Below are 55,767 nucleotides of genomic sequence, written 5' to 3' on the forward strand. Positions count from 1 at the left end.
TCGCGCTCACGCACGCCGGCTACGACGACGTGCGCGTCGAGCTCGTGCTCGCCCCCGCCTGGACCACCGACTGGATGAGCGAAGCCGGCAAGCAGAAGCTCCGCCGATACGGCATCCAGGCGCCGACCGGCCGCGCAGCGGCCCGCGATGCGGGGCCCGTGCGCGTGCAGCTCGGCGTGAAGTGCCCCCGCTGCGACTCGCTCAACACCCGCGAGCTCGCCCGCTTCGGCTCGACGTCGTGCAAGGCGCTCTACGAGTGCCGGGACTGCCTCGAGCCCTTCGACTACTTCAAGGTGCTCTGATGGCGGCGAAGAACCTCGGCTCCACCCGCCCCGAGCAGGTCGCCGAGGCGTTCCTCGCGTCGACGGTGGGCGGCGAGCACGTGCCCAAGCGGCGCCGCGCTCGCTTCCACTCGCTCGAGGTGGCCGAGGTGCGTCCGCTCACGAGCGACTCGGTCGAGGTCACCTTCGCCGTGCCCGACGAGCTCGCCGACGAGTACTCGTACCTGCCGGGCCAGTACGTCGCGCTGCGCAAGGAGCTCGACGGCTACGAGCGCCGCCGCAGCTATTCGATCTGCCGTCCCCCCGAGCGGGGCAGCCTGTCGGTCGCGATCAAGCGCGACCTCGGCGGGGTCTTCTCGACGTGGGCGAACTCCGAGCTCCGGGCCGGCGACACGCTCGACGTGATGAGCCCGCAGGGCACCTTCACCTCGACCCTCGACGCGCTCGACGGCAAGCACGTCGTCGGCATCGCGGCCGGCTCCGGCATCACCCCGCTGATGGCACTCGCGCAGGCCGTGCTCGCCCGCTCCGAGACATCCGAGTTCGAGCTCGTCTACACGAACCGGTCGACGCTCGACGTGATGTTCCTCGAAGAGCTGGCCGAACTCAAGGACCGCTACCCGTCGAGGCTCGCCCTGCACCACGTGCTCTCGCGAGAGCAGCGCACCGCGCCGCTGCTCTCGGGCCGCATCGACGCCGAGAAGCTCGGCACGATGCTCGACGTGCTGATCCGCCCCGAGACCGTCGACGAGTGGTTCCTGTGCGGGCCGTTCGAGCTCGTGCAGCTCGCTCGCGACACCCTCGCCGAGCGCGGGGTGCCGGTCGGCCACGTCCGCTACGAGCTCTTCACGACCGACGCCGACCAGGTCGAGCCGCGGCACGGTCGCCCCGTCGTCGTGCAGCAGGGCGAGCAGACGGTGTCGATCGAGTTCACCCTCGACGGGCAGTCGTCGACGGTCGAGAGCCCCGTGTCGGCGAACGAGTCGATCCTCAACGCGGCGCTGCGCGTGCGCCCCGACGTGCCGTTCGCGTGCGCGGGCGGCGTCTGCGGCACGTGCCGCGCACGGGTCGTCGAGGGCAGCGTGAACATGACCGAGAACTACGCGCTCGAGCCCGACGAGCTCGAGCGCGGATACGTGCTCACCTGCCAGTCGCACCCGAAGTCCGAGCGCGTCGTGGTCGACTATGACGTGTAGCGGTGCGGTCGGGCTCGCCCGCACCGACGTCGACGCCCGCCGAGTGTTGCCGTTCGCGCCGAATGTGGCCGAGCGAACAGCCCGGTTCGGCGCAAACGGCAACGCTCGGCGACAGCAGCACGAAGGAGTGGAGCAGCGATGATCGAGTTCACGGTCGACGGGACGACCCGGGTCGGCGAGGTCGTGCTGAACGCGCCCGACAAGCTCAACGCGCTCGACGAGCACGCGCTCGGCGAGCTCGCGGCGGCGTACGCCGAGGCGGGCCGGCTCGCGCAGTCCGGCGACCTGCGCGCCCTCGTGCTGCGCGGCGAGGGGCGTGCGTTCTGCGCCGGCCGCGACATCTCGGGCGTCGACCCGCGTGAGGACGACGTGCTCGGCTACCTCGGCGGCCGGGTCGAGCCGCTGCTGCACACGATGGCCGGCCTGCCGTTGCCGACCTTCGCCGTCGCTCACGGTGCGTGCCTCGGCGTCGGGCTGGGCCTGCTCATCGCGAGCGACATCGTGTACGTCGCCGACACCGCGAAGATCGGCTCGCCGTTCGCGAACCTCGGCGCCACGCTCGACTCGGGCGGTCACGCGCTCTTCGTCGAGCGGCTCGGAGCCCACAAGACGATGGACCTCATCGTCACGGGCCGGCTCATGACGGGCGACGAGGCGGTCGCCTCGGGCCTGTTCAGCCGCGTCTTCGAAGCCACCGAGGTGCTGGATGCCACCCGCGCGGCGGCCCGGGCGGCCGCGACGGGAGCGACCCAGGCGTTCGTCGCCTCGAAGATGCTCGTGGCGTCGCTGCGCGACGACCGGCTGGGGCTCTGGGCCTCGATGTCCGAGGAGAACCGCGCGCAGGCCGCCCTCTGCGACACGGCCGACTACCGCGAGGGCTTCGCCGCCTTCCAGGAGAAGCGCAAGCCGCAGTTCACCGGTCGCGGCTGAGTCGCTCGTCGACGGTTTCCGTTTGCACCGAACGTTGCCCGGAGAACCGGCACGCTCAGTGCGAACGGCAACACTCGGCGGAGGTCGGGCGCGCCGCGGCGCGGCTCGTCAGCTCAGTCGCCGCCCGTGAGCGATTCGAGCAGCGGGATGACGAACCAGATGCCGACCATGACGACGAGCGGCAGCACGGCGAGCACGGGGATGCGGTGCTTCAGCCGTCGACCCTGCGGCGCCACGCCCCTGGGGATGCCGGGCGTCGGGTTCGCCGTCGAGGCAGACACGCCGTCGTCCGGCTCGGCGAGCCGGTCGTCGCGCCAGCGCTCCCAGCGCTCGAGCTTCGCGTCGAGCACGTCGATCGTCGCGAAGACCCACTCCCACGTCGCGGGGTCGGTGCCGGAGAGCGGGCGCGAGCCGTGCGAGTAGAGGTAGAGCCGGTCGTCGACGATCTCGATGTCGAACTCCGCGACGGTGTCGACGAACCGCGCCATGACGTCGGGAGTGAACAGGTACAGGGCGTCGGCCTCGTAGCCCTCGGGACAGTACAGGTCGAAGTACCGATCGAAGTCGCCCTCGAGCGACAGCCGCTGAGCGGTCGCGAGCGGTACCGGCAGGTTCGAGCCGAGTGCCGGCGAGTTGTTGCGCCTCGAGTCGAGCACGATGTGCGGCAGCCGGCGTTCGAGCGTGATCTCGACGTACGACCACGAGAACGTCTCGTGCGTCTTCGCGGTCTTCTGCACGTAGCGGTAGTTCGCGATCTCGACGGGGCGGGGGCGAGCGAGGCGAACGACCTCGCTCGCGACGCGGTCGCCGCCGATGCCGAAGATCATGCCGGGGGACTCGGGGTCGGCGATGCGCGGCACGAACTCGAGCCCGTTGGCGGCGGCGAATCGGCTCACCCGGTAGCGTTCCTCGCCGGCGCGGCGGCGGTCCTTCACGATGAACCAGGCGAGGCACGCGATGAGGGTCGCGGCCCCGAGGAACGCGATCTGGAACACGCGGTCGGACGACATGTCGACGCCGAGCTGCTCGAGCACGGGGGAGGCGAGCATCACCACGAGCGCGAGCGGCAGGGCGATGACGAAGGCCGCGACCCCGCCGAGCACGACGCCGACGACGACGCCGAAGCCCCCCGAGCGGCCGTCGGTCGGCGCGAAGCCGTTGTCGGACTCGTATGCGCGCACCGCCCCGCGGTCGACCGGGCCCGACAGCGGGGCGAAGTCTGACGGGGCGCGGTCGGCGGCCTTCTCGCTCATCCGCCGATCGTATCGGCGGATCTCGAGACGGGCGCTCGACCGCTCATCGACCTGCGCCCGAGCTCAGCGACCCGCCGGGTGCTCGTCGTGCTCGGCGATGTCGCGGCCGAGGTCGTCCTCGATGAGCAGGTCGCGGCGCACGTGGTCGGTGCGGTAGGCCGAGCGACCGAGCATGTGCGCGGTCATCGGCTGGGTCAGCAGCTGGAACGTCATGATCACGATGACCGTCGAGATCACGCCCCACGTCGGCGCGCGCAGCGCGATCGCGAGCAGCACGGCGGCGAGCCCGAGCACCTGCGGCTTCGTCGCGGCGTGCAGCCGGGTGAGCACGTCGGGGAACCGCAGGATGCCGAGCCCGGCCGCCATCGAGAGGAAGGCGCTCACCAGGATGAGCAGCCCGACCGCGACGTCCGCGCCGGTCATCGCCCACCTCCCGGCTCAGCGCGCAGCGCGTCTCGCGCGACGTCGACGCCGCTCACGAGGCATCCTGCTTCGCCATGAACCGGGCGATCGAGATCGACCCGACGACCGCGAACATCGCGAGGATGAGCAGCACCACGAGCGTGTCGGTGTGCCGGTTGATCGCCATCTCGGCGCCGAGCGCGCACATCGCGATCGCGAGCAGCACGTCGGTCGCGAGCGCCCGGTCGAGGATCGACGGCCCCTTGATGATGCGCACCACGGCGGCGATCGCGCCGATGCCGAACATCACGCCGGCGGCGATCGAGACGACGGTGAGGAAGGTCATGCAGTGCCTCCGTTCGATCCACGCGTGCCGGATGCCTCGTGGCCGGCGCCCGCCTGGCGGGCCCGCCGCTCGGCGCGCACGACCTCGGCCTGCTCCCGGGTGCCGATCGCGAGCACGATGCGCTCCTCGGTGCCGAGCACCTGTCGCCGGGTGCGGTCGATGTCGGCCTGCGTGCGGGTGCCGAGCGCGTGCAGGTAGAGCAGCCCGCGCTCGCGGTCGATGTCGACGACGACCGTGCCGGGAACGACCGAGATCGCTTCGGCGGTGAGGGTCGTCACGAGGTCGGAGCGGGTGTGCAGCTGCACGACGATGATCGAGTTCATCGGCTTCCACCACGGCCAGATCGCGAGCACGGCGACCTGCAGCGACGCGTGCACGACGTCGAACATCATGCGGAGGCCGAGCAGCAGCCCCCGCCACGGGTTGAACCGGCCGCTCAGCAGCACGGGGGGCAGGTAGAGCAGGCGGGTCACGGCGATCGCGAGCACCACGCCCGTGACGATGCTCAGCACGTCGATGTGGTCCCACAGCAGCAGCCACAGCACGAGCAGCCCGACGAGCAGCGGCAGCTGCCGCCACACCGACCGCCAGCGCGACACGGGTTCGTTCGTGTGCGTCATCGGGTGCCTCCGGGGAACACGATCGAGACGTACACCGACGGGTCGCTGAGCCCTTCGGCCGCGCGCCCCGCGAACTCGAACAGCGGGCCCGCGAACACCGTGAGGCAGACGGTGACCGCGACGAGCGCCGCCGTCGCGACGACCATGAGCACCGGCGTCGTCCGGGTGGCGGTGACCGTCGCGCCCTCGGGGGCCTCGAGCACCGAGCCGAGCAGCACCGACTCGTAGCCCTCGAGCTCGTCGCGCCGGCGCCAGAACGCCATGTTCCAGAACCGGGTCAGCGCGTAGAGCGTGATGAGCGAGGTCGCCGCGCCGGCCGCGATCACGACCCAGATGAGCCAGTCGGGCGCGGTCGAGGCGTCGGGTGCTGCGCCCTGCGCGCCCGCGACGAACAGGCCGACCTTGCCGAGGAACCCCGAGAACGGCGGGATGCCGCCGAGGTTCAGCGCCGGGATGAAGAACAGGATCGCGAGCAGCGGCGAGGCCTTGAGCAGCCCCGCGAGCCGGTTGATGGAGGTCGCACCGCCGAATCGCTCGATGAGCCCCGTCGTGAGGAACAGCGCCGTCTGCACCGTGATGTGGTGCACGACGTAGTAGATCGTCGCGGTCAGGCCGAGCACGCTCGACAGCCCGATGCCGAAGATCATGTAGCCGATGTGGCTCACGAGGGTGAACGAGAGCAGTCGCTTGATGTCGGCCTGCGTGAGCGCGCCGAGGATGCCGATGAGCATGGTCAGCCCGCCGATCACGATGAGCAGCGTCGACAGGTCGTTCTCGGTGAACAGCACGGTCTCGGTGCGGATGATCGCGTACACGCCGACCTTGGTCAGCAAGCCGGCGAAGACCGCCGTCACGGGTGCGGGCGCCGTCGGGTACGAGTCGGGCAGCCAGAACGACAGCGGGAACACGGCCGCCTTGATGCCGAACGCGACGAGCAGCAGCAGGTGCAGGATGAGCTGCACGTCCTGCGGCAGCTCGGCGATGCGCACCGAGAGCTGGGCGATGTTCGCCGTGCCCGTCGCCCCGTAGATGAGCGCGATCGCGCTGAGGAAGAAGAGCGAGGACACGAGGCTCGTGATGATGTACGTGACGCCCGAGCGGATGCGCTCGCCCGTGCCGCCGAGGGTCAGCAGCACGTAGCTCGCGGCGAGCAGGATCTCGAACCCGACGTAGAGGTTGAACAGGTCGCCCGCGATGAACGCGTTGAACACGCCCGCCGCGAGGATCAGGTACGTCGGGTGGAAGATCGACACCGGCGTCTCCCGGTGCTGGTCGGCGATGCCCTGCCCGACCGAGTAGACGAGCACGACGAGCAGCATGATCGCCGAGATCACGAGCATGATGGCCGACAGCCGGTCGACGACGAGGGTGATGCCCCACGGGGCGTCCCACGCGCCGATGTAGACGACGGCCGGGCCGGTCGTGTCGACCGCGACGAGCAGCACCGCGGCGATCACCGTGACCGCGGCGAGCACGGCGACGCCGACGGCCATCTGCGCGCGGCGCCGACGGCCGAGCATGAGCGTGACCGCAGCGCCGAGCATCGGCAGCAGGACGACGAGGGGAACGAGGGTCGCGGTCACGGGCGGCCCCGTTCGTCGTCTCGGTCGCGGGCGGATGCCTCGCGCTCGAGCTCTTCGTCGTCGATGGCGGCGACGAGCTCGTCGAACTCCTCGTCGCTCGCGTCGATGAGCGACTGGATCGCCTCGTCGTCGGCCGCGGAGGAGCGGATGAGGTCGGCCGCCTCCTCGGCGTCTTCGGCCAGCTCGGCCTCGTCGTCGACGAGGTCGCCCTTCGCGCCGAGCTGCGCCAGCCACCACGAGCGGTAGATGAGGGCGAGCATGAAGGCGGTGATGCCGAGGTTGATCACGATCGCGGTGAGCACGAACGCCTGCGGCAGCGGGTCGGAGATCTCGCCCTCGTCGACGCCCTCGCCGAGGATCGGCGCGAGGCCGGGGGCGCCGCTCATGAGGTACATGAGGATGTTCACGGCGTTGCCGACGAGCAGGAACCCGATGAGCACGCGCGTCAGGCTGCGCTCGAGCATGACGGCGATGCCGGCGCCGAAGAGCACCGCCATGAGGAGGACGAGGGTCAGGGAGGCGGTCACGCGGGGGCCCCCTCTCGGTCGGCGGCGGTCGGGTCGGATGCCTCGGGGTCGGCCTCCGACTCCTCCTGGTGCCGGTCGACCTCGGCCCCGAGCGAACGCAGGATGTCGAGCACGAGCCCGACCACCACGAGGTACACGCCGATGTCGAAGAGCGTCGACGTGCCGATCGAGAGGTGGCCGAGCAGGGGCACGTCGGCCTCGAACCACGTCGACTCGAACACGGTGAGCCCGAACAGCAACGAGGACGTCGCGGTGCCGGCCGCGAGCAGCAGGCCGGTGCCGAGCAGCCGCCCGGCGTCGACGGGCGCCGCCTCGCCGAGTTCGTAGCGGCCGCCCGCGAGGTAGCGGGCGACGAGCGCGAGCCCCGCGAGCAGGCCGCCGGCGAACCCGCCGCCGGGCGCGTTGTGCCCGACGAAGAGCAGGTACACCGACACGATGATCGCGGGGTGGAACAGCAGCCGCACGAGCACCTCGATGAGGATCGATCGGTTGCGCGGCGACAGCGTGCGGCCGGCGAGCAGCCACGTCTGCCGGTTCTCGTGGGCCTCGGCTCGCGCGTCGGTCTCGTCGTCGACGTCGGCGAGCCGCGGCTTCGCCGCGCGGATGCTCGACGCCGGCTCGAGCACCGGCTGCAGGCGGTTGCGGCGATCGGGCTCGTCGAGCCGGGGTGCGCCGCCCGTGCGGCCCGAGACGAAGATGAGGCTCGCGACGCCCGTCGCGACGGCGACGAGCACGGAGATCTCGCCGAGGGTGTCCCACGCGCGGATGTCGACGAGCATGACGTTGACGATGTTCTTGCCGTGCGCCTCGAGGCTGAGCGCGGGCAGCCCGCCGGCGATCGTCGGCTCGATGCGGGCGCCGAGGGCGACGAGGCCGATCACGGCCATGACGAGACCGGCGAGCACGCCGATGACGGTGCGCGTGACGCGACCGAGCGCCGTCGGGTGCACGGCGCTCTGCTTCGGCAGCCGGCGCAGCACGAGCACGAACACGACGATCGTGATGGTCTCGACGAGCGCCTGCGTGAGCGCGAGGTCGGGCGCGCCCGACATGCCGAACAGCAGCACGAGTCCGTACCCGGTCACGCTCACGAGCAGTACCGACGTCACGCGCTGGCGGATGATCGCGGCGGCGATCGCGGCGAAGGCCATGATGAGCGCGATGAACGGTTGCGCCGGGTAGTCCCAGAGCCGAACGCCGTCGGGCCAGGTGCTGTTGAGCATGGCGGCGGTGCCGAGGCCCGCGATGAACACGACCATGATGATCGCGAGGTATCCCGCGAGGCCGCGCACCTGGAACGCGGTCGTCACCCACGCGGCCGTGCGATCGACGGCCGAGACGATGCGGAGGTAGCCGCGGGCCGAGTCGATCGCCGGCGGCAGCGACGCCTGCATGCGCGCGACCCGTCGGCGGCCCCACACGAGCAGCGCGGCGATCGCGAAGACGGCCGCCGACAGCCAGAGGGCCGGCTCGAGCCCGTGCCACAGTGCGAGGTGGTAGTCGTGGGCGCCCGGCAGGGTGTCGGCGTAGGCCGCGAACAGCGGCTCGATGGCCGCCACCGTGAACGCCGAGACGAACGATGCCGCGGCGAGCAGCGCCGGGGCGATGCCGATGGCCGGGCTCTCATGGTGCAGGGGTGTGGGCGCGACATCCGCCTTCGTGAAGAACGCGCCCCAGACGAACCGCACGGTGTAGGCGACGGTGAGCACCGAGCCGGCGAAGGCGGCGGTGAGTGCGATCCAGCCCCACGTGTCGCCCGCGAGCGCCGAGTCGAGCTCGGCGGTGAAGACCGCCTCCTTCGCGACGAAGCCGAGCAGCGGCGGCAGGCCCGCCATCGAGCCGGCGGCGACGAACGCGATCGTCGCGATCACGGGCATGCGCCGGCCGAGGCCCGAGAGCTTCCGCCAGTCGCGGGTGCCGGCGGCGTGGTCGACGATGCCGACCACGAGGAAGAGCGTCGCCTTGAACAGGGCGTGCGCGAGCAGCAGGGCCATGCCGGCCAGCGCCGCGTCGCGGGTGCCGAACCCCGTGACCATCACGAGGAATCCGAGCTGGCTGACCGTGCCGTACGCGAGCAGCAGCTTGAGGTCGTACTGCCGCAGGGCGCGCCAGCCGCCCACGAGCATGGTGAGCGCGCCGAGCCCGATGACGATGGGATGCCACACCTCGAGGTCCGCGTAGCCGGGGGCGAGCCGGGCGACGAGGTAGACGCCGGCCTTCACCATGGCGGCGGCGTGCAGGTAGGCGCTCACCGGGGTGGGTGCGGCCATCGCGGCGGGCAGCCAGAAGTGGAACGGCACGAGCGCGCTCTTCGAGATCGCGCCCACGAGCACGAGTGCGACGGCCCACTCGCCGGCCGCGCCGGTGACGGGGTGCGCGACGAGCTCGGCGAGGCTCGTCGTGCCGCCCGCGACCGAGAGGATCACGAGGCCGACGAGCATCGCGAGGCCGCCGAAGGTCGTCACGGTGAGCGCCTGCAGCGCGGCACCGCGGCTCTCCTTCCGCCCCGTGTAGTGGCCGATGAGGAGGTACGAGAGCACGCTCGTCGCCTCCCAGAACGTGAACAGGATGAACACGTCGTCGGCGGTGACGAGGCCGAACATCACCCCGGCGAAGGCGAGCAGCAGTGCGGCGAAGCGGCCGAGGGCGGGTTCGTCGTCGCTGAAGTACCAGGTGCAGTAGACGAGCACGAGGGCGCCGATGCCCGTCACGATGAGCGCGAGCAGCAGTGCGAGGGCGTCGAGCCGGAAGCTGAGCGCGATGTCGAGCGTGGGGATCCACTCGACCGACTCGACGAGGACGTCGCCGGCGACCACCGCGGGGACGAGGGTGAGCAGCCAGCCGAAGACGGCGGCGGGCAGCACGGCCAGCAGGAGGAAGACCCGGCGCCCGAGCAGCCTCGTCAGGGTCGGGGCGAGCAGCGAGAGCACGCCGAAGGCGACGAGGCTGAAGATCATCCACCCTCCTCACGCCGCGCAATCGTCCGGCCACCAGCCTACCGGGGCACGACGCGGGTGCCCCGGCGCTGCGCATTCGACGGCGCAGACCCGCGGATCGTCAGCCCGCGGGAGTGCCGTTCTCCGACGGCAGGCTGTGCCAGATCTCGAAGGTGAGCTCCGCTGCCCCCTCGGCGTCGCCGTCGGTCAGGAGCTGGATGAGTCGTTCATGCCGTTCGATCGACGCCGGTCCGTCCGCTGCGAAGCGGTCGCGTTCCGATCGCCGCACTACAGGGCCGAACTGGTCGAGTACCGACTCGATGGCGTGGTTCCCGAGGCTGGACACCGGTACCGAGTGCAGCTCATCATCGGCGTCGAGCGCTGCGGCGGTGTCGCCGGCGCCCACGGCCCGGGCGAACCGGCCGTTCGCTTCGCGCATCCGCGCCACCTCGGCATCGGACAGGTTGCCCGCCGTCTCCCGTGCGACGAGGACATGCATCGCGGCGACCACGTCGCGTGCGTCCCTCACGGCCTTCGGGTCGATGGCGCTCACCGTCGTCGATCGTCCGGGCACCGCGACCACGAGTCCGCTCGCACCGAGACGGAGGAGCGCTTCGCGAACCGGGGTCCGGCTGACGCCGAGCCACTCCGCGAGGTCCACGTCTTTCAGCTGCTCCCCGGGCAGGAACGTGCCGTCGACGATCGCGTCCCGGAGCCGGCGGAACACGTCGTCGCGCAACAATGACCGGTCGACACCGGGGGCGCTGCGGGGAATCGGCATGCAATATATTGCCCATACTCCAGCCCTGGGAGGCAAGTAGATGCTCGGCCCGGGTGCGGATCTTGCAACATGCAATATATTGCGTATCGCCGTTGTTGCATCACATGACCGCAACCCACCGGCCGAACGGCCACTCCGGAAGGAAGAGACATGAACATCGAAAACGGCATCACCAACGTCGTCCTCGTGCACGGGGCGTTCGCCGACGGATCAGGATGGCGCCGCGTGTACGACCTGCTGACCGCACGCGGCTACCGGGTCTCGATCGTGCAGAACCCGCTCACGTCGCTCGAGGCCGACGTGGCGGCCACGAAGCGGGTGCTCGACCTCCAGGACGGGCCGACGATCCTCGTCGGCCACTCGTGGGGCGGCACCGTCATCACCGAGGCGGGCGCCCACCCCAAGGTCGCCGGACTCGTGTACGTGTCGGCGCTGGCGCCCGACGCGGGGGAGAGCACCGCTCAGCAGTACGAGGGGTTCGCGCCGACGCCCGAGTTCGTCATCGACGTCGGCGACGACGGTTACGGATACCTCAACCGCGACGCCTTCCACGCCGGATTCGCCGCCGACGTCAGCGACGCCGACGCCGCCTTCCTCGCCGACAGCCAGGTGCCCATCGACATGGCCGTGTTCGCAACCCCGGTGACTGTGGCCGCCTGGCGTGACAAGCCGAGCTGGGCCGTCATCGCGACCGAGGACAAGGCGTTCGACCAGGCCATGCTGCAGCACATGGCCACGCGCATCGGCGCGGACATCACCAACGTGCCGGGCAGCCACGCGCTGTTCATCACCCAGGCCGAGACGGTCGCCGACGTCATCGTCACCGCAGCCGAGCGCAGCGCGACGCGCTGACGTCGTCGCCGAGCTCCGGGGTCGGTTCGCTCACCTGCAGCGTGCCGACCCCGAGCGCCTGCGGCCACCGCGGTTCGCGGGAGCGGATCCGAAGAATTCCACGTGGTCCGAGGTCGAGCGGCGATGATCGTTGACGGCGGGAGCCCTACCGGCGGATGATGCGGCGCTCGATCGCCGCCGCGACCGCCCCTGCCCGCGTGTCGACGCCGAGCTTCGCGTAGATGTGGGAGAGGTGCGACTTCACGGTCGCCTCGGAGACCAGCAACTCGCGGGCGAGCTCCTTGTTGCCGAGACCGTCGGCGAGGAGTTCGAGCACCTCGACCTCGCGCTCGGTGACCACCGGGCCCGGCGCGGCGGCGCGGCGCACGAGGGTCGCGGCCACCGACGGCGCGAGCACGGTCTCGCCGCGGGCGACCGCGCGGATGCCGGCGAACAGCTCGTCGGGCGGGGCGTCCTTCAACAGGTAGCCGCCTGCACCGGCCTCGAGCGCGCGGATGATGTCGGCCTCGGTGTCGTACGTCGTCAGCACGAGCACGGCGGGCGGTTCGTCGAGCGCGCGCAGCCGGGCGGTCGTCGCGACTCCTCCGGGGCCCTCGCCGAGGTTGAGGTCCATGAGCACGACGTCGGGGCGGTAGGCGCGCGTCTTCGCGACGGCCTCGTCGGCATCGCCGGCCTCCGCGACGACCTCGAGCCCGTCCTTTCCGCCGAGGAGGGCGGCGAGCCCCGCGCGCACCACCGGGTGGTCGTCGACGAGGATGACGCGCACCGGTGCGGCGCCGGCCTGCGACACGCGGGATGCCTCGCTCACGACGTCACCTGCTCTTCCGTGCTGCTCGACAGGGGGAACGATACCGACACCGTGGTGCCCTCGCCCGGCGCGCTCTCGATCTCGGCGCGTCCGCCGAGCTCCTCGGCCCGCTCGCGGAGCCCGCGCAGGCCGTGCCCCCGGTCGGCGGCCCCGCGACGGTTCGAGGCGACGTCGAACCCGACGCCGTCGTCGCGCACGTCGAGGCGGATCTCGTCGGGCTGGTAGGTGAGGCTCACGACGACGCGTCTCGCGTGCGCGTGCTCGACGGCGTTCGCGACGGCGCCCCTGGCACTGCGCAGGAGTGCGCCGGCGATCGGGGCGGGCACGGCGCGGGCGGCGCCGTGCCGGTGGAACGCGAGCACGGGCCCGGCGCCCGTGGCGGAGGCATCCGTCACCAGGCGATCGATGGCGTCGGGCAGCGCGTCGGCGCTTCCGTCCTCGAGCGCGGCCGGTGCGAGGTCGCGCACGACCCGGCGCACCTCGTCGAGACCCTCGCGCGCGGTCGCGGCCGCCGTGCGCACGTGCTCGCGAGCCGAGTCGGGGCGGGCCCGCCAGTCCTGCTCGGCCGCCTGCAGCAGCAGGTTGATGCTCGAGAGCTGCTGGCCGACCGAGTCGTGGATCTCGCGCGAGAGCCGGGTGCGTTCGGCGAGCGCGCCCGCGCGGTGCTGCGCCTCGGCCAGCTCGTCCTGCGCGTCGGTCAGCTCGTCGAGCAGGCGCTGGCGTTCGGCCGACTCCCGTTCGAGGGCGCGGTAGGCGATGACCGTCGCGATCGCGATGCCCGCGGGGCCGACGATGACGGTCGGGTCGATGCCGTCGTCGATGCGCGACCACGCGACGCTCACGACGACCGTCATGACGACGACGACCGCGACCGCGGGCCCGAACGGGATCACTCGCAGCACCGCGAACGCGAGCGGCACCGCGCACCACGCGAACGACGGGGCGGCGAGGGTCAGCGCCATCCACAGCACGACCACGCCGACCACCCAGATCGTCGGCCAGGCGCCGCGCCGGGGGAGCACGGGGCGCAGCGAGGCGACCACGGCGAGCGCCGCCGCACCCGCGAGCACCGCCGCCGTCTCGGGTGCGAGACCGTGCCGCTCGACATAGCGGGCCGCGCACACGACGAGGAGCACGAGGAGCACCGCGTGCAGCCAGCGGTCGAAGCGGGCGACGGGCGCGAGGATGCCGCGCATGCCGTTGATCTCCTGCTCCATGACCGCACAGCCTACGGACCGTCGGTCCATGCGGGCGTCATCCGATCGGCTATTCGATTCGAGCCGGATGCCCGACGCCTCGCGGCGGAACGTGCGGTGGAGTGGAATCACCCGGTTCGCACCGGACCCGGACCGGACCGGACCGGACGTCCCCAGGAGGAGATTCCATGAAGCACCAGACCACCATCGCCGGCCTGCTCGCCGCGGCGACCCTGACCACGATCGTCACGACCGGGGCCGCGCCGGCCCTCGCCCAGGAGGCCGACCACGGCCGCCCGGGCACGTACACCCTGAACGGCGACGCCGAGGGCAGCCGCTTCGAGGGCATCGGGGCCGACCGGCGCAGCGGCGCCTTCTACGTCAGCGAGGTCACCGGCGGCGAGATCCACCGCGGCGACGTGCGCTCGTCGACCACCGAGCAGTGGATCACGGGCGACGGCACCGACGGCCGCTACACGGCCCGCGGCATCACGGTCGACGGCGACGGCAACGTCTTCGTCGCCGGCGGCCCCAACGGCATCGGCACCGGCCGCCCCGACCTGTGGGTGTACTCGCCCGAGGGCGACCTGCTCGCCTCGCTGCGTGTGCCGGGCACTGCCGACGCGTTCCTCAACGACGTCGCGATCGGCGCCGACGGTGCCGCGTACTTCACGAACTCGAACGACCCGCAGGTCTTCCGGGTGGCGCAGGACGCCGACGGCGAGTGGGCCGCCGAACTGTGGGCCGACGCGACCGGCACGGTCTCGCGGTCGGCCGGCTTCAACCTCGGCGGCATCGTGCTGACCGCTGACGAGAGCGCGTTCGTCGTCGCCCAGGGCAATGTCGGCAAGCTGTTCCGCTTCGGCTTCGACGGCACCGTCACCGAGATCGCGACCCCCGGTGCCGACCTCGTGAACGCCGACGGCCTGGTGCGCGAGGGCAACCGGCTCACCGTCGTCCGCAACTTCTCGAAGGCGATCACGACCCTGCGCATCTCGGCCGACGGCTCGACCGCGGGCTTCGTGAGCGACGTGGCGACCGACCCGAGCCGCGTCCTCACGACCGCCGAGTCACTGCACGGCCGCACCCTCTACGTCGACAGCGAGTTCGGCGACGGCCAGGTCGAGACCCCCTACGAGGTCGTCACGAACCCGTTCGCGGGCTGACCCGACTCACGATCGGCATGACGGATGCCTCGGGCGCGAGCCCGAGGCATCCGTCGTCGTCGTTCGCCGAGTCTTGGGAGGATGGACGCATGCCGATCCTCATCACCGCCGACGAGCTCGCCGCCCGCCTCGACGCCGAACGCACGGGCCGCGCCGACACCCGCACGGTCGTGCTCGACGTGCGCTGGTCGCTCGCCCAGCCCGACGGCACCGACGCGTACCGCGCCGGGCACATCCCCGGCGCCGTCTACGTCGACCTCGACGGCGAGCTCGCCGACCACGACGCGGTCGGCGAGGGGCGGCATCCGCTGCCGACCGAGGCGGCGTTCGCCCGGGCGATGCGGCGCTGGGGCGTACGCGACGGCGACACCGTCGTGGTGACCGACGACCTCGGCAACCAGTCGGCCGCCCGGGCGTGGTGGCTGCTGCGGCACGCCGGCGTCGCCGACGTGCGCATGCTCGACGGCGCGCTCGCCGCCTGGCGGGCGGCCGGCCTGCCGCTCGAGACGGGGGATGCCTCGCCCGAGCCCGGCGACGCGACCGCGCACTTCGGCGGCATGCCCGTGATCGGCATCGACGAGGCCGCCGCCCTGCCGGGGCGTGGCGTGCTGCTCGACGCGCGCGCCGTCGAGCGGTATCGCGGCGAGGTCGAGCCGATCGACCCGCGGGCCGGTCACATCCCGGGTGCGAGGTCGGCGCCGAGCGGCGGCAGCCTCGACGCGTCGGGCCGGTTCCTCCCGGCCGAGGCACTGCGCGAGCGGTTCGCCGCCGTCGGCGTCGTGCCGGAGTCCGGCGCGCCCGTCGCGGCCTACTGCGGTTCGGGCGTCACGGCCGCCCACGCCGTCGCCGCGCTCGCGATCGCCGGTGTCGACGCGGCGCTCTACCCGGGCTCGTGGAGCCAGTGGTCGAACGACGAGACGCGCCCCGCGGCGACGGGCGACGAGCCTTCCGCTGATTGAGGTGCGGCGGGGCCGGTGAACCGCACCCGTCCCCTCAACCGGCGTCGGGACGGTACCCGACCGCGATGAGGGTCGTGAGGTCGAGCGTGCGCGCCTCGGGCGACTCCTCGAGCCGGGCGGTGAAGCGTTCGCGCACCCCGGCGACCTCCTCGTCGTCGAGTCCCGCGATCGCGTTGCGGATCGCCGTGCCCTCCACGAGCGACCAGGCGAGGTCGGGGGAGACCTCGACGTGCCTGCGAGCCTCGTCGGCGCGCACGCGCTGGAGCCCGAGCCCCGTGAGCCAACGCGCGAGGCCGCCGGGAGTGTCGATGCCCTCGAATGCGGGCGAGTGGTGTTCGTCGTCGTGCTCGCCCGGCAGTGCCGACGTGAGCGCCTCGAGGAACGATCCGAGTGCGCCGCGCGCCCACACCGTCACGCCGACGCGGCCACCCGGCTTCGCGCGCTCGATGAGGTGCCGGGTGCCGGCGTCCATGTCGGCGAAGAAGAACACGCCGAGTACGCACTGCACGAGGTCGTAGCCGGTCGGCTCCCACGAGGTTACGTCGGCGACATGCAGGCGCAGCTGCGGCAGGCGATCGCCCGCACGGGCGCGCGCGAGCCCGATGAGCTCCTCCGCGAGATCGACGGCGTCGACGAGCCCGCCAGGGCCGACGAGCTCGGCCGCGGGCAGCGCCGACGCACCGTCGCCCGAGCACGCGTCGAGCACGAGCTCGTCGAACTTCGGCCGGGTGCGCACCAGTGTCGCGGTCGAGATCGGGTCCCACACCGCCTCGTCCAGTTCGGCGAACTTCGCGGCCCCCGCCGCGAACGCACCGACATGGTCAGGCTCGTCCGTCAACTCCCCCATGCGCCCATTCTGGCCTTGATCGGGCAGATCTCCGGGAATTCAGGAAAGAGAAAGCCGAACAGGGCAGACTGGGATGCCACAGCACCACGTTCTCCGACCGAAACGAGTCCTCTCCCATGAATCGTGCCCTGCGCCGCGGCGCGCCCATCGCGCTCGCCACCTCGGCCGCCCTGCTGCTCGCCGGTTGCGCGGGCAGCGCCGGCCCCGAGGCATCCGAAACCCCCACCGCCGACGCCGCCGCCTGCATGGACGTGCCCTCGGGCGACCTCAGCGACGGCGTGAAGGTCGATGGCGAGTTCTCCGAGAAGCCGACCGCCACCTTCACGACGCCGCTCGAGGCCGACGAGCTGCAGCGCACCGTCGCCATCGAGGGCGACGGCGACGTCACCGAGTCGGGCCAGAAGATCAACGCGGTGGTCACGACCTTCTCGGGCACGTCGGGCGACGAGCTCTTCTCGCAGCCCGCGACCATCGTCGCCGGTGACGACACGCTCTACGAGGCGTTCCTCGCCGGCATCGACTGCGTGCCGATCGGCTCGCGCACCGTGACCGTCGCGCCCGCATCGTCGCTGTACGGCGACACCGGAAACGAGTCGATCGGCATCGAGCCGGGCGAGACCATCGTGATCGTCGTCGACGTCGTCGAGGTGCAGCAGCCGCTCAAGCCCGCCGAGTGGACCGAGAACGTGCCCGAGGTGAAGTGGGGCGCCGAGGGCGAGGCGCCCACGGTGACCCTGCCGAAGACCGACCCGCCGGCCGACCTCCAGCTCAAGGTGCTCGAGGAGGGCGACGGCGCCACCGTGGGCGACGGCGACAGCGTCACGGTGCACTACCAGGGCATCAGCTGGGACACCGGCGAGATCTTCGACCAGAGCTACACCCGCGGCGAGCCGGCGACGTTCACGACCGACGGCGTGATCCAGGGCTTCAGCGCGGCGCTCGTCGGCCAGAAGGTCGGCACGAAGCTCATCGTCACGATCCCGCCGGAGTACGCCTACGGTGCCGAGGAGAGCGACCAGAACCCGCTCGGCGGGCAGACGCTCGTGTTCCTCATCGAGATCCAGGACACCGCGCCCGCCGGCCAGTAGCCGGTCGACGCGAGCGGAGGGGTCGGGCGGCATCGCCCGGCCCCTCCGTCGTCCCGGCGCCGACGGCGCGCAGAAACGACGTTCGGGCGCTGGAACCATGTTCGCCCGCTGGAACCGCGTTCGAACCTGCTTCCAGCGGGCGAACCTGCTTCGAGCCGCGCGGGGAGCAGAAGGATCGACGCTAGAACGCCCTCGTCGCCCAGACGATGAGCGCGCTCGCCGCGACGAACGCCGCCACGAAGACCGTGTCGTGCGCCCGCCACGGCATCAGGTGTCGTTCGGTGCGGGTGCGATGGGCGCCGAACGCGCGGGCATCCATCGCGAGCGCGACCCGCTCGGCGTGCCGGATCGCCGACGCCAGCAGCGGCACCGCCGTGCCGAACGCCCGGCGCACCGCCGCGATCGGCCCGCGACCGGCGACGGTGCCGCGCACCCGATGCGCCGCCCGGATGATCTCGAGCTCGTGCCGGAACCGCGGCACGAACCGCAGTGCGGCGAGCGCCGTGTAGCCGACGCGGTACGGCACCCGCAGGTTCTGCACCGCCGCCCGCACGAACTCGGTGCCGGTCGACGTGAGCCCCGCGATGAGCGAGAGCATCAGCACCGCGAGCACGCGCAGCGCGGTCGCGAGGCCGACGAGATAGGCGGCGAGCGTGAAGCTCCAGTCGCCGACCCCGAAGAGCACGACGGATGCCTCGGGGCCGGCCACGCTCGACGGGTCGACCCATATGCCGAAGCTCACGCCGAGCACGAGCGCGGCGACCGGCGTGCCGACGACGAGCGCGGTGACGAGGCCGGCCGAGAGACGTGCGCCGGCCAGCAGCACGACGAGTGCGAACGCGATGAACGCGAGCGGCAGCACGAGGTCGCGGCTGAACACGACGACGATCATCGCGGGCAGCGGCGCCGCGAGCTTGGCGAGCGGGTTGAGGGCGGCGAGCGGGCCCGGGCGGGTGGGCCTGCTCGCCGCGGGGCCGGTGATGGCGGGGTCGGTCGCGGACTCGTCGTCGACGGACGCCCGCGCGGGCCGACTCACGAGGCGCCCGCCGCGATCGGCAGCTGCGACATGCGGGTCACGCCGTGCCACCCGGGGTGCCGCTCGAGGCCGCGGGTCGCGCGGGCGAGCGGCGGGTGCCGGAGCCCCGACTGCTCGATGAGCGGCCCCGCGAGCACCTCGGCGGTGGGGCCGACGCCGATGAGGCGCCCGTCGGCCATCACGGCGAGCCGGCCCGCGTAGTCCGCGACGAGCTGCAGGTCGTGGGTGACGACGAGCACGGTCGTGCCCTCGTCGTTGAGGGTGCGCAGCATGTCGAGGAGCTCGGCGGCGCGGGCGCGGTCCTGTCCGAAGGTGGGCTCGTCGAGGGCGAGCACCGGGGCGCCGGCCACGAGCGCCGTGCCGACCGACAGCCGGCGCTTCTGCCCGCCGGACAGCAGGAACGGATGCTGCTCTGCATGTGCTTCGAGGCCGAATCGGCGAAGCATCCGGTCGCGCGCCTCGATGACCGCCTCGTCGGCGAGACCTTGCAGCCGCAGGCCCTGCTCGAGCTCCTCGCGCACCGTCGGGGCGACGAACTGGTGCTCGGGGTTCTGGAAGACGAAGCCGACGCGGCGCACCCGCTCGCGCGCATCGGCGCGCGCGGGGTCGATGCCGAGCACCTCGACCGTGCCGCGCGGAGCGGGGATCACGCCCGCGAGCGCCTGCAGCAACGAGGTCTTGCCGGCGCCGTTGGTGCCGACGATCGCGAGGAACTCGCCCGGTGCGACCTCGAGGTCGACGTCGTCGACGACGACCGGCCCCCGCCGGCCTCCTCGCCGCACCGACAGGCCGCGCGCACGGATCGCCGGCGCCGCCTGCGCGGGTGCGCTGCCGGACGGCGCGAGCGACAGCGCCGGTGCGAGCGCCGTCGAGCGCACCGGAGACGAGTCGCCGAGGGGCGGCGGCAGAGTCGGCATCGCATCGAGTGCGGCGCCGAGTTCGGCGGGGGTGAGGGGCAGCGGGCCGATCGGCAGCCCGGCGTCGCGCAGTCGCATCGCGGCGAGCGTCGAGACCGGCAGCCACACGCCGAGCTCGGCCAGCTCATCGGCCCGTTCGCGCAGCGTCTCGCGGGCGGGTCCGTCGACGACGAGGCGCCCGTCGGCATCGAGCACGAGCACCCGGTCGACGAGGTCGACGGCCGCGTCGAGGTTGTGCTCGACGAGCACGATCGCGTGCTCGTCGTCGTCGGCGAGTTCGCGCAGCACGGCGTAGACCTCGTCGATGCCGGCCGGGTCGAGGTTCGCCGTCGGCTCGTCGAGCACGAGCACGGGCGCCGCCATCGCGAGCGCGCAGGCGATCGCGAGCCGCTGCCGCCCGCCTCCGGAGAGCGCGTCGGGGTTCTCGGTGCGACGGTCCCAGAGGCCGACGAGCTTGAGCGCGCGTTCGGCCCGGGCGAGCACCTCGGATGCCTCGACGAGCTGGTTCTCGGGCGCGAAGCAGACCTCGTCGAGCACGGTGCCGGTGACGACCTGCGCGTCGGGGTCCTGGAAGACCATCGCGACGTGCTCGCTCAGCACGCCGACGGGGTGGTCGCGGCTGTCGAGGCCGGCGATGCGCACGGTGCCTGCGAGCTCGGCGGGCACGGCGTGCGGCACGAGCCCGTCGAGCGCGAGCGCGAGGGTCGACTTGCCGCAGCCGCTCGGCCCGAGCACGAGCACGACCTCGCCCGGGGCGACGTCGAACGAGACCTCGGCGGGGGTCGGCCGCTCGGCGCCCTCGTGGCGGATGCTCACGCGGTCGAGCTCGAGAACAGGGGATCCGGGCATGCTTAGGACAGCCTAACTTGCGGCGCTGCCGGGCAGCGGCTCGCCCGGGTTCGACCGCGGGAATACCCCGGTCAGGCCCGATGTTGTACTGATGTCCGGCATGTGGAGCCTCCACGCCGGGAGGAGGAGAACGTGGGCATCAGCTATGTCGAGTTCGAGGACGAAGCCGGGATCCTGCGTCGCTATCGCAAGCACGTGAACGGCCGGGGCCTCGTCGCCACGACCGCCAAGGTCGACCCGACCGCGTTCGTCGACCCGACGGCCTACGTCGACCCCGGAGCCGAGGTGCAGCGGGGCGCCCAGATCGGCCCCCGGGCCTGGATCGAGAGCGAGGCGATCGTCGCCGAGCGCGCCGTCGTCGGCGTGAACGCCCGGGTGGGCCGGCACGCGGTCGTCGGCCGCAGCGCCGTGCTCGGGCCGTACGTCACCCTCGGCGCCGGCGCGAAGGTGCACAACGCCGCCCGGGTGCCGCGCGAGACCGTCGTCGCCGACGGCGACGAGTACCGCGCCACGACCAAGGACCTGCGCCGGCTCGGCCTCGCAGCCTGAGCGACCCGCACGCGCCGGTCGAGTCAGCCGGCTGAGAGCGCCCCCGCGAGCAGCTCGAGCGTCTGCTCGCGCCCCGGCGTCGCGTCGGCCGGCTCGGCCGCGTACGAGCCGGAGATCGGCGCGACCATGACCTCGTCGATGCCGTGGCGATCGGCGAGGGCCCTGAGCTCGGACGCCGCGCCCGAGGCATCCGCGATCACCCAGCGTCGTTCCATCGCCGCGATGAGGCCCTCGGCGTCGGAGTCGGCGGGCGCCGCGAGCGCCTCGTCGACCGTCTCGAGCGGTCGCATCGGGCGGTTGAGCCGCAACCGCGCCATCGAGCGCAGCTGCGGCAGCGCGCGCTCGCGGGCCTCTTCGACCGTTGGCGCGACCGAGGCGTTGACCGTGAGGAACGTCTCGGGCTCGCGGTGCGACTCGCTCGGCCGGTACTCCGTGCGGTAGAGCTCGAGCGCGCGCTCGAGCCCGTCGCCCGAGAAGTGGTTGGCGAACACGTACGGCAGGCCCAGCTCGGCGGCGAGCTTCGCCGAGTAGTCGCTCGAGCCCAGCAGCCACAACGTCGGCACGGCGCTCGCCGCGGGGGTCGCCTGGATCGGGTACTCGCGCCCGCTCGTGAGGCGCAAGGTCGCACCGTCGGGGGAGAGCAGCGAGAGGATGTCGGCGACGTGGTCGGGGAACCGGTCGACGTCGGCGGTCGGGCCCGAGACCCGCAGCAGCTGCGTGATCACCGGGTCGCTGCCCGGCGCCCGGCCGATGCCGAGGTCGATCCGCCCCGGCGCGAGGGCCTCGAGCGCGGCGAACTGCTCGGCCACGACGAGCGGCGCGTGGTTCGGCAGCATGACGCCGCCCGAGCCCACCCTGATGCGCTCGGTGCGCGCCGCGATCGACGCGATCAGCACGGGCGGCGTCGTCGAGGCGACGGCCGGCATGTTGTGGTGCTCGGCGAACCAGTAGCGGGTGAGGCGGAGCCGGTCGGCCAGTTGCGCCAGGCGTACGGATGCCGCGACGGCGCCTCCGCTCGTCTGGTCGGTGCGTACGGGAACGAGGTCGAGAACCGAGAGGCGCGGCGAGATGTCCATCCCCAGCGGCAACCGCCGCGAGGCATCCCGTATTCCGGCCCGCGTCCGTGAGTGGAGGCGAAGCGCCGTCTCGAGGCTGCCGCGGGGGACAGGGAAACCCCTGACCCGATCGGAGGGACACCCCGGGTGACCCGGACGTCCGCGACGAATTGGATGGGATCTCGTCGCGAGTGCTGCATCCGTCGATGCGGCCGCCGGGCCGGTTCGAGAACCGAGGCAACCGGCCCGCGAACGCACACCGAAAGGAACCATCCGTGAACACCCCTGTGCCCCCGACCGGCGAGCTCCTCATCGAGGACGCCGTCGACGACCTCGCCCTTCCGCTGCGCGAGGCCTTCGCCCGTCTCGACTCCAGCCTCGACGGCCGTCTCGTGCTGTCGGGCGATCCCGACTGGGACGCCGCCCGCGCCGCGTGGAACCTCGACGTCGACCAGCGCCCCGCCGCGGTCGTGATCGCCCGTTCGGCCGCTGACATCGTGCGCACCGTCGAGCTCGCGGGCCGCTACGGCCTCGCCGTCGCCCCGCAGGGCACCGGCCACAACGCCGGCCCGCTCGCCGCCGACCACGGCCTCGCCGACGCGATCCTGCTGCGCACCCACGAGCTCCGCGACGTGCACGTCGACGCCCGGCGCCGCGTCGCCCGTGTCGAGGCCGGCGCCCTCTGGGGCGACGTCGTCGCGGCCGTCGCGCCGCACGGCCTCGCCGCGCTCGCCGGGTCGTCGCACGACGTCGGCGTGGTCGGCTACACGCTCGGCGGCGGCGTGAGCTGGCTCGCCCGCTCGCACGGCCTCGCCGCGAACCAGGTGCTCGCGGTCGAGCTCGTCACCGCCGACGGCCGGCACCGCCGGGTCGACGAGGAGCACGACGCCGACCTGTTCTGGGCCGTGCGCGGCGGCGGCGGCGACTTCGGCGTCGTGACGGCGATGGAGTTCCGCCTCTTCCCGATCGCCGAGGTCATGGCGGGCATGCTGCTGTGGCCCGTCGAGCGGGCCGACGAGGTCGCGGCCGTGTGGGCCGAATGGACGAAGCGGGTGCCCGACTCGGTGCAGAGCGTCGTGCGCATCCTGCACCTGCCGCCGCTGCCCGAGCTGCCGCCGTTCCTCGCCGGCCGATCGATCGTCGTGGTCGAGGCGGTGGTGCTCGAGGACCGGGCACGCACGGACGCCCTGCTCGAACCGCTGCGCGCGCTCGCACCCGAGATCGACACCGTGCACGCGCAGCCGCCCGCCGAGCTGCTCGCCCTGCACATGGACCCGCCCGGCCCCGTGCCCGGCCGCGGCGACGGCATGACGCTGCGCGAGCTGACGCCCGCCGCGGTGCGCGCGTTCGTCGGCGCCGTCGGCGCCGGCTCGGGCACGGCCCTCATGACGACCGAGATCCGCCACCTCGGGGGAATGGTCGAACCCGACGCCGCCGTGCTGCGGGCCACCGACCTGGGGCTGCCGACGCCGGGTGCGACCGCGGGTTTCGACGCCGGCTACCTGCTCTACAGCGCCGCGATCGCGGTGCCCGGCGCCGACGAGGCGATCGCCCGATCGCTGGGCCGGCTGCTCTCGTCGATGGAGCCGTGGCGGGCGCCGCAGGAGTACCTCAACTTCGCCGAGCACCGCCGCGACGCCGAGCGCCTCTTCGGCGGTCGCGACGGCCGGCTCGCGCGCCTGCGCGCGATCAAGCGGGCCGTCGACCCGACGCGCCTGATCCGCTCGAACCACCCGGTGGGGTGAATGTTCGCGGCGCGCTGAACGTCGGCTCCGACCCGCAGATGGGGGTGTCGCTCGCGCCCCGGCCTTCATAGGCTGGGGGCGAGCGACATCGTCGTCGCGCGAACTCGGGGGAGGAACGAATGACCGTCCACTACGAACTACCCACCACTGCCGATTTCGCAGCCCTTGCGGGGGCGCATCATCCCGCCGTCACCATCTACGCGGCGACCTCGCCCGTCGTGAGCGAGCGGGAGCGCGCCGAGGTCGCCGTGAAGAGCGCCTTCGACGAGGCGATCGACCGGATCAAGCAGGGTGGGGCATCGGCCGCCGAACTCACGGCGCTGCGCGAGGAGCGCGACGCGATCCTGCGCGACCAGCGCCTCTGGGGCGGCCTCGCCCGCTCGATGGCCATCTTCGTCGCCCCGGGTTTCAGCGAGGTCTTCGTGCTGCCGAACCGTCTCGACGACGCCTGGCACGTCGGCTCGCACTTCACGCTGGGGCAGCTGCTGCGCGCCCCCAGCCAAGACCAGGAGGCGTTCGCCCTCACCCTGTCGGCGCACGAATGGGCCGTCTGGCACGCCACGCCGACCGACCGCGCGTCGAAGCTCGACGTCGACCAGACGGGCGCCGCGAACCTCGACGAGGCCACGAACCGCGAGCCCGACGAAGACCGGCCGCGCGGCTCGAGCCACGGCACCGCCAGCCAGTTCGGCGGCGCGAGCCGGCTGCTCGGCGACGAGGGCCGCAAGAAGCTGCTCGACCAGTACTCGAAGCGCGTCATCGAGATCGCCCGCCGCGAGCTGCTCGCGCTCGATCCCGAAGAGCGGGTGCCCGTGTTCGTGTTCGCCGCCGAACCGCTCCTCAGCCTGTTCCTCGCGAACACCCGCAACTCGCGGCGTGTCATCGCCGTGCCCGGATCGCCCGACCGCCTCGGCGCCGCCGAGGTCGACGAGGCGGTTCGACAGCAGCTCGGTGCGCTCAACGTGCGCGAGGCCGAGCAGTCGCTGCGCCAGCTCTCCGAGGGCACGGCGGGCCGCATCGAGCGCGACCTCGCCGCGATCGGACGGGAGGCGGCCGACGGCGCCGTCGAGACGCTCTGGTTCGACTTCACGACCTCCGTCAACGGCACGCTCGACCGCGACTCGGGTGCGATCGAGTTCGCGAGCGGCAACGGGGCGGGGGAGGCCCTCGCCGACGGCACGCACGCGGGCGACCTGCTGCCGCAGCTCGCCCTCCTCGTCATCGCCAAGGGCGGCAAGGTCGTCACGGTCCGCAGCGACGACCTCGACGGCACCGTGTGGTCGGGCCCCGCGGTCGCCGAGCTGCGGTACGCGCTCGCCTGACGCACGACACGACGGATGCCTCGGGGCCGGCCCCGAGGCATCCGTCGTGTCGTGGTCGCGCCCCGCCGGGGCGCCGGCTCAGCGGAACGCGGGAACGCGTTCGCGCAGCGCGAGCCGGAAGCCCTCGCGCCAGCGGAACCGGATGATGATCTCCTGGGCGTGGAGGTCCTCGATGATGGCCTCGACGGGCACCTCGGTGAGCACTCGCGGGCGCGGTTCGCCCGGTGCGGTCTCGCGGAGTTCGAGCCACAGGCTCTCGGGGTGGGCGACGACGCCCGGGTTGGCGGCGACGAGTTCGAGGTGCCAGCCGTGGCTCGGGGCGAGCCCGTGGCCGGTCACGCGGATGAGGCGCGCGTCGCAGGTCTCGACGACCGTGGCATCGAAGTCGGAGGCGGAGTAATCGCAGTGGAGCTGACCGTTCATTGGGCCGACGGTACGCCTCGGCCCGGACCGCGGCCTCAGTGCTGACGCTGAATCCCGGAACGGGCTCGCCCCCGGATGCTCATAGGCTGACGGAATGCGATTCGGAATGTTCGTACCTCAGGGATGGCGCTTCGACCTCGTGGGCATCGACCCCGCCGAGCACTGGGCGGTGATGAGCGACGTGGCGTCCTTCTCCGACGGCGCCGACTCGCCGTTCGAGTCGATCTGGGTCTACGACCACTTCCACACGACGCCCGAGCCGTCGCCGACCGAGGCCACGCACGAGGCGTGGAGCCTCATGGCCGCGTTCGCCGCGTCGACCTCCCGCGTGCGCCTGGGCCAGATGTGCACGTGCATGAGCTACCGCAACCCCGCCTACCTCGCGAAGGTCGCGGCGACGACCGACCTGATCTCGGGCGGCCGCGTCGAGATGGGCATCGGCGGCGGCTGGTACGAGCACGAGTGGCGCGCATACGGTTACGGCTTCCCACCCGTGCCCGAGCGGCTCGGGCGCCTGCGCGAGGGCGTCGAGATCATGCGCCAGGCGTGGACGACCGGGCAGGCGACCCTCGACGGCCGGTACTACCAGGTCGACGGTGCGATCGTGCAGCCGAGGCCGCTGCAGGCCGGCGGCATCCCGATCTGGGTGGCCGGCGGCGGCGAGCAGGTGACGCTCAAGATCGCGGCGACGTACGCCGACTACACGAACTTCACGGGTTCGCTCGAGGAGTTCGCGCACAAGGACGACGTGCTGCGCGGCCATTGCGAGGCGATCGGGCGGGATGCCTCGGCGATCACCCGCTCGATGAACTTCAACACCGTGGTCGGCTCGTCGACGGCGGATGTCGCGGCCCGCCTCGCCCGCATCGAGGAGCGGCTCGTTCCGCACCTGGGCGCCGACGGTGCCGCGAAGGCCGTCGAGAGCTACTACGTCACCGCGCCCGGCGCGCTCGTCGGCACGCCCGACGAGATCGTCGCGAAGCTCGAGCAGCGCCGTGCGGTGGGGCTCGACTACGCGATCCTCTACGCGCCCGAGGCGGCGTACGACCGCTCGGGGCTCGAGCTGTTCGCCGCTGAGGTCGTGCCGGCGCTGCGCTGAGCGGGCCCCGCGTAGTTCAGGACGAGCCGGGTCACGGGTGCGTACGCGAGCGTGAGATCGCGCTCGTCCTGAATTCTGCGGGCGGCGCCGCGGTCAGGCGTTGAGTGCGGGCTTCAGCGGTCGTGTCCGGACGTCGGCGCCTGCGACGCTGATCGTGATGCCGTGCGCCTCGATCGGCACGGCGATGAGGTCGCCGACCGCGAGGTCGCCGGGCAGTTCGAGCGGCGCGAGCGCGAGGCATCCACCCGCCGCGAAGCGGACCGAGACGGGCGCCACGCGCGCGGTCGACGCGCGACCGAGGAGGCGGGCCTCCGCCCAGTCGGGGCGATGGGGTCCGAATCCGGCGTCGAGCTCGGCCTCACGGCGGCCGCCGACGGTCGAGATCGCGCGCACGGCGGCGAGCACGACGCCGAGGTGCCGCGTGCGGCCGACGCCTCCGGTGCGCGCCGGGGCGGGATCCAGGTGCGCGAACGGGGTGCCGTCGCGTTCGGCGAGGCGGAGCATCGAGAACCCGCCGACGATGACATCGGTCGTCGTGACGCGGGTGCCCGCGGGCCAGTGCTCGGGCGCGATCGGATCGGGGATCGAGCGCCGCAGCGTCGGCAGCAGGCGCGTGAGCGTCATGCGTGGCACCGCGAGGTCGAAGGCATGTCTCCGTTGTACGCCGGGTCGGCCGGACGTGCGCGATTGTTACGCGACCCGAACGGCGTGCACGCGGGAACTCACGCGTTGCTCACGGCGATCCCGGCTCGGGTGTCGCCCCGCGGCGAGTTACGCGGCGAGTTCCTCGTCGAGCTTCGCGCCGAGCTCGGCGTCGGTGGGCTCGGTGAAGTGCGTGCCGTCGGGGAAGACGACCACGGGGATGTTCGTGCGGCCCGAGATCGACTTCGCGATGTCGGCGGCCTCGACGTTCACCTCGAGGTCGACGTACTCGTAGTCGACGCCGCGGGCGTCGAGCAGTCGCTTCGAACGGCGGCAGTCGCCGCACCAGGCGGCGCCGTACATGGTGATGCGGTCGGGGTGCGCTGCAGAGGAAGTCACGTGCATACCCTACGCAGGAACCCTCTGCGATATTCCCGAGCGCGGCGTGCGGCCCGCTCGACGGATGTTCCGCGTCTTCGGCCGTCATCGACGGAATGCCGCGACGTCGAACCGGGTTCGCCCTGACATGACGAAGAACGCCGGACCCGTGCCGCTCACCGAGGCCGAAGCCTCCGACCTGCTCGCCGCCCAGAACTTCGGCGTGCTCGCCACGCTGAAGCGCGACGGGCAGCCGCACCTGACGACGATGCTCTACGGCTGGGATGCCTCGGCCGGCGTCGCGCGCTTCTCGACGACGAGCACCCGGCTCAAGGCGACGCATCTCAGGCGCAACCCGAGGGCGACGCTGCACGTCTCGGCCGACGACCATTGGTCGTACGCCGCGGTCGAGGGACTCGCCGAAGTGTCGGCGCCGACCGTCGAGCCCGGTGACGCGGTCGGGCGGGAGCTGCTCGCGCTCGTGCCGGAGGCCGCTCGCCCCGCGGACCCCAGCGACTTCTTCGACGAGGCGGTCGCGGAGGGCCGGGTCGTCATCCGGCTGCGAGCCGAGCGCCTGGGCGGCACCCGCCTCGACTTCGGGAACTGAGCGGCGCAGAGACCGTTCCGCGCGGAGCGCTGCTCAGCTCACGACGCTCGGCTCGGCCACCCGCGGCTCGAGGGGCGCCGCGCGGGAACCGCGTGCGTCGACGAGCCGCATGAAGGCGCTGAGCTGCGCGACGCCCTCGGCCCGGTGCGGCAGCCCGTCGAGCAGCCCGGGGGAGTACACGAGATACGCCGCCCACTTGGCTCGCGAGATCGCGACGTTCAGCCGGTTCTTCAGCAGCAGGAACTCGAGTCCGCGGGGCGCGCTCGCCGCCGAGGATGCCGCGAGCGAGACGATCGCGACCACCGCCTCCTGGCCTTGGAACTTGTCGACCGTGCCGACGGGGACGTCGGCGAACCCGGCCGCGTCGAGCGCCTCGCGCACCGTGCCGAGCTGGGCGTTGTAGGGCGTCACGACGATGAGGTCGCGCTGGTCGAGCGGTCTCGGCGGCGACATCGCGGGCCCGGTCGGCGAGTCGGTCGCGTCGGTCCAGTCGCGGCCGATGAGCGAGCGCACGAGGTGCACGACCGCGTCGGCCTCTTCGGGTGAGAAGGTCGAGTTGCCCTCGTGCTCGACGGGGATCGGCGTGACCCCGGGCGCGACGCCTTCGAGCGCACGACCGGCCGCCACCGGGTGGGAGCGCAGTTCGCCCTCGTACGACAGCCGTGACACCGGCGCCGCGACGGCGGGGTGCATGCGCCGGCTCTCGGCGAGGAAGTAGCCGTACTCGGGCGGCAGCACGTCGTGGCCGTCGGCGACCCAGCCGAGCGCCGAGGCGTTGACCGGCTCGGGATGCAGCGCCTGGCTCACCTGCGGCAGCTGCTGCGGATCGCCGAGCAGCAGCAGCCGCTTCGCCGACACCGAGACGGCGATCGTCGAGGCGAGTGAGAACTGCCCCGCCTCGTCGATGACGAGGAGGTCGAGCGAGGCTCGCGGGATGCGTCGGACGTTGCAGAAGTCCCATGCCGTGCCGCCGATGACGTACCCGCCTGGGCGCTCGGCGGCGAAGGCCGCCACGTCGTCTTTGCGGGCGAGTGCCGTGAACCCGTGCCGGTCGGCCTCGCCGGCGTCTTTCAGGTGCTTCGCGACGAGGTCGCCGTCGAGCCCCGCGGTGTTCACGACCGAGTCGAGCACGTTCTCGACGACCGAGTGGGACTGCGCGACGACGCCGATGCGCCAACCGTGGTCGCGCACGAGCGCGGCGATCACATGGGCGGCGAGGTAGGTCTTGCCGGTGCCGGGCGGGCCCTGCACGGCGAGGTACGAGCGTTCGAGGCGCCGCACCGACTCGACGACGGCGGACTGGTAGTCGTGCGCGGCGTCGAGCGGCGCGAGGCCGCCGATCGCGCGCGGCGGACGCCGCCGCAGGATGTCCATCGCGGGGTCGAGCGGCAGCTCGGGCGCGCGCCCGGGAATCGGGGCGGCCCACTCGGCGATCGCGTCGCGCAGCGCGTCGGCGCGGGGCGGGGCCCCGGGGGCGATCGCGAGGGGCAGGTCGCGCCACGTGATGCCGGGATGGCCGCGCTCCTCGACGCGCACGCCCGCATCGGTCACCTCGACCACGGTCGCGTTGGACCACGCGCGCTGGCCCGGCCGGGTCGACTGCGACGGGAACGGTGCCGGCCAGTCGTAGAGCAGGAAGACGTCGCCGCCCACGCTGAACCGCGAACCCGGTGCGATCCGCCCGTCGAGCAGCAGCTCGCGACGCGCGCTGTTCCACCGGGGCTCCTCGTACCAGTTGCCGATCGCGCGCGAGCGCGCCGGGTCGACGACGAGCACGTCGCGGTGCTCCTCCCAGCTCTCGATGGGCTGGTCGCAGCGCAGGTAGTGCGACCACCAGAAGCTCTTCGCCTCGCGGGCGTGGTAGTCGATCGCCGCCGAGGCGAGCGCGAGGGCCTCGGTGTCGGCGTCGCGACGCGCGGTGCCGATCGCGGTCGCGACACCGCCGGCCCTCGCCGCGGACCGCTCGGCCCGCTCTTCGCGATCGCGTACGAGCGACTTGAGCTGCAGCGCCAGCGGCGAGGCCTCGTAGATCTTGCCCTCGGCGCGGTCGGCCAGGAGCGACGCCGCGACCGGCCGGACGCCCTCGCGCGCACCGACCGCGAGCAGCCAGTCGCGCAGGCGCAGCGTCGACACGCAGTCGTACCGGTTGTAGTCGGCGAGGTCGTCGAGGATGCGCGCTGCCTCGGCCGCGGCATCCGCAGCCTCGACGGGTGACGCCGGGCCGATCGCCAGTGCGAGCGCCTGCAGCTCGCCCGCGCGCACGTACTCGGTGATCGAGTCGGCGCCGGACTTCACGTCGGCCTCGCGGAGCTCGGAGCCCATGTACAACGGCTCGAGCTTCTTGATCGAGTACGAGCGGCTGCCCACGCGCACCGCGCGCTTCACGATCGGGTAGAGGTCGACGAGCACGCCGTCGGCCAGCAGCTGGTCGACCTCGGCCTCGCCGACGCCGTGCCGGGCGGCGATCGACGTCAGGTGGGTGCGCTCGTAGCTCGCGTAGTGGAAGATGTGCAGGTCGGGATGCACCTGCCGACGCAGCTTCACGAACTCGAGGAAGCGCTCGAGCGCGACGCGCTCTTCGGCGAACGAGTGCGCCCAGAACGCCGTATAGGTCTCGGAGTTGTCGACCATGCCCCAGAGGTAGTCGAGGTTCCACTTCGTGCCGTCGCCCTCGGTGTAGAGCGGGTCGCCCTCGAAGTCGAAGAAGAGGTCGCCCGGGCTCGGCTCGGGGATCGCCGCGATCGCGCGGGCATCGCGCACGCCGACGGGCGGCGGCAGCGGCGGGTCGCCCTCGCGCCACGCGCCCGACGCGACGGCCTCGGTCGCCTCGACCTCGGCCCGCAGTTGCAGGCGGGCCTGGGCGCGGAGGTTGTCGAGCGTCGCCTCCATCACGTGCGGCACGGGATCGTGGGAGGCTGCGAGGGCGTCGATCGTCGTGATGCCGGCCGCGGCGAGGGGCTCGCGCTGGGTGACGCGCAGCCCGCCGACCATGAGCACGTCGCGGTTCGCCTGCACTTCGAGCTCGCAGGTGGGGCACCGGCCGTCTTGCGTGTAGAGCGGGTCGCCCCAGGCGACCGGGCCGGCGTCGGCCACGCGGTCGGCGACGATGCGCTGCAGGCGCCCGATGCGTTCGCGGTAGACGGGCAGGATGTCGTCGAGCCGGTGCGCGCTCACCGAACCGTCGCCGAGCAGCAGCTCGACCGTGTCGTCGAGCGGCACGCCGAGCCGCGTGAGCTGCTCGGCGTAGGCGGCGAGCTGCAGCAGGGCGGTGACGCGCGCGTGCCGGGCGAGCTTCGAGTCCTGCACCCGGTACCGGCCGTCGGGCTGGCGCACGATGAAGTCGGCGAAGCCGATGAACCCCTGCCCCGGCACGGGCTCGTCGGAGAAGGTCGCCTGGAACACGACCGGCGCACCCGCCTCGAACGCCGCGATCGTGGCGTTCGTCGCCGCGGCCACCGCCTCGGCGTCGCGCACGTCGGGTCGATCGATCTCGACGACGCCCGGCCCGAACTCGGCGCGGTACCGCTCGAGCACCCGCAGTTCGTGCGCGTCGCCGAGCTCGCCGGCACGGCGCAGCATCGGGTCGTCGAGCGGGGCGAACAGCGTGTCGCGACCGAGCTTCACGTCGAGCTCGCGCAGGAAGGCGAACTCGCAGTCGCTCGCCTTCTTGAGGTCGCTCGCACTCGTCACGACGATGCCGTTCAGCAGGTACATCGTGCTCCTCTCGCCGGGCGTGCTCCCAAGGTAGCGTCAGCGTGCGACATCGGTCGGGCGAGCGAGGCGGCCCGAGTGGGCCCGGGGGATGCCGCGGCCGACCCCGCGGCGTAGGGTGACGCCCATGGCCGACTGGGAGCTGCTGCGGCGCCTCGCGCTCGCGCTGCCCGACACGAGCGAGGCGGTGAGCTGGGGCTCGGCGCACTGGCGCGTGCACGGCAAGGGGTTCGTGTGGGAGCGGCCGCTGCGCAAGACCGACCTCGCGCACCTCGGCCTCGACGAGCAGCCCGGCCCGATCATGGGGGCCCGCGTCGAGGATGAACACGAGAAGCTCGGGCTCATCGACGAGGATCCCGATGTGTTCTTCACCATTCCCCACTTCGACGGGTGGCCCGCGATCCTCGCGCGGCTCGACCGCATCGGCGACGAGCGGCTCGCCGAACTCGTCGAGGAGGCGTGGCTCGTGATGGCACCGCCGAAGCTCGCGCGGGCACGGCTCGACGGGCGGTCGGTCGAGTAGCGAAGCGGACCGGCACAGGCGGGGCCGTGGTCTCGATACGGCGCTGCGCGCCTGCTCGACCGGCGAGTCGCGCCTACTCGACGACCGGAACGTGGGACCCGAGCGCACCGCGCGCGAGCCCGAGCATGCCCTCGACCGCGTGCGCGGTCAGCTCGCCGCGGTGCGCCGAGTCGCCCCAGCGCACGAGCGCCTGGGCGTTGAGCCCGTCGACCATGCCGAGGAGCTGCCACGCGACGCCCGAGGCATCCGTCGTCTCGAAGTCGCCCGAGCGCACGCCCGCCTCGATGACGCCTTGCAGCACCGACTGCCAGGCGTCCATCTGCTCGCGCACCGCCCGGGCCAGGCTCTCGTTGCGCCGGCCGAGGGCCCAGGCCTCGACCCAGACCACCGTGACGTCGTCGCGGGTGCCGTCGAGCACGGTGCGGATGATGCCGCTGAGCTGCGCGCGCGGCCCGTCGAGCGTTGCGACGAGACCCTCGACCTCGGCGATCTCGGCGCCGACGACGGTCGAGAAGGTGCTCGCGATGAGCGACTCCATGCTCGGCACGTAGTGGGCGACGAGGGCGGGGGCGACGCCGGCCCGCGCGGCGACGGCGCGCAGGGTGACGGCCGCGAGTCCCTCTTCGAGCGCCAGGCGGTGCGCGGCCCGGGCGATGTCGCGGGTGCGCTCGTCGGGCGACTTGCGGGCGGCGCGGGGTCGGGTCGGCGTTGACATGATCACCCATTGTAGGTAATCTCGCAGCAATATTGATCATTTGGTCAATAAAGGCGGCATCCGCAACGAACGCGAAGACCGCACCACGAACGAACCGCACCATCTCGAAGGGGAGACCACGCATGGCCTGGCGCATGCCGAGTGAGACCGCACTGCACGAGCGCACCTGGATGGCGTTCCCCCGTGAGGGGTTCACCCTCGGCGAGGAACTCGCCGAGCGCGAGCAGGGCTACGCGGCGTGGACGGCCGTCGCCCACGCCGTCGCCGAGTTCGAGCCCGTCACGATGGTCGTCGACCCGACCGAGCTCGACCGCGCCCGCCGCATGCTGAGCTCGGAGATCGAGATCGTCGAGGCCCCGCTCGACGAGTTCTGGATGCGCGACTTCGGCCCCACCTTCGTCGTCGACGACGAGCGCCCGGGCGTGCTCGGCGCCGTCGACTGGACGTTCAACGGCTGGGGCGCCCCCGAGTGGGCCGAGTGGCGCAAGTCGGCCGAGATCGCCCGCTTCGTCGCCCCGCTCGTCGGCGCCGAACTGGTGTCGAGCGTGCTCGTCAACGAGGGCGGGGGCATCCACGTCGACGGCGAGGGCACCGTGCTCGTCACCGAGACCGTGCAGCTCGACCCGCGCCGCAACCCCTACGCCGACAAGGCCCGCGTCGAGGCCGAGCTCGCCCGCACGATCGGCGCGACCAAGGTCGTGTGGCTTCCGCGCGGCCTGACCCGCGACTACGACGAGTTCGGCACCAACGGCCACGTCGACATCGTGGCGACCATCACCTCGCCCGGCAAGCTGCTGCTGCACGCGCAGCAGAACCCCGACCACCCCGACTACGAGGTCACGCGCGAGCTGCGCGCGGTGCTCGAGCAGGCGACGGATGCCGCGGGGCGGCGCTTCGAGATCGTCGACATCCCCGCGCCCGAGACGCTGCGCGACGAGGAGGGCTTCGTCGACTACAGCTACGTCAACCACCTGGTCGTGAACGACGGCATCATCGCGTGCGGCTTCGGTGAGGAGCGGGCGGATGCCGCGGCTCGCGAGATCCTCGAGGCCGCCTATCCCGGTCGGCGCGCCGTGACGGTCGACTCGCGCGACATCTTCGCCCGTGGCGGCGGCATCCACTGCATCACCCAGCAGCAGCCGGTTGTGGCCCGATGAGCGGGTTCGACGTCGTCGAGGCGCCGATCGAGCGCCTGCGCGCCGCGCTCGAGGCGGGCGAGACCACCGCTGTCGAGCTGCTCGACGCGTATCTCGCGCGCATCGCCGCCTACGATGCGTCGGGCACAGAGACCGCGCTCAACGCGCTGGTCGTCATGAATCCGGATGCCGCGGCCGAGGCCCGTGCTTCCGACGAGCGTCGCTCGCGCGGCGAGGTGCTCGGGCCGCTCGACGGCATCCCGTACACCGCGAAGGACAGCTACCTCGCGAAGGGGCTCACCGCGGCCGCCGGATCGCCCGCGTTCGAGCACCTCGTCGCGCAGCGCGACGCGTTCACGATCGAGCGGCTGCGCGCCGGCGGCGCCGTGCTCATCGGGCTCACGAACATGCCGCCGATGGCGAACGGCGGCATGCAGCGCGGCGTCTACGGCCGGGCCGAGAGCCCGTACAACGCCGAGTGGCTGACGAGCGCGTTCGGCTCGGGCTCGTCGAACGGGTCGGGCACCGCGACGGCGGCGTCGTTCGGCGCATTCGGCCTGGGCGAGGAGACCTGGTCGAGCGGGCGCGCGCCGGCGTCGAACAACGCGCTGTGCGCGTACACGCCGTCGCGCGGCGTGATCTCGGTGCGCGGCAACTGGCCGCTCGTGCCGACCATGGACGTCGTCGTGCCGCACACCCGCACGATGGCCGACCTGTTCGAGCTGCTCGACGTCATCGTCGCCGACGACCCCGAGACGCGCGGCGACTTCTGGCGCGCACAGCCGTGGGTGCGGATCCCCGCGTCGTCCGCGGTGCGACCGGCGTCGTATCCCGCGCTCGCCCCGGTCGACGCGTCGGCGGCTCGTGCCGCGCTCGCCGGCAAGCGCATCGGCGTGCCCAAGATGTACATCAACGCCGACCCCGAGGCCGGCACGAACCCCGACGGCGGCATCGGCGGTGCGACCGGCGAGCGGGTCGAGACGCGCGAGTCGGTCATCGAGCTGTGGGAGGCCGCGCGCCGCGACCTCGAGGCGGCCGGCGCCGAGGTCGTCGACGTCGACTTCCCGGTCGTGACGAACTACGAGGGCGACCGCCCCGGAGCGCCGACGGTCAAGACCCGCGGGCTCGTCAGCGAGGAGTTCCTGAAGTACGAGATCGTCGACCTGTCGGCGTGGGCGTGGGAGGACTTCCTGCAGGCCAACGGCGACCCGGCCCTCTCGACGCTCACGGGCGTCGAGGGCGCGACGATCTTCCCGCAGCCGCCGGGCGCGCTGCCCGACCGCTACACGGGCTTCGACGACGACATCGCCGAGTATCCGGCGCAGGTGCGCGAGCACCCGTATGCGTCGTTCACCGAGATCCCCGAGCTCGAGGCGGGCGTGCGCGGCCTCGAGGAGACCCGCCGCATCGACCTCGAGCAGTGGATGGACGGGCTCGGCCTCGATGCCGTCGCGTTCCCGGCGGTCGCCGATGTCGGCCCTGCCGACATGGACGTGAACGAGGCCTCGGCCGACCTCGGCTGGCGCAACGGCGTCTGGGTCGCGAACGGCAACCTCGTGCCGCGCCACCTCGGCATCCCGACCGTGACGGTGCCGATGGGCACGATGGCCGACATCCGCATGCCGGTGGGCCTCACCTTCGCGGGACGTGCCTACGACGACACGGAGCTGCTCACGCTCGCCGCCGCCTTCGAGGCGACCGGATCGCGCCGCACCGCGCCGCCGCGCACGCCCCGCCTGGGCTAGGTCGAGGATGCCTCGGGCTCGACGCCCCTCGCCCACTCGGTGAGGGGCGTCGATGCTGCTCGGGCGCGCTCGAGCGCCGGCTTGTCGAAGAGTTCGAGTCGCGTCGCCGACTCGACGTGCACGCGCGTGCGGAGCAGCTTCGACGCGATGCGCTCGAGCGCGTACGCCTCGCCGCTGCCTCGATGCAGCGCGGTCGTGACGAGCAGCTCGAGCGGACGTGGCGGCACCCACGGAGCGTCGTCGTCCTCGTCCTCGGCGCCCTCGGCTTCGGCCGGCCCGTGCTCGGCGGTGTCGCCCAAGTGGATCAACCGGATGTCGGTCGCCTCGCGCTTCGCGAACACGCGGATCAGCTCATCTCGCCGGAGCGCGAGCCGATCGGCGACCGGCAGTTCGTCGAACGTGACCCGCCCGTCGATCCTGACGATCGATCCCCGACGCGCCGCGTACTCGGCGATCGCATCCGCGACGACGTAGGTTCGCGTGCTGTCGAGCAGGTAGGCGAGATCGCCGATCGCTCGGTGGGTCCCGTCGTCGACCCGGATCGTTCGCGTCGCCATCTGAAGCTCCTCGGTGGTGGTGGTGGTGGTGGCGGTCGTCGCGTCGACTGGCGACCAACGCTTCGCCGACCGTGTGGATTTGTGGACTTGTGGACGACCTGCGTGTGGATTTGTGGACTTGTGGACGACCTGGGTGTGGATTTGTGGACTTGTGGACGACCTGCGTGTGGATTTGTGGACTTGTGGACGACCTGCGTGTGGATTTGTTGACTTGTGGACGACCTGCGTGTGGATTTGTTGACTTGTGGACGACCTGCGTGTGGATCTGTGGACTTGTGAACAGGCTCTCGGGAGGGATGCTCCCACCGCGCGGGGTGCCGCGTCGCACGCGACGGGTCATCGTCGACCGGACGCTCCGGTCCGGGGCTGGGGAGGACGAGTGCGGGCGGGGAGGAATGGCGATGGGTGCGACGGAGGGCCGGCGCGAGAGGCGCCGGAGCGCAGCGACGTCTCGAACCCCGCGCGTCAGCGCACGTCGACGGTGATCTCGTGCAGGCCGGTGGCGCCGTCGGGTACGACCGGGCGTTCTTCCGCGGTCTGCAGCTCGCCGTCGGCGCCGGTCGCGCGTACCCGCAGCGTGTGGCTTCCGGACGAGGCATCCGGCCATGCGAAGCGCCACTGCACCCAGGTGTCGTCCGAGATCGCGGTGGCGAGTTCGGCCGGGCGCCACGCGCCCTCGTCGACCTGCACCTCGACGCCTTCGATGCCCGTGTGCTGGTGCCAGGCGACGCCGGCGACGACCACGTCGCCCGCCTCGACCGACTGTCCGCGCCGCGGCACGTCGATGCGCGACGAGAGCTTGATGGGGCCGTGGTCGCTCCAGCCCCGGTCGGTCCAGTACGCGCGCGCCCGGTCGAATCGCGTGACCTCGAGGTCGACGACCCACTTCGTGGCCGAGACGTAGCCGTAGAGGCCCGGCACGACCATGCGCACCGGGAAGCCATGCTCGATCGGCAGCGGCTCGCCGTTCATGCCGACGGCCAGGATCGCGTCGCGGTCGTCCTGCAGCACCTCGATCGGCGTCGAGGCCGTGAAGCCGTCTGAGCTGCGCGAGAGCACCATGTCGGCGTCCGGGAGCGGGCGCGCACGGGCGAGCAACTCGCGGATCGGGTAGCCGAGCCAGACCGCGTTGCCGATGAGATCGCCGCCGACCTCGTTCGAGACGCACGCGAGCGTCGTGACGCTCTCGGCGAGGGGAAGGGCGAGCAGCTCGTCCCAGGTGAGTTCGAACTCCTGCTCGACCATGCCGTGCACGCGCAGCTTCCAGTCGGCCAGGTCGAGCACGGGCACCGCGAGGGCCGTGTCGATGCGGTAGAAGTCGGCGTTCGGGGTGATGACCGGGGCGAGCCCGTCGATGCCGAGGTCGGCGCCCGACGGCACGGACGCCCTCGAGGTCGGCGTCGGCAGCCTGATCGCCTCGCGCACCGCCGTCACCGCCCGCCCGCCGGCCTGGATCGCAGCACCGCCGATGGCGGCGAGCGCGCCGATCACCGCGGCGCCACCCGCCCAGCCGAGGAACGCCCGTCGCGTCGTGCGGGTCCCCGAGGCGGGGACGGATGTCTCGCGAGTGGTGGCTGGGGTGGCGGGGGCGAGTGCCTCGTGCGCGGTGGTTGGGGCCGTGGGGGCGGGCGTCTCGCGTGCGGCTGCTGGAGTGGCGGAAGCGGGCGTCTCGCCTGTGGCTGCTGGAGTGGCGGAAGCGGGCGTCTCCCCTGGGGCGGTCGAGGCGGGGCGCCGCGACGTCTCGACGCCGGCGACCGCGGCGAGCCGTCGCACGAGCACCCGCAGCGCCACCACGGCGGCCGCGCCCGCGACGAGCGACGGCACGACCGCGAGCATCGGCGCGTTCGCACGCGTCGCGGCGGCGACCGCCCCGGCGACGCCGAACACCGCGAAGACCGCGCTTCCCCACGGCGGCCGGCGTGACTCGAGGACGCCCGCACCGCACGCCGCGACGAGCAGCACGAGCACGATGCCGGTGACGAGGGCGAGCTTGTCGGCGGTGCCGAACAGGGCGATCGCGGCGTCCTTCGCCCACGGTGGCGCGAGATCGATCAGCGCGGACCCGATGACGACCACCGGCCCCGACTCGGGTGCGATCACCGCGGCGACGAGTTCGCCGAGGCCCGCGCCGAAGACCGCCGCCGCGGCACCCGCGGCCGCGGGGAGGAGCCATCCGGTCGACCGTGCGTCGCCCATGAGGCCAGCGTACGCGGCGGGGCAGGGTGCGCGCCGAGTCTTCGCCGTGGTCGCGAAACGGTGCTGCGCGCCGAGTCGACGGACGGAGCTGCGGTCTCGATACCGCGCTGCGCGCCTACTCGGCCGACGGGACGTGCGCGCGCACGAACGAGGCCGCGCGCTCCGCGAGCGACGCACCGATCTCGGCCGCGGGGCGCTTCGCGCCCTTCACCTCGAACGAGTGGTTGGCCCCGTCGATCCACTCGACGACGGCGTTCGGCCCCACCCGCTCCGCGACCGCGTCGAGCTGCTCGTTCGGAATCGCGAACGGGTCGTTGCGCCCCTGCAGGAACAGCATCGGCATCGTGATGCCCGGCAGGTGCTCGTCGCGCGGCTTGTCGGCCTTGCCCGGTGCGTGCAGCGGGTACCCGAGGAACACGAGCCCCGAGGCATCCATGCCCGAGGCGACGGCCATCGAGGCCATGCGCCCGCCGAACGACTTGCCCGCTGCCCAGACCGGCTCGCCCGCACGACCGGCCTGCACGGCCAGCTCGCCGGCGACCCCCATGACCGTTCGCCACGCCGCGATCGCGGCGGGCGGCCGGTCGGGGAAGCGGCGTCCGGCCTCGCGATACGCGAAGTTGAAGCGCAGGGTCGAGAATCCGTCGGCGTTCAGCGCCCGCGTGAAGCCCGACATGAACGGATGATCCATGCCCGCGCCCGCGCCGTGCGCGACGACGATCGTGGCCGAGGCATCGCCGCCGGCCGGGCGCGCGTAGACGCCCGCGACCGCGGTGCCGTCGAGGTCGATCGAGATCGCCTGCTCGAGGTCGGTGAGGCTCATGAGCCCAGCCCTTCGAAGATGCCGCCGATGCCCTCGATCACCGAACCGGTGCCGTCGACGAGGTCGCCGACCACGGCGGTCAGCTCGAGCACGCCGCCCGCGGCGTCGATCGCGGCGGCCACCTCCGCGGTGACGTCGACGAGGTCTCCGAGCGTGTCGACGTTCGTGTGCGCGAGCGTGTCGGCCTCGAGGCGGAGCTTCGCGAGCCACTCCCGTTCGAGGCCGAACAGCACGGCGTACGGCAGCAGGCGCTCATGCAGGTGGAAGCGCTCGAGCTGCGCGGATGCCTCGGGGTCGGCGCCGATCGACGGCCCGCCGCCGATCGACCCGGCCGGGGCGTCGGCGCGGAGCTCCGCTCCGCTCGGCGACTGCAGCACGCGGAGCCGGTCGGCCTCGGCGACCTCGAGGTAGCGGCGAAGTCCGGCGAGGTGCTCGCGATGCGGGAGCGACGGCGGCAGGTACCGTCGCCACGAGGCCGGGGTGACGAAGATCGTCGCGATCGTCACGGCCACGGCCGCGAGCGTGGCGAAGAACGCGGTCCAGTCGCCCGCGATGAGCGTGAACACGAGCAGCAGCGCTTCGACGAGCATGCCGAGGTAGGCGAGCACGGTCAGGGTCGTGCCGGGCCAGGTGACGCGCCGGTCGCCGACGAGTCCCTCGCGCGCGAGCGCGAGCTCGGTGAACGTCATGAGCGTCTTCAGCCGCCCGGCCAGCGCCCTGCGGTCGGCCGAGAAGCGGCGCAGGCGTGCGCCCGTGTGCTCGGGGCCGAACAGCACCTCGAGCAAGGCGGTGTCGGCGGTGGTGAGCCGTGCGCCGTCGGTGAGCTCCACGCCGATCGGCTCCCGGGAGCGGGAACCGGACGCGCCGCCCGCCGTGCCCGCAGCCGACGCGCCCGCCGTGCCGGCGATGAGCCGCACCTTGCGCTTGACCGCGAGGTCGATGAGCGCCGCCGCGGCGGCCCGCTTGTCGGCGTCGGCGAGCACCGCATCGCGGAGCAGCGTCGTGCCGCGCTCGGGCGCGTACTGCACGACGCGGGCCGTCACGGGCTGCGCGGCGAACGCGCGTGCGACGAGCCCGAGCACCAGGATGAGGCACGCGGGCACGATCGCGAGCAGGATGACGGCGGTGAGCACGCGCCCAGTCTAGGGATCATCGAGTTCCCGGCCGAGCGGTCGGAAGGCGACGCGCGGGCCGGCTGCCGGGGATGTCGGCGGGGCGGCGTAGCTTGACTGCCATGACGAACCAGCTGCAGACCGAAGCCCCGCGCGAGGCGCTCGACGAGCCGTGCCCCCGGTGCGGTTCGGCCGCCGTGCGTGCGATCGTCTACGGCCCGCTCGACCTCGCGGTCGAGGCCGAGACCGTCGACCCGTTCCTCACCGACGACGCTCCGATCTTCGACTGCCGCGACTGCGGGTTCGAGTGGGGCCTCGCCGTGCGCGACCTGCTCGCCTGAGCCGCAACCGTCGGTCGAGTAGCGCGCGACGAAGGAGCACGCGTATCGAGACCACTCGATCGACCGGCGACCCCTACCAGCCTTCGCCGAGCACCCGGTCGAGCATCTCGACGAAGAACTCGGCCGACTCGGGTTCGACGCACAGCGGCGGCTTCGTCTTCAGCACGTTCTGGTGGTCGCCCGTGGGCTGCATGACGACCCCGAGCTCGAGCAGCCGATCGCAGATCGCGCGCGTCTCGTCGGTCGCCGGTTCGAGCGTCTCGCGGTCGCGCACGAACTCGACGCCGAGGTACAGGCCGAGCCCGTGCACGGCGCCGATGAGCGGGTGCCGTTCGGCGAGCTCCTCGAGCATCCGCTTGAGGTAGGCGCCGGTCGACGCCGCGTTCTGCTGCAGCCCCATCTGCTCGTACGCGTCGAGCACCGTGAGCCCGGCGATCGACGAGGCCGGGCTGCCGCCAGTCGACGAGAAGAAGTACCCCTGCGTGCGGAACCGCGCCGCGATCTCGCGCGTCGTGATCACCGCGCCGAGCGGATACCCGTTGCCCATCGCCTTCGCGACGGCGACGACGTCGGGCACCACGCCCTGCTGCTCGAAGCCCCAGAACCACTCGCCGAGGCGCCCGTAGCCGGCCTGCACCTCGTCGGCGATCGCGAGCCCGCCCGCCTCCCGCACGGCGGCGTACACCTCGGCGAGATAGCCGTCGGGCAGGGGGATGCCTCCGGCGTTGCCGTAGAACGTCTCCGCGATGAACGCGGCCGGGGGCCGGCCCGAGTCCGCGAGCTCGCGGATCCGCGCCGCGGCCTCGGGCGCGTAGCGCGCGGCATCCGCCCCGCGGTACCGGCCGCGGAACGAGTTCGGCGCCTCGACGGCGTGCACCCAGTCGGGGCGCGTCTCGAGCGCGTTCGGGTTGTCGGCCGTCGAGGTCGAGACGGCGTCGGAGCCGTAGGTCCAGCCGTGGTAGGCCTCGAGCACGCTCACGACGTCGCGCCGGCCGGTCGCGGCGAGCGCGACGCGGATCGCGAGGTCGGCGGCCTCCGACCCCGAGTTCACGAGGAACACGGTGTCGAGCGGATCGGGCAGGAGTCCGGCGAGCCGCTCGGAGAACTCGACGACCGCCTCGTAGTTGAACCGCGAGTTCGTGTTGAGCCGGCGCAGCTGCCGGTGCACCGCGTCGGCGAGGCCGACGTGGCCGTGACCGAGCGGCGTCACGTTGTTGACCATGTCGAGGTAGACGCGCGCGTCTGTGTCGGCGAGGTGCTCGCGCCAACCGCGCTCGATCTGCGGCGGGGCCTCGTAGTAGTGCTCCTGCACCTCGGCGAAGGCCGCGTTGCGCCGCCCGATGAGCGACTCGCGGTCGGTCGAGTCGGCGCGCGGCTCGCTATCGAGACCCAGCATCGGCGCCGGATCGAGCGTCACCGCGAGCCATCCCGCGGCGTACTCGGGCCGCACGAGGTGCGGCGTGCCGGCGCGGCCGAGCCGCACCCGGACGCGCGTGCGCGCGGGCACGATCCAGTCGCCGTCGGCGTCCTGCGTCGCACCCTCGACGACGAGGTGCTCGGATGCCTCGAGCCGTTGCGGTTCGGCGTACCAGACGTCGATGCCGACCGGCACCGTCGCGGGCGAGGCCTGCGAGAGGGTGCGGCTCGCGGTCAGTCGGGGCGTGCCGCGGTCGAGCCAGGCCGCCGACGCACCGGCGTCGAGGGCCTCGAGCGCGAGTCGCGCCTCGAGCGCCTCGCCGTCGAGCCACGCACCGCCGTCGGCGGCCTCGGCGAACACCGACACGTCGAGCCGCGCCGGCGAGGCGGTCGCAGTCCCCTTCGAAGATCTCGGCGGGAGCCGGTGCTCGCGTGCGGGCCCGTCGTGCGTTCGTGCGCCGAGATCGACCTGCGGCGAATCGTGAACCCCGAGCGCATCGGCGATGACCGCCGTCATCACGTCGGCCGGCACCGAGGTCGCCTGCTCGAAGATGCGCCATTCGCGGTCGAGAGCCGACCGCGCGTAGTCGTTCGACTCGCCGTCGAGCTGCACCTGGTGCTCGCCGCTCACGACGAGCACGGCGCCACGCAGCACGACGAGCGGCCAGAGCGCGGCGACCTCGGCGGGTGCGAGCGGGCGCAGCGCGTGGAACGCGCGCACCGCGGGCAGTACCGAGACGGGTTCGGCGCCGGCATGGTGCAGCACCGACGAGATCGTGATCGCGAGCTCGCCGACGGCCCAGCTGCGGGTGACGTCGCCGAAGTCGATCATGCCGTCGGGCATCCGCCGGCCGCCCTCGACGCGGCAGACCACGTTGTCGTCGGTGAGGTCGAGGTGCACCGCCTGCTGCGGCAGTTCGTCGGCGAGGGCGGCGACGGTGCGCCAGGCCTCGCGGGCGGCGCGCTGCACGAGCTCGCGCCGGTAGTGGTCGGGGTGATGCGGCGCGAGCAGTTCGACGACGCGGTCGGCGAAGCGCGGATCCCACTGCAGCGCCCGGTCGAGCCCGGCGTGGTCGAGGTCGGCGAGCGCGAGGCTCGCCGTCGCGGCGAGTTCGCCCATGCGGGCGACGACTGCGGGGGCGAGATAGGCGTCGCCCGTGAGCGTGCCGCCGCCCAGGAACTCGAGCAGTCGCACCGCGAGTGGTCCCGCGCTCGTGTCGGCGACGACGGAGCGCGGCCGCCCGTCGGCGTCCTTCGTGGTCGTCGCGACGCGGACGCCCGCCATTCGACCGCCCGACCCGTCGGCGATGCGCTCGGCCGCGGCATCCTGCGCGGCGAGCTCGGCCGCCGTGAAGGCGGGGTTCGTGATCTTCACGACGCCGAGGGGGGCGCCGCCGTCGGCGGCGGCGTCGGCCGCGGCATCCCGAGCCAGGAAGTTCTGGTCCTGCTGGCTGCCGAGGGATTCGAGTTCGACGTCGAGCCCCCACTCGGCGGCGACGATGCCGCGCACCTCGTCGACCGGCAGCGCCGGCGCAGGCAGCTCGCCGACCGAGAAGAAGTCGAATCCGGTCGGTTCAGCGGTCATCGTCGGCCCTCTCCTGCGCGGCGCTCGCGGCGTGCTCGTCGTGCGGCGGATGCGGGGCGCACGAACCGGCCCCGTGGCATCCGCTTACGACCCTAGACGCCCGCCGCGGTTGACGCGCAGACCTCGTTCACACCGCCGCCCGCGCCCACACGACGGCGGCGATGACGCGCCGATTCTCGTCGGGGCAGCGCAGTAGTCCGAGCTTCGAGAAGATCGAGCGCACGTGCGACTCGACCGTGCGCTCCGAGAGGAAGAGGCCGGCCGCGATCGCGGCGTTCGAGGCACCGCACGCGAGCGCGCGCAGCACGGTCAGCTCGCCGGCGGTGAGTGAGGCGAGGTCGGGTACGCGGGCGTCGATCCAGTCGAACTCCGCATTGGTGGTGTCGGGGGCGAGTAGCTGCCGCATTGGGGCACTCCTTCGGGGTGCGGCAACCCTCGGCGAGGCGCGACCGTCGGGCAACGGTCGTACGGGGAGCCGGCTCGTCGAGGTGCTCGCCGACAAGATTACGGATGCCTCGTGCCGGCGCCCTACGTAGTCGGGTACGTAAATCGGGGCGATGCGCTCGCGGCGTCGTCAGCCGCCGTCGGCGAGGTCGCGCAGTTGGGCGCGCCCCTCGACGCCGAGCTTCGCGTAGATGCGATGCGCGTGCGCCTCGACCGTGCGCGTCGAGAGCCCGAGGCGCACGGCGATCTCGCGGTCCGAATGCCCGCCGGCGATCAGGGCCGCGATCTCGCCCTCGCGTTCGCTGAGATCGGGTCCGAGGCTCGCCCGGGCGACGGCGATCGTGTGCAGCCGGCCCGTCGTCGACTCGATGCCCCGCACCCGGAGCCGCGAGGCGGCGGCCCGCCCGCCGCGACCGGCCGCGGCCCAGTGCACGGCGGCCTGGGCGGCCGCGTCGGTCGCGGTGATGAGGTCGCCGTCGGCCTCGAACGCCCGCGAGAGCTCGTCGAGCTCGGCCGCGTCGCCGCGATCCCACGCGTCGGCGTGCCGGGGCGCGAGCCGCGCGCGGGGTCCGTCGAGCCCGTCGGCGAGGTCGCTGACCCGGTCGCGGAGCCCGCGCGCCCCGTACCGCACCGCGTCGTGCAGGGCGCGGAGGGCCAGCGCCGGGGCATCCTGCTCGATCGCGAGGTCGGCCGCCGCCACCGCGCCGGCCGCGGCCTCGGCGGCCCGGCCGGCGGCGGCGTCGATCAGCGCCGCGACGCGCTCGAGCTGCGGCAGCCGGTAGCGGAACGCGGGCGACCACTCGGCCCGCGCCCGCTCGAGCGCCCGTCGCGCCCGGCGGAGGTCGCCGCCGAGGGCCTCGCCCTCGGCGAGGTCGACGAGGTTGAGCGGCGACCAGCCGGTGTGGTCGTGGCCGCCGATCGCAGCCTGCGCCGACGTAAGGGCGACGAGCCCCTCGGCGATGCGGCCGCTGCGCACGAGGGCGCGTCCGGTGAGGTTGAGCAGCCGGCTGTCGAAGGGCGGGGGTGCCTCGTGATCGTCGGCGAGCACCCGCTCGGCGAGGTCGGCGGCCTCGCCCATGCGCCCGGCGAGGTGCAGGGCGAGCAGGTGCGCGTCGAGCAGCACGGTGCGCAGCACCGCGGCGTCGTAGCCGCCGCGGGCCGCCGCATATCCCGGCTCGGCGACCGCCGCGACCTCGTCGCTGCGGCCCGCGCAGGCGAGCGCCGTGACCCGGGCGATCGTCGCGAACGCGATGGCCCGGCCGCTGTGCCCGGGATGCGCGAGCGCCGCGTCGGCGAGGTCGAGCGCGAGCGCCGGATGGGCCTGGAAGGCGTGCTCCCATGCGAGCATCGCCGCGAGCTCGGCGCGGTCCCCGTCGTCGGTCGCCGCCGCTCGGGCCGCCTCCGTGCGCGCGATCGCGCCCTCGGGGTCGCCGAGGACGAAGAACCGGTTGCCGGAATCGACGATGAGCGCGTCGACGGGCGGCCGCTCGGCATCGAGGAGCGGCGCGAGCATCGCGGCGGCCGCCTCGCCGTGGCTGCGCAGCGACAGGGCGTAGGCGGCGAGCGTCGTCGCCGCGGGTGGTCCGCCGTGCTCGGCCGACGCCGTGGCGAGCCGCGCGGTGAGGTCGAGGTCGAGGCGCGCGAACGCGGTCGCCGCCGCTTCGAGGTGGAGCGCGGCGTCGCCGCCGTTCGAACCGTCGGCCTGGAGACTCAGCAGCGAGCGGGAGACGATGTCGAGGTCGACGCCCGTGTGCTCGACTGCGTCGAGGATGCGGCCGCGGAGCCGGCGCGCCCGGAGGGGGCCCATCGCGGCTCGGCGGGCCTCGGCGAAGAGCGGGTGCGCGGCGCGCAGCGTGATGAGGTGCCCCGGGTCGTCGATCGCCGCGACGATCACGCCGCGCGCCTCGAGTTCGTCGAGCAGGCGCACGTCGGCGCTCGGCACGGCCTCGATGATCGCCGCGAGGGGGAACGGCTCGAGCAGCGAGACGGCGTCGAGCACCTCGAGCCGGGTGTCGTCGAGCCCGATGAGCGTCTGCTCGATGAGCGCGCCGAGTTCCGCGGGCAGCGGGCTCGCGGGGTCGGGCACGAAGGGGAGTGATGTCGCCGGTTCGTCGGCGTCGTCGGCGAGCCCGCCGGCAGCCTCGTCGTCGCCGCCGGCGGCGAGGGCGTCGCGCCAGTCCTGCGCGATGTGGGTGATGTACAACGGGTTGCCCTGGCTGCGCTCCCACAGCCGGTGCGCGGCGACGGCCTCGAGCGGCCGTTCGAGGATGGCCGACGCGAGCCGGCCCGTCGCGGCCTCGTCGAGCGGGTGCACCTCGATCCGTTCGACGAGGTCGTCCTTCCAGAGGTCGACGATCACGTCGGGCAGCGGCGCGGGCGTGCGGGCGGTGAGCACGAGACTCGTCTGCGGGCGACGGGCGAGGGTCTGCACGAGCAGCGCCGACATCGGATCGAGCGCGTGCACGTCGTCGACGAAGACGGCGGTCGGCCGGTCGCCGGGGCTGATCTCGGCGGCGAGCTGGGCGAGCAGTGCGAGGGTGTCGTCGCCTTCGCGCGTGTACGCGGCGAACGCTCCGAGCGGCTGGTGCTGCGCCGTGCGGCTCGCGGTCGCCCAGACCGCCCCGAGCCGGTGCCGGCGCACGAGCCGGTACAGCTCGCGCGCGATCCGGGTCTTGCCGATGCCGGGCGCACCCACGAGCAGCGCCCCGCGACGCCGCTCCGACGCGGGCGATTCGACGAGCCGGCGCGCCACCCGCGAGAGCTCGTGATCCCGACCGACGATCGGCCATCCGTCCACGGGTTCATCATGCTCCTCGGCCGGGGCGGGCGATAGGGGCGCGCCCCGGCCGCATGCGAGCATGGCTGCATGGCATGGGTCTACCTGGCGCTCGCGATCGGCTTCGAGGTCGCGGCGACGAGCTTCATCGGCAAGACCGAGGGGTTCACGAAGCTCTGGTGGACGGTCGCCGTGCTCGCCGGCTACGGCGTCTCGTTCGCCATGCTCGCGCAGGCGGTGCGCGAGCTCGAGATCGGCGTCGTCTACGCGATCTGGTCGGGCGTCGGCACGGCCGCGATCGTGGCGATCGGCGTGCTCTTCCTCGGCGAGAGCCTCACCGTGCCGAAGCTCCTCGGCATCGGGCTCATCATCGCGGGCGTCATCGTGCTCAACGTCTTCGCCGGGCAGTCGGCCGCGCACGGCTGAGCTACTCCTCGAGCAGCTCGCCGCGGATGCGCCGCAGGTCCTCCATGAGCGACCCGATCAGGATCCAGTGGCCCGAGCGCGGCGGCGAGACCACGAGCGGCGCCGTGAGCGCGGGGATCGCCGACGTCATCGGCTCGGGGTCGACGTCGGCGAGATGCACGGCGAGCCGTACGTCGTGCGCGGCGCGGCGCAGCTGCTCGGCGATCGCCTGCACCGTCGGCTCATCGGCGAGCGACGGGTCGTAGTGGTCGAACGTCGCCCGTGTCATGCCGATGACCTGCGTGACGATCGGACTCAACCGCTCGATGAGCGCCCGCATCTCGGCGAGGTCGGTGCGGTGCGCCGAGCGCCGCGGGTTGAAGGTCAGCGATTCCTCGCCCGCCGAGATCGATGCGTCCGCGGCATCCCGCATCGGTCGCATGAGACGGGCCTCGAGCATCAGCTGCTGCAGCTGGGGTGCGGACTGCGGCGTCTCGAGGGCGTGCGCGAGGCGCTCGAGGGATGCCGCGAGCTCGCCCCCGAGCAGTGCGAGGTCGCGGCGGGCGGGGGCGACCGCGACCGGCGGCACGACGGCCGCGTTCACGACGATGCCGATCGCCGCGCCGATGAGCGTCTCGATCACCCGGTCGAGCGCGTACTCGGGCGACGACGAGCCGAGCGCGAGCACGAGCATCGCGCTGATCGCGACCTGGTTGGAGGTGCCCGGCGTCATCTTGAGCGCCCACGCGACGAGCATCGCGACGACGATCGCGACGAGGATGATCCAGCTGTTCTGCCCGACGGTCAACGAGATCGCCGTCGCGATGAGCACGCCGAGGATGACGCCGACCGAACGCTCGACGGCCTTGCCGAACGACTGGTTCACGCTCGGCTGCACGACGAGCAGCGCCGCGATCGCGGCGAACACGGGGAGCTGCCCGGGGATGAGCCAGCCGGCGACGAGCCACGCCGCGATCGTCGCGACCGACGCCTTCGCGACCTGCAGCAGGGGCGGGCGCTTCGAGGCGCGCAGCGTGGCGGTGATGCCCATGCGCTCCATTCTCCCCATTGAGCGCCTCCTCGACCCGCATGGTCGCCCGCGGGGGAGGTCCGTGCCATGATCGGCGGTGTGGCCGACCGACTGATGCTCCTCGACACCGCCTCCCTCTACTTCCGCGCCTTCTACGGCGTGCCCGACTCGATCAAGCGCGCCGACGGCACCCCGGTGAACGCGGTGCGGGGGCTCCTCGACATGATCGCCCGGCTCACCGTCGACTTCGAGGCGACCGAGCTCATCGCCTGCTGGGACGACGACTGGCGGCCGGGCTGGCGCGTCGCGCTCATCCCGACCTACAAGGCGCACCGGGTCGAGCGCGCGGTGCCGGGCGGCGTCGACGTGGAGGAGACCCCGCCCGGGCTCGTCAAGCAGATCCCGCTCATCCGCGAGGTGCTCGGGCTCATCGGCGTGCCGATCGTCGGCGCAGCCGAGCACGAGGCCGACGACGTGATCGGCACGCTCGCCACCGGCGCCGGGCGGCCCGTCGACATCGTGACGGGCGACCGCGACCTGTTCCAGCTCGTCGACGACGAGGCATCCGTTCGCGTGATCAACACGGCGCGCGGCATGTCGAAGCTCGAAATCGTCACCGACGCGGTCGTCGTCGGCAAGTACGGCGTGCTGCCCGAGCAGTATGCCGACTTCGCGACGCTGCGGGGCGACAACTCCGACGGCCTGCCGGGCGTCGCCGGCGTGGGCGAGAAGACCGCGGCGGGGCTCATCCAGCAGTTCGTCGACCTCGACGGCATCATCGAGGCCGCCGGGGACGCCTCGGCGAAGATGTCGGCCGGCGTGCGCACGAAGCTCGTCGCGGCCGCCGACTACCTCGCCGTCGCGCCGAAGGTCGTCGAGGTCGTGCGCGACCTCGACCTGCCCGAGGTCGACGCGCACCTGCGGCCGGTCGCGGGCGACCGTCGTGCAGCGCTCGAGCGCCTCGCCGACGAGTGGAACCTCGGCGGCTCGGTGCCGCGCGTGCTCGCGGCGCTCGACTCCGTCGGGTCGGTCGAGTAGCGCCAAGCGCGCATCGAGAACGCGGCCGCGGCCCTGGCCGACGGTGCGGCCTCGAAACCGGTCGCTCCGCTCCCTACGCGACCGACGAGGCCTCGATCACCCCGACCGGCGCCCGCTCGGGCGCGAACCAGTACGGCGGAGCGGGCAGCTCGATGCCCGTCGAGGCGAGCCAGATCACGACGAACGCGTAGCAGGCGACGACGACGGCGAGTGCGCCGAGCGCGAAGGCCGCGCGCACCGTCCAGGAGGTGCGCACCCCTGCGCGCCGGTAGCGCGGCATCGCCATCGCGGCGACCCAGATCGCGGCGCACCCGAACCCCACGATCCACACCGTGCGCAGCGCATCGCCCTCGAGCGGGGCGAACAGCGCGATGACGAGCGCACCGGCGCCGAGGAGGAGGCCCGTCCAAGCGAAGAAGCGGGCGAGGCCGATGCCGCCGAGATCGTCGTCGCCGGTCCACCAGGGGCCGTTCGGGTCGGTCATGCTCCGATCGTAGGGGCGCGCCGCCGCCGGTGTTGATGCGCGCGGCCGCCGATCCTGCGATGCTCGAGTCCGTGAGCCAGGAGCCGAACCCCACCGCCGACGCCGCCGCGATGCTGCCGGTCGACGGCACGGCCGGCACGCTCGTCGGCCGCGTCTTCGATCCCGCCGTCGGCGGGCCGAGCGTCGTGGCGATCCGCGAGGCGGGCGTCGTCGACGTCAGCATGCACTTCGCGACCATGCGCGCGCTCACCGAGCTGCCCGACCCGGCCGCCGCACTCGCCGCTGCCGACGGACCCGTGCTCGGCACGCTCGCCGAGATCGTGGCGAACACGCCCGACGACGTGCGCGCCCCCGGCCGGCCGTGGCTGCTCTCGCCGATCGACCTGCACGTCGTGAAGGCGGCCGGCGTCACGTTCCCGGTGTCGATGATCGAGCGCATCATCGAGGAGCGCGCCCTGGGCGCAGCCGAGTCGGCGGCCGACGTGCGCGACGAGGTGCTCGCCGTCATCGGCGGTACGCTCGACGACCTCGTGCCCGGTTCGCCCGAGGCGGCCGCCCTCAAGGAGCTGCTCATCGAGCAGGGCCTCTGGAGCCAGTACCTGGAGGTCGGCATCGGCCCCGACGCCGAGGTCTTCACGAAGGCACCGGTGCTCTCGACCGTCGGGTCGGGTGCCGACGTGGGCGTGCTGTCGACGTCGGCGTGGAGCAACCCCGAGCCCGAGCTCGTGCTCGTCGTCGCCTCCGATGGGCGCATCGTCGGGGCGACGCTCGGCAACGACGTGAACCTGCGCGACGTCGAGGGCCGCTCGGCGCTGCTCCTCGGCAAGGCGAAGGACAACAACGCCTCGGCCGCGGTCGGCCCGTTCATCCGGCTCTTCGACGACGGCTACGGCCTCGACGACGTGCGGCGCGCGGTCGTGACCCTCGAGGTCGACGGTGCCGACGGGTTCCGGCTCGAGGCGACGAGCCCGCTCGAGCGCATCAGTCGCGATCCCGCCGATCTCGTCGCACAGACGGTCGGCGCCCATCATCGGTACCCCGACGGGTTCGTGCTCTACCTCGGCACCCTGTTCGCGCCGATCCAGGATCGCGACGAGGCCGGGCACGGGTTCACGCACCGGCTCGATGACGTCGTGACGATCCGCGAGCCCAGGCTCGGCGCCCTCATCAACAGGGTGCGCCACAGCGAGACGGTCGCGCCGTGGACCTTCGGCATCGACGAGCTCTATCGCGGCCTCGCCCGGCGCGGACTGCTCTGACCGTCGCGCGGGTCGGGATGCGGCATCAGGCCCCGGACGCATCGCCGCCGGTGCCCGCGCGGGCGGCGGTGCGGCGGGCGAGCAGTGCGCGGACGACGAGTCCGACCGCGGCGACCACGACGGCCACGACGATCGGCTTCACGACGAGGTCCGGGTCGGTCGCGGCCAGGCGGAACACACCCGCACCGTAGTCGAGCATCTCGCCGGGTACGCGCGCGAGCACCCGGCTGCCGAGTGCCGCCGACGCCGCGGTGATCAGGGCCGGCGCGAGCCACAGCAGGGCGAGGGCGGCGATCGCCGCGATGATCCGCCCGGCGGTGCGGACGCCCGCCCACGCGATCGCGAGGCCGATGAGCACGGACGGCACCCACCGCACCGCCGTCCAGAGCCACTCGGGTTCGCCGGCGAAGGCCGGGCCGCGCGGCGCCATGAGCAGGTGCAGCCATCCCGGCAGCAGGACCGCGGCGATCGCGATGCCGACCACCGCGCCGGCCTGCGGAGCCCGGCCGATGAGCCAGAGCACCGATGCGCCGATGCCGACGGCGAGCACCGCGACCGTCAGCACGCCGGCGAGGTAGACGGCCGACCAGGTGTCCTCGCGAAGGCCAGGGCCGACCGTCGCGGCGCTCTGCGCGACCGCGACGACGTCGACGAGCAGCACGCCGAAGAACAGCAGTGCGAACCCGCGTGCGGGTGTGCGAGCGCGGAGGATGCGCCCGGCGAGTCCGCCGGCCGCCGCCCCGACGACGAGGAGCGAGGCGATCGTCGACAGGGAGTACTGGCTGAAGGGCAGCAGCACGAGCGGCATGTCATCCGGCAGAGTGTCGGTCGCCCAGAGATTCTGCAGCGGCAGTCGCATGCCGGTGAGCAGCCACGGCAGCAGTCCGAGCAGGGCCGCTCCCATGCCGACGAGGAGCAGTTGCCAGGGCCGCATCCGCCGGGCACCCGTCTCGAGGTCGTCGGACTCGGGCTGGATCGTTCGTGACTCGCTCATCGGCACCTCGGTGATCGTTCGGATCGGCTGGAGCAGTGCAGGGTCCGTTCACCCTATGGCCCGATCGTCGCGGCGCGGACGACCGGGCGCAGCCCGTCGCGGGTTGGCATGAGGCTTGCGCTGCATGGCATTCTTGCCGCATGACCCGTCGTCCTCACCGCGTCGCCGTGCTCGTGCTCGAGGGTGCGAAGCCGCTCGACGTCGGCATCCCCGCCCAGGTGTTCTCGACCCGCGCGAGCATGCCGTACGAGGTGCGGGTGTGCGGAGCCGCGCCGGGGCTCGTGACCGGCGGCGACGGACTCTCGTACCATGTGGCCGACGGCCTCGAGGCCCTCGAGTGGGCCGAGACCGTCTTCATCCCCGGCTACCGGCACCCCGATCGCGACGACCCGCCGGCCGCGGTCGTCGATGCGCTGCGCGCCGCCCATGGGCGCGGCGCCCGGCTCGCCGCGATCTCGACGGGCGCGTTCGCGCTCGCCGCGACCGGGCTGCTCGACGGCCGCCGCGCGACGACGCACTGGCACTACACGCGGGCGCTCGCCACGAGGCATCCGCTCGTGAACGTCGATGCGAACGTGCTGTTCGTCGACGAGGGACAGGTGCTCACCTCAGCCGGTGCCGCGAGCGGACTCGACCTGTGCCTGCACCTCGTGCGGCGAGACCACGGCGTCGGCGTCGCGAACCACGCCGCCCGGCGGCTCGTCGCCGCCCCCTACCGGTCGGGCGGCCAGGCGCAGTACGTGCCGCGCAGCCTGCCGCCCGAGCTCGGCCCGGTGTTCGCGGCGACGCGCGAGTGGGCACTGCGCCGGCTCGACGAACCGCTCGCGCTCGGCGACCTCGCCCGGCATGCGAACGTGTCGCCGCGCACCTTCTCGCGCCGATTCGTCGAGGACACCGGCTACACGCCCATGCAGTGGGTGCTGCGCGCCCGGGTCGACATGGCGCGCGAACTGCTCGAGCGCAGCGACCTCGGCGTCGAGCAGATCGCGGCGCGTGCCGGTCTCGGCACCGGGGCGAACCTGCGCCTGCACTTCAAGCGCATCCTCGGTACCTCGCCGAGCGACTACCGGCAGACCTTCGCACGCGGCGAGTAGCCGGGGCGGCTACAGGTCGAGCACGCTCCACACGATCTCGCCGAGCTCGTCGGCCGTCGAGTGGTCGCGCCGGAACCCGAGCTTGTCGAGCACCCGGAACGACGGCGTGTTCCACGCGCGCACCGTCGACCAGAGCCGGTCACGGCCGGTCTCGCGGGCCGCGTCGACGACGGCGGCCGCCGCTTCGGTCGCGTAGCCGTGCCCGTGCGCACTGCGGAGCAGCTCGTAGGCGAGCTCGGGCTCGTCGATCGTCGAGCGGCCGACGACGAGTCCGCAGTAGCCGAGGAACTCGTCGCTGCCGCGCAACCGCAGTGTCAGGCAATGGATGCCGCGACGGGGCGCGTTCTCGCGGGCGCCGGTGACCTCGGCGCGTGCCTCGTCGAGGCTCAGCAGACGACCCTCGTCGACCCGGTCGCCCTCTCGCTCGGCGCGCGCCTCCTCGCGCTCGCACACGAGCAGGCGGTAGCCGTCGGCGTCCCACTCGTCCCACAGCCGCAGGCTGAGACGGTCGGTGTCGCGGGCATCGGCGAGCGGGGCGTAGGGCATGGGGTTCAGGCTATCGGGGAGAGCACGGCCGGGTTGGCGAGATCCTTACGAGCACTGTCTTGCGTGCCACTCCCGCCCGAGGCATCCGCACCGCAGAGTGGGGGTATCGCGGACTGAAAGGACCCATCCCCGCATGACCACCCGCATCGCCATCAACGGTTTCGGACGCATCGGCCGCAACGTCGTGCGCGCCCTCGTCGAGCGCGGCGCCGACCTCGAGCTCGTCGCCGTCAACGACCTCACCGACCCCGCGGCCCTCGCGCGCCTGCTGAAGTACGACAGCACGGCTGGCCGCTTCGGCTACCCCGTCGAGGTCGACGGCGATGTGCTCGTGATCGACGGCCGTCGCGTCAAGGTGCTCGCAGAGCGCGACCCCGCGAAGCTGCCGTGGGGCGAGCTCGGCGTCGACGTCGTGCTCGAGTCGACCGGGCGCTTCACCGACGCGACCGCCGCCCGCGCCCACCTCGACGCCGGCGCGAAGAAGGTGCTCGTGTCGGCCCCGTCGAAGGGCGCCGACGTCACCCTCGCCTACGGCGTGAACACCGAGGCGTACGACGCCGAACTGCACACCATCGTCTCGAACGCGTCGTGCACCACCAACGCGCTCGCCCCGCTCGCGAAGGTGCTCGACGACCTCGCCGGCATCGAGCACGGCTTCATGACGACGATCCACGCGTACACGCAGGACCAGAACCTGCAGGACGCCCCGCACTCCGACCCCCGCCGCGCTCGCGCCGCCGCCGTCAACATCGTGCCGAGCTCGACCGGTGCCGCGAAGGCGATCGGCCTCGTGCTGCCGAAGCTCGACGGCAAGCTCAACGGCGACTCGATGCGCGTGCCCGTGCCGGTCGGATCGATCGTCGAGCTCAACACGACCGTCTCGAAGGACGTCACCCTCGACGAGGTGCTCGCCGCCTACAAGGCCGCCGCCTCGGAGGGCCCGCTCAAGGGCGTGCTCGAGTACTCCGACGAGGCGCTCGTGTCGAGCGACATCGTCGGCAACCCGCACTCGTCGATCTTCGACGCCGAGCTCACCCGCGTCGACGGCCGCCACATCAAGGTCGTCGCCTGGTACGACAACGAGTGGGGCTTCTCGAACCGCGTGATCGACTCGCTCACGCTGCTCGCCGGCTAGATCACCGCAGACCCCGCCGCCGCACGGTGCGCGGAACTGCGGCGCACCCCTGCCCCGCGCCGCAGAAACGGGCCCGCCTCTCCGGAGGCGGGCCCGTTCGCGTTCCGGTCGTCCTGCCGCGCTTGCGGCGGGGACGCGCCGCGGCGTACGTTCGGCTCGACCCGACCGCTCGAGCGGAGGTGCGTCGTGGACGCGTTGATCTGGGCGGCCGTCGGGGTCTCCGTGCTCCTGATGATCGTCATGGTGGTGCGTGCGGCTCGCGTACGGCGTGCCCCGCCCGCTGACGCCGGGTCCGTCGAGCGGTCCGAG

General features: G+C 72.8%; 52 protein-coding genes (2 of these 52 cut by a window edge). 22 read left to right on the plus strand and 30 right to left on the minus strand.

Features of this window, described 5'->3' with window-relative positions; genetic code table 11:
- The 3 genes from paaD to PX701_RS01525 all read left to right on the plus strand — a co-directional run.
- On the plus strand, positions 1–302 hold the 3' portion of the coding sequence (gene paaD, locus PX701_RS01515) for a 1,2-phenylacetyl-CoA epoxidase subunit PaaD (RefSeq protein WP_420831042.1). Its footprint begins 247 nt before the window's first position; 302 of the gene's 549 nt are visible here — the last part of the coding sequence; its start codon lies off the left edge, out of view; it ends in the stop codon at positions 300–302.
- On the plus strand, positions 302–1,477 hold the full coding sequence (gene paaE / locus PX701_RS01520) for a 1,2-phenylacetyl-CoA epoxidase subunit PaaE (RefSeq protein ID WP_231429796.1): 1,176 nt from the start codon (positions 302–304) through the stop codon (positions 1,475–1,477). The genes paaD and paaE overlap by 1 nt, the downstream gene beginning before the upstream one ends.
- Before the next feature lie 138 nt (positions 1,478–1,615).
- Positions 1,616–2,407 carry an enoyl-CoA hydratase/isomerase family protein gene (locus PX701_RS01525; protein WP_275505269.1) on the plus strand — a complete coding sequence of 264 codons (792 nt, stop codon included), beginning with the start codon at positions 1,616–1,618 and terminating at the stop codon, positions 2,405–2,407.
- Positions 2,408–2,520: 113 nt separating this feature from the next.
- On the opposite strand, the gene PX701_RS01530 is transcribed toward PX701_RS01525, so the two are convergent.
- From PX701_RS01530 to PX701_RS01565, 8 genes are all read right to left on the minus strand, one after another.
- Positions 2,521–3,660, minus strand: coding sequence for a hypothetical protein (locus PX701_RS01530; RefSeq protein WP_275505270.1), 1,140 nt, complete (start codon positions 3,658–3,660; stop codon positions 2,521–2,523).
- 63 nt (positions 3,661–3,723) lie between these two features.
- Positions 3,724–4,083, minus strand: coding sequence for a monovalent cation/H(+) antiporter subunit G (mnhG, locus tag PX701_RS01535; RefSeq protein ID WP_231429799.1), 360 nt, complete (start codon positions 4,081–4,083; stop codon positions 3,724–3,726).
- Positions 4,084–4,135: 52 nt separating this feature from the next.
- On the minus strand, positions 4,136–4,408 hold the full coding sequence (locus PX701_RS01540) for an MrpF/PhaF family protein (RefSeq protein ID WP_231429800.1): 273 nt from the start codon (positions 4,406–4,408) through the stop codon (positions 4,136–4,138).
- Positions 4,405–5,028 (minus strand): Na+/H+ antiporter subunit E, encoded by a 624-nt coding sequence (locus PX701_RS01545; RefSeq protein WP_275505271.1) that lies wholly within the window; start codon positions 5,026–5,028, stop codon positions 4,405–4,407. The genes PX701_RS01540 and PX701_RS01545 overlap by 4 nt, the downstream gene beginning before the upstream one ends.
- Positions 5,025–6,611: a Na+/H+ antiporter subunit D gene (locus PX701_RS01550; RefSeq protein WP_275505272.1), complete on the minus strand. Its 1,587-nt coding sequence runs from the start codon at positions 6,609–6,611 to the stop codon at positions 5,025–5,027. The genes PX701_RS01545 and PX701_RS01550 overlap by 4 nt, the downstream gene beginning before the upstream one ends.
- The gene (locus PX701_RS01555; RefSeq protein ID WP_231429802.1) at positions 6,608–7,138 is read right to left on the minus strand and encodes a sodium:proton antiporter; all 531 of its coding nucleotides are present in this window, start codon (positions 7,136–7,138) and stop codon (positions 6,608–6,610) included. The genes PX701_RS01550 and PX701_RS01555 overlap by 4 nt, the downstream gene beginning before the upstream one ends.
- On the minus strand, positions 7,135–10,095 hold the full coding sequence (locus PX701_RS01560) for a Na+/H+ antiporter subunit A (protein ID WP_275505273.1): 2,961 nt from the start codon (positions 10,093–10,095) through the stop codon (positions 7,135–7,137). Before PX701_RS01560 ends, PX701_RS01555 begins: the two co-directional genes overlap by 4 nt.
- Before the next feature lie 100 nt (positions 10,096–10,195).
- Positions 10,196–11,047 (minus strand): GntR family transcriptional regulator, encoded by an 852-nt coding sequence (locus PX701_RS01565; RefSeq protein ID WP_275505274.1) that lies wholly within the window; start codon positions 11,045–11,047, stop codon positions 10,196–10,198.
- Here PX701_RS01565 and PX701_RS01570 point away from each other — a divergent pair.
- The gene (locus PX701_RS01570; protein WP_275505275.1) at positions 11,006–11,707 is read left to right on the plus strand and encodes an alpha/beta fold hydrolase; all 702 of its coding nucleotides are present in this window, start codon (positions 11,006–11,008) and stop codon (positions 11,705–11,707) included. The two genes, PX701_RS01565 and PX701_RS01570, sit on opposite strands and share 42 nt — an antisense overlap.
- 145 nt (positions 11,708–11,852) lie before the next feature.
- On the opposite strand, the gene PX701_RS01575 is transcribed toward PX701_RS01570, so the two are convergent.
- Together PX701_RS01575 and PX701_RS01580 are read right to left on the minus strand one after the other, a co-directional pair.
- On the minus strand, positions 11,853–12,515 hold the full coding sequence (locus PX701_RS01575) for a response regulator (protein ID WP_275505276.1): 663 nt from the start codon (positions 12,513–12,515) through the stop codon (positions 11,853–11,855).
- The gene (locus PX701_RS01580; RefSeq protein ID WP_275505277.1) at positions 12,512–13,732 is read right to left on the minus strand and encodes a sensor histidine kinase; all 1,221 of its coding nucleotides are present in this window, start codon (positions 13,730–13,732) and stop codon (positions 12,512–12,514) included. The genes PX701_RS01575 and PX701_RS01580 overlap by 4 nt, the downstream gene beginning before the upstream one ends.
- Positions 13,733–13,899: 167 nt before the next feature.
- Here PX701_RS01580 and PX701_RS01585 point away from each other — a divergent pair, with 167 nt between their 5' ends.
- Both PX701_RS01585 and PX701_RS01590 read left to right on the plus strand, forming a co-directional pair.
- On the plus strand, positions 13,900–14,877 hold the full coding sequence (locus PX701_RS01585) for an SMP-30/gluconolactonase/LRE family protein (RefSeq protein ID WP_275505278.1): 978 nt from the start codon (positions 13,900–13,902) through the stop codon (positions 14,875–14,877).
- A gap of 89 nt (positions 14,878–14,966) precedes the next feature.
- A complete protein-coding gene (locus tag PX701_RS01590) occupies positions 14,967–15,836 on the plus strand; it encodes a sulfurtransferase (RefSeq protein ID WP_275505279.1) in 870 nt (289 codons plus the stop codon).
- Positions 15,837–15,870: 34 nt separating this feature from the next.
- On the opposite strand, the gene PX701_RS01595 is transcribed toward PX701_RS01590, so the two are convergent.
- Entirely contained in the window at positions 15,871–16,683 is an 813-nt protein-coding gene (locus tag PX701_RS01595) for a class I SAM-dependent methyltransferase (protein WP_275505280.1), read from the minus strand.
- Positions 16,684–16,799: 116 nt separating this feature from the next.
- Between PX701_RS01595 and PX701_RS01600 the strand changes: the two genes are divergently transcribed.
- On the plus strand, positions 16,800–17,771 hold the full coding sequence (locus PX701_RS01600) for an FKBP-type peptidyl-prolyl cis-trans isomerase (RefSeq protein WP_275505281.1): 972 nt from the start codon (positions 16,800–16,802) through the stop codon (positions 17,769–17,771).
- Positions 17,772–17,952: 181 nt separating this feature from the next.
- Here PX701_RS01600 and PX701_RS01605 read toward each other — a convergent pair whose 3' ends face one another.
- Together PX701_RS01605 and PX701_RS01610 are read right to left on the minus strand one after the other, a co-directional pair.
- Complete coding sequence (locus PX701_RS01605) at positions 17,953–18,807, minus strand: energy-coupling factor transporter transmembrane component T (protein WP_420831037.1); 855 nt, start codon at positions 18,805–18,807, stop codon at positions 17,953–17,955.
- Positions 18,804–20,573: an ABC transporter ATP-binding protein gene (locus PX701_RS01610; protein WP_275505282.1), complete on the minus strand. Its 1,770-nt coding sequence runs from the start codon at positions 20,571–20,573 to the stop codon at positions 18,804–18,806. The genes PX701_RS01605 and PX701_RS01610 overlap by 4 nt, the downstream gene beginning before the upstream one ends.
- 132 nt (positions 20,574–20,705) lie before the next feature.
- On the opposite strand from PX701_RS01610, the gene PX701_RS01615 reads away from it, so the two are divergent.
- Entirely contained in the window at positions 20,706–21,122 is a 417-nt protein-coding gene (locus PX701_RS01615) for a transferase (protein ID WP_275505283.1), read from the plus strand.
- A gap of 23 nt (positions 21,123–21,145) precedes the next feature.
- Here the strand turns inward: PX701_RS01615 and PX701_RS01620 are convergent, their stop codons facing one another.
- Positions 21,146–22,198 (minus strand): LLM class flavin-dependent oxidoreductase, encoded by a 1,053-nt coding sequence (locus PX701_RS01620; protein ID WP_275505284.1) that lies wholly within the window; start codon positions 22,196–22,198, stop codon positions 21,146–21,148.
- A gap of 254 nt (positions 22,199–22,452) precedes the next feature.
- On the opposite strand from PX701_RS01620, the gene PX701_RS01625 reads away from it, so the two are divergent.
- Positions 22,453–23,922: an FAD-binding oxidoreductase gene (locus tag PX701_RS01625; protein WP_275505285.1), complete on the plus strand. Its 1,470-nt coding sequence runs from the start codon at positions 22,453–22,455 to the stop codon at positions 23,920–23,922.
- Positions 23,923–24,041: 119 nt separating this feature from the next.
- Positions 24,042–25,244 (plus strand): baeRF11 domain-containing protein, encoded by a 1,203-nt coding sequence (locus tag PX701_RS01630; protein WP_231429816.1) that lies wholly within the window; start codon positions 24,042–24,044, stop codon positions 25,242–25,244.
- Between the two features lie 78 nt (positions 25,245–25,322).
- On the opposite strand, the gene PX701_RS01635 is transcribed toward PX701_RS01630, so the two are convergent.
- Entirely contained in the window at positions 25,323–25,667 is a 345-nt protein-coding gene (locus tag PX701_RS01635) for a hypothetical protein (RefSeq protein ID WP_231429817.1), read from the minus strand.
- Positions 25,668–25,761: 94 nt separating this feature from the next.
- On the opposite strand from PX701_RS01635, the gene PX701_RS01640 reads away from it, so the two are divergent.
- Entirely contained in the window at positions 25,762–26,766 is a 1,005-nt protein-coding gene (locus tag PX701_RS01640; RefSeq protein WP_275505286.1) for an LLM class F420-dependent oxidoreductase, read from the plus strand.
- A 93-nt stretch (positions 26,767–26,859) separates the two neighbouring features.
- On the opposite strand, the gene PX701_RS01645 is transcribed toward PX701_RS01640, so the two are convergent.
- Together PX701_RS01645 and PX701_RS01650 are read right to left on the minus strand one after the other, a co-directional pair.
- Positions 26,860–27,390 (minus strand): hypothetical protein, encoded by a 531-nt coding sequence (locus tag PX701_RS01645; RefSeq protein ID WP_231429819.1) that lies wholly within the window; start codon positions 27,388–27,390, stop codon positions 26,860–26,862.
- A 147-nt stretch (positions 27,391–27,537) separates the two neighbouring features.
- The gene (locus tag PX701_RS01650) at positions 27,538–27,807 is read right to left on the minus strand and encodes a glutaredoxin family protein (RefSeq protein WP_275505287.1); all 270 of its coding nucleotides are present in this window, start codon (positions 27,805–27,807) and stop codon (positions 27,538–27,540) included.
- Positions 27,808–27,934: 127 nt separating this feature from the next.
- On the opposite strand from PX701_RS01650, the gene PX701_RS01655 reads away from it, so the two are divergent.
- Positions 27,935–28,393 carry a PPOX class F420-dependent oxidoreductase gene (locus tag PX701_RS01655; protein WP_231429821.1) on the plus strand — a complete coding sequence of 153 codons (459 nt, stop codon included), beginning with the start codon at positions 27,935–27,937 and terminating at the stop codon, positions 28,391–28,393.
- 33 nt (positions 28,394–28,426) lie between these two features.
- On the opposite strand, the gene PX701_RS01660 is transcribed toward PX701_RS01655, so the two are convergent.
- Positions 28,427–32,107 (minus strand): TM0106 family RecB-like putative nuclease, encoded by a 3,681-nt coding sequence (locus tag PX701_RS01660; protein WP_231429822.1) that lies wholly within the window; start codon positions 32,105–32,107, stop codon positions 28,427–28,429.
- Between the two features lie 124 nt (positions 32,108–32,231).
- Here PX701_RS01660 and PX701_RS01665 point away from each other — a divergent pair, with 124 nt between their 5' ends.
- On the plus strand, positions 32,232–32,627 hold the full coding sequence (locus PX701_RS01665; RefSeq protein ID WP_275505288.1) for an MmcQ/YjbR family DNA-binding protein: 396 nt from the start codon (positions 32,232–32,234) through the stop codon (positions 32,625–32,627).
- 73 nt (positions 32,628–32,700) lie between these two features.
- Here the strand turns inward: PX701_RS01665 and PX701_RS01670 are convergent, their stop codons facing one another.
- Positions 32,701–33,342 carry a TetR/AcrR family transcriptional regulator gene (locus PX701_RS01670; protein WP_275505289.1) on the minus strand — a complete coding sequence of 214 codons (642 nt, stop codon included), beginning with the start codon at positions 33,340–33,342 and terminating at the stop codon, positions 32,701–32,703.
- 122 nt (positions 33,343–33,464) lie between these two features.
- On the opposite strand from PX701_RS01670, the gene PX701_RS01675 reads away from it, so the two are divergent.
- Positions 33,465–34,499: an agmatine deiminase family protein gene (locus PX701_RS01675; protein ID WP_231429825.1), complete on the plus strand. Its 1,035-nt coding sequence runs from the start codon at positions 33,465–33,467 to the stop codon at positions 34,497–34,499.
- Entirely contained in the window at positions 34,496–36,223 is a 1,728-nt protein-coding gene (locus PX701_RS01680; RefSeq protein WP_231429826.1) for an amidase, read from the plus strand. The genes PX701_RS01675 and PX701_RS01680 overlap by 4 nt, the downstream gene beginning before the upstream one ends.
- On the opposite strand, the gene PX701_RS01685 is transcribed toward PX701_RS01680, so the two are convergent.
- The 4 genes from PX701_RS01685 to PX701_RS01700 all read right to left on the minus strand — a co-directional run bounded on the left by PX701_RS01685 (position 36,220) and on the right by PX701_RS01700 (position 40,932).
- Positions 36,220–36,780 (minus strand): hypothetical protein, encoded by a 561-nt coding sequence (locus tag PX701_RS01685; protein ID WP_231429827.1) that lies wholly within the window; start codon positions 36,778–36,780, stop codon positions 36,220–36,222. The two genes, PX701_RS01680 and PX701_RS01685, sit on opposite strands and share 4 nt — an antisense overlap.
- 465 nt (positions 36,781–37,245) lie before the next feature.
- Positions 37,246–38,976, minus strand: coding sequence for a molybdopterin-dependent oxidoreductase (locus tag PX701_RS01690; protein WP_275505290.1), 1,731 nt, complete (start codon positions 38,974–38,976; stop codon positions 37,246–37,248).
- Between the two features lie 115 nt (positions 38,977–39,091).
- The gene (locus tag PX701_RS01695) at positions 39,092–39,799 is read right to left on the minus strand and encodes an alpha/beta hydrolase family protein (protein WP_275505291.1); all 708 of its coding nucleotides are present in this window, start codon (positions 39,797–39,799) and stop codon (positions 39,092–39,094) included.
- Complete coding sequence (locus PX701_RS01700) at positions 39,796–40,932, minus strand: DUF2207 domain-containing protein (RefSeq protein WP_231429830.1); 1,137 nt, start codon at positions 40,930–40,932, stop codon at positions 39,796–39,798. The genes PX701_RS01695 and PX701_RS01700 overlap by 4 nt, the downstream gene beginning before the upstream one ends.
- 101 nt (positions 40,933–41,033) lie before the next feature.
- On the opposite strand from PX701_RS01700, the gene PX701_RS01705 reads away from it, so the two are divergent.
- A complete protein-coding gene (locus PX701_RS01705) occupies positions 41,034–41,252 on the plus strand; it encodes a hypothetical protein (RefSeq protein WP_231429831.1) in 219 nt (72 codons plus the stop codon).
- Between the two features lie 73 nt (positions 41,253–41,325).
- On the opposite strand, the gene PX701_RS01710 is transcribed toward PX701_RS01705, so the two are convergent.
- The 3 genes from PX701_RS01710 to PX701_RS01720 form a co-directional block, all read right to left on the minus strand.
- Positions 41,326–44,253, minus strand: coding sequence for an aminotransferase class III-fold pyridoxal phosphate-dependent enzyme (locus PX701_RS01710; protein WP_231429832.1), 2,928 nt, complete (start codon positions 44,251–44,253; stop codon positions 41,326–41,328).
- 127 nt (positions 44,254–44,380) lie between these two features.
- Positions 44,381–44,659: a helix-turn-helix domain-containing protein gene (locus PX701_RS01715; RefSeq protein ID WP_231429833.1), complete on the minus strand. Its 279-nt coding sequence runs from the start codon at positions 44,657–44,659 to the stop codon at positions 44,381–44,383.
- A gap of 168 nt (positions 44,660–44,827) precedes the next feature.
- Positions 44,828–47,494, minus strand: a complete 2,667-nt coding sequence (locus PX701_RS01720; RefSeq protein WP_275505292.1) for a helix-turn-helix transcriptional regulator — start codon at positions 47,492–47,494, stop codon at positions 44,828–44,830.
- A gap of 69 nt (positions 47,495–47,563) precedes the next feature.
- Here PX701_RS01720 and PX701_RS01725 point away from each other — a divergent pair, with 69 nt between their 5' ends.
- Positions 47,564–47,899 (plus strand): DMT family transporter, encoded by a 336-nt coding sequence (locus PX701_RS01725; protein WP_275505293.1) that lies wholly within the window; start codon positions 47,564–47,566, stop codon positions 47,897–47,899.
- 1 nt (position 47,900) lies between these two features.
- On the opposite strand, the gene PX701_RS01730 is transcribed toward PX701_RS01725, so the two are convergent.
- A complete protein-coding gene (locus PX701_RS01730; protein ID WP_231429836.1) occupies positions 47,901–48,929 on the minus strand; it encodes an FUSC family protein in 1,029 nt (342 codons plus the stop codon).
- 78 nt (positions 48,930–49,007) lie between these two features.
- On the opposite strand from PX701_RS01730, the gene PX701_RS01735 reads away from it, so the two are divergent.
- Complete coding sequence (locus PX701_RS01735; RefSeq protein WP_231429837.1) at positions 49,008–49,946, plus strand: 5'-3' exonuclease; 939 nt, start codon at positions 49,008–49,010, stop codon at positions 49,944–49,946.
- Positions 49,947–50,019: 73 nt separating this feature from the next.
- On the opposite strand, the gene PX701_RS01740 is transcribed toward PX701_RS01735, so the two are convergent.
- Positions 50,020–50,430 (minus strand): hypothetical protein, encoded by a 411-nt coding sequence (locus tag PX701_RS01740; RefSeq protein ID WP_231429838.1) that lies wholly within the window; start codon positions 50,428–50,430, stop codon positions 50,020–50,022.
- A gap of 71 nt (positions 50,431–50,501) precedes the next feature.
- On the opposite strand from PX701_RS01740, the gene PX701_RS01745 reads away from it, so the two are divergent.
- Positions 50,502–51,689, plus strand: coding sequence for a fumarylacetoacetate hydrolase family protein (locus tag PX701_RS01745; RefSeq protein ID WP_275505294.1), 1,188 nt, complete (start codon positions 50,502–50,504; stop codon positions 51,687–51,689).
- Between the two features lie 25 nt (positions 51,690–51,714).
- Here the strand turns inward: PX701_RS01745 and PX701_RS01750 are convergent, their stop codons facing one another.
- Positions 51,715–52,683: a hypothetical protein gene (locus PX701_RS01750; RefSeq protein WP_275505295.1), complete on the minus strand. Its 969-nt coding sequence runs from the start codon at positions 52,681–52,683 to the stop codon at positions 51,715–51,717.
- Between the two features lie 140 nt (positions 52,684–52,823).
- On the opposite strand from PX701_RS01750, the gene PX701_RS01755 reads away from it, so the two are divergent.
- Positions 52,824–53,777, plus strand: coding sequence for a GlxA family transcriptional regulator (locus PX701_RS01755; protein ID WP_231429841.1), 954 nt, complete (start codon positions 52,824–52,826; stop codon positions 53,775–53,777).
- Positions 53,778–53,786: 9 nt separating this feature from the next.
- Here the strand turns inward: PX701_RS01755 and PX701_RS01760 are convergent, their stop codons facing one another.
- Positions 53,787–54,323, minus strand: a complete 537-nt coding sequence (locus PX701_RS01760; protein WP_231429842.1) for a GNAT family N-acetyltransferase — start codon at positions 54,321–54,323, stop codon at positions 53,787–53,789.
- Positions 54,324–54,456: 133 nt separating this feature from the next.
- Here PX701_RS01760 and gap point away from each other — a divergent pair, with 133 nt between their 5' ends.
- Together gap and PX701_RS01770 are read left to right on the plus strand one after the other, a co-directional pair.
- Positions 54,457–55,458: a type I glyceraldehyde-3-phosphate dehydrogenase gene (gene gap / locus PX701_RS01765; protein WP_231429843.1), complete on the plus strand. Its 1,002-nt coding sequence runs from the start codon at positions 54,457–54,459 to the stop codon at positions 55,456–55,458.
- Between the two features lie 186 nt (positions 55,459–55,644).
- Positions 55,645–55,767, plus strand: partial view of a hypothetical protein gene (locus PX701_RS01770; protein ID WP_231429844.1) — the 5' portion only. It continues 81 nt past the right edge of the window; 123 of the gene's 204 nt are visible here — the first part of the coding sequence; its start codon is at positions 55,645–55,647; the stop codon falls past the right edge of the window.

The organism is Agromyces chromiiresistens, from assembly GCF_029167465.1.
Lineage (GTDB): Bacteria > Actinomycetota > Actinomycetes > Actinomycetales > Microbacteriaceae > Agromyces > Agromyces chromiiresistens.

Bases quoted from the DNA above. Each gene is read 5' to 3' on its own strand.
- mnhG (WP_231429799.1), bottom strand. From the start codon at position 4,083: ATGACCGGCGCGGACGTCGCGGTCGGGCTGCTCATCCTGGTGAGCGCC.
- PX701_RS01560 (WP_275505273.1), bottom strand. From the start codon at position 10,095: ATGATCTTCAGCCTCGTCGCCTTCGGCGTGCTCTCGCTGCTCGCCCCG.
- PX701_RS01585 (WP_275505278.1), top strand. From the start codon at position 13,900: ATGAAGCACCAGACCACCATCGCCGGCCTGCTCGCCGCGGCGACCCTG.
- PX701_RS01610 (WP_275505282.1), bottom strand. From the start codon at position 20,573: ATGCCCGGATCCCCTGTTCTCGAGCTCGACCGCGTGAGCATCCGCCAC.
- PX701_RS01665 (WP_275505288.1), top strand. From the start codon at position 32,232: ATGGCCGACTGGGAGCTGCTGCGGCGCCTCGCGCTCGCGCTGCCCGAC.
- PX701_RS01740 (WP_231429838.1), bottom strand. From the start codon at position 50,430: ATGACCGACCCGAACGGCCCCTGGTGGACCGGCGACGACGATCTCGGC.
- PX701_RS01655 (WP_231429821.1), top strand. From the start codon at position 27,935: ATGACGAAGAACGCCGGACCCGTGCCGCTCACCGAGGCCGAAGCCTCC.
- PX701_RS01725 (WP_275505293.1), top strand. From the start codon at position 47,564: ATGGCATGGGTCTACCTGGCGCTCGCGATCGGCTTCGAGGTCGCGGCG.
- PX701_RS01680 (WP_231429826.1), top strand. From the start codon at position 34,496: ATGAGCGGGTTCGACGTCGTCGAGGCGCCGATCGAGCGCCTGCGCGCC.
- PX701_RS01685 (WP_231429827.1), bottom strand. From the start codon at position 36,780: ATGGCGACGCGAACGATCCGGGTCGACGACGGGACCCACCGAGCGATC.
- PX701_RS01690 (WP_275505290.1), bottom strand. From the start codon at position 38,976: ATGGGCGACGCACGGTCGACCGGATGGCTCCTCCCCGCGGCCGCGGGT.
- PX701_RS01660 (WP_231429822.1), bottom strand. From the start codon at position 32,107: ATGTACCTGCTGAACGGCATCGTCGTGACGAGTGCGAGCGACCTCAAG.
- PX701_RS01635 (WP_231429817.1), bottom strand. From the start codon at position 25,667: ATGAACGGTCAGCTCCACTGCGATTACTCCGCCTCCGACTTCGATGCC.
- PX701_RS01600 (WP_275505281.1), top strand. From the start codon at position 16,800: ATGAATCGTGCCCTGCGCCGCGGCGCGCCCATCGCGCTCGCCACCTCG.
- PX701_RS01705 (WP_231429831.1), top strand. From the start codon at position 41,034: ATGACGAACCAGCTGCAGACCGAAGCCCCGCGCGAGGCGCTCGACGAG.
- PX701_RS01750 (WP_275505295.1), bottom strand. From the start codon at position 52,683: ATGAGCGAGTCACGAACGATCCAGCCCGAGTCCGACGACCTCGAGACG.
- PX701_RS01715 (WP_231429833.1), bottom strand. From the start codon at position 44,659: ATGCGGCAGCTACTCGCCCCCGACACCACCAATGCGGAGTTCGACTGG.
- PX701_RS01530 (WP_275505270.1), bottom strand. From the start codon at position 3,660: ATGAGCGAGAAGGCCGCCGACCGCGCCCCGTCAGACTTCGCCCCGCTG.
- PX701_RS01525 (WP_275505269.1), top strand. From the start codon at position 1,616: ATGATCGAGTTCACGGTCGACGGGACGACCCGGGTCGGCGAGGTCGTG.
- PX701_RS01590 (WP_275505279.1), top strand. From the start codon at position 14,967: ATGCCGATCCTCATCACCGCCGACGAGCTCGCCGCCCGCCTCGACGCC.
- PX701_RS01640 (WP_275505286.1), top strand. From the start codon at position 25,762: ATGCGATTCGGAATGTTCGTACCTCAGGGATGGCGCTTCGACCTCGTG.
- PX701_RS01545 (WP_275505271.1), bottom strand. From the start codon at position 5,028: ATGACGCACACGAACGAACCCGTGTCGCGCTGGCGGTCGGTGTGGCGG.
- PX701_RS01670 (WP_275505289.1), bottom strand. From the start codon at position 33,342: ATGTCAACGCCGACCCGACCCCGCGCCGCCCGCAAGTCGCCCGACGAG.
- gap (WP_231429843.1), top strand. From the start codon at position 54,457: ATGACCACCCGCATCGCCATCAACGGTTTCGGACGCATCGGCCGCAAC.
- PX701_RS01675 (WP_231429825.1), top strand. From the start codon at position 33,465: ATGGCCTGGCGCATGCCGAGTGAGACCGCACTGCACGAGCGCACCTGG.
- PX701_RS01570 (WP_275505275.1), top strand. From the start codon at position 11,006: ATGAACATCGAAAACGGCATCACCAACGTCGTCCTCGTGCACGGGGCG.
- paaE (WP_231429796.1), top strand. From the start codon at position 302: ATGGCGGCGAAGAACCTCGGCTCCACCCGCCCCGAGCAGGTCGCCGAG.
- PX701_RS01645 (WP_231429819.1), bottom strand. From the start codon at position 27,390: ATGACGCTCACGCGCCTGCTGCCGACGCTGCGGCGCTCGATCCCCGAT.
- PX701_RS01695 (WP_275505291.1), bottom strand. From the start codon at position 39,799: ATGAGCCTCACCGACCTCGAGCAGGCGATCTCGATCGACCTCGACGGC.
- PX701_RS01730 (WP_231429836.1), bottom strand. From the start codon at position 48,929: ATGGGCATCACCGCCACGCTGCGCGCCTCGAAGCGCCCGCCCCTGCTG.
- PX701_RS01580 (WP_275505277.1), bottom strand. From the start codon at position 13,732: ATGGAGCAGGAGATCAACGGCATGCGCGGCATCCTCGCGCCCGTCGCC.
- PX701_RS01620 (WP_275505284.1), bottom strand. From the start codon at position 22,198: ATGGACATCTCGCCGCGCCTCTCGGTTCTCGACCTCGTTCCCGTACGC.
- PX701_RS01755 (WP_231429841.1), top strand. From the start codon at position 52,824: ATGACCCGTCGTCCTCACCGCGTCGCCGTGCTCGTGCTCGAGGGTGCG.
- PX701_RS01760 (WP_231429842.1), bottom strand. From the start codon at position 54,323: ATGCCCTACGCCCCGCTCGCCGATGCCCGCGACACCGACCGTCTCAGC.
- PX701_RS01540 (WP_231429800.1), bottom strand. From the start codon at position 4,408: ATGACCTTCCTCACCGTCGTCTCGATCGCCGCCGGCGTGATGTTCGGC.
- PX701_RS01710 (WP_231429832.1), bottom strand. From the start codon at position 44,253: ATGACCGCTGAACCGACCGGATTCGACTTCTTCTCGGTCGGCGAGCTG.
- PX701_RS01630 (WP_231429816.1), top strand. From the start codon at position 24,042: ATGACCGTCCACTACGAACTACCCACCACTGCCGATTTCGCAGCCCTT.
- PX701_RS01595 (WP_275505280.1), bottom strand. From the start codon at position 16,683: ATGGGGGAGTTGACGGACGAGCCTGACCATGTCGGTGCGTTCGCGGCG.